43 protein-coding genes and 1 tRNA gene (1 of these 44 only partly in view) are annotated in these 51,853 nt (G+C 57.6%); 37 read left to right on the plus strand and 7 right to left on the minus strand.

Annotated elements, in window-relative coordinates; genetic code table 11:
• The 15 genes from Q0D41_RS05855 to Q0D41_RS05925 all read left to right on the plus strand — a co-directional run.
• Positions 1-452, plus strand: partial view of a C40 family peptidase gene (locus Q0D41_RS05855; RefSeq protein ID WP_294376572.1) — the end only. The gene continues 751 nt to the left of window position 1, outside the view; only the last 452 of its 1,203 coding nucleotides appear in the window; its start codon lies beyond the left edge, outside the window; the stop codon is at positions 450-452.
• A gap of 126 nt (positions 453-578) precedes the next feature.
• A tRNA-Pro gene (locus Q0D41_RS05860) sits at positions 579-655 on the plus strand.
• A gap of 65 nt (positions 656-720) precedes the next feature.
• A complete protein-coding gene (locus Q0D41_RS05865) occupies positions 721-1,017 on the plus strand; it encodes a twin-arginine translocase TatA/TatE family subunit (RefSeq protein ID WP_294376575.1) in 297 nt (98 codons plus the stop codon).
• A gap of 141 nt (positions 1,018-1,158) precedes the next feature.
• Complete coding sequence (greA, locus tag Q0D41_RS05870; RefSeq protein WP_294376578.1) at positions 1,159-1,626, plus strand: transcription elongation factor GreA; 468 nt, start codon at positions 1,159-1,161, stop codon at positions 1,624-1,626.
• A gap of 193 nt (positions 1,627-1,819) precedes the next feature.
• Positions 1,820-3,781 (plus strand): lysine--tRNA ligase, encoded by a 1,962-nt coding sequence (gene lysS / locus Q0D41_RS05875; protein ID WP_294376580.1) that lies wholly within the window; start codon positions 1,820-1,822, stop codon positions 3,779-3,781.
• A 351-nt stretch (positions 3,782-4,132) separates the two neighbouring features.
• Positions 4,133-6,706, plus strand: coding sequence for an ATP-dependent Clp protease ATP-binding subunit (locus Q0D41_RS05880; protein ID WP_294376584.1), 2,574 nt, complete (start codon positions 4,133-4,135; stop codon positions 6,704-6,706).
• A gap of 89 nt (positions 6,707-6,795) precedes the next feature.
• The gene (gene ispD / locus Q0D41_RS05885) at positions 6,796-7,668 is read left to right on the plus strand and encodes a 2-C-methyl-D-erythritol 4-phosphate cytidylyltransferase (RefSeq protein ID WP_294376587.1); all 873 of its coding nucleotides are present in this window, start codon (positions 6,796-6,798) and stop codon (positions 7,666-7,668) included.
• Between the two features lie 275 nt (positions 7,669-7,943).
• The gene (gene ispF, locus Q0D41_RS05890; RefSeq protein WP_294376686.1) at positions 7,944-8,429 is read left to right on the plus strand and encodes a 2-C-methyl-D-erythritol 2,4-cyclodiphosphate synthase; all 486 of its coding nucleotides are present in this window, start codon (positions 7,944-7,946) and stop codon (positions 8,427-8,429) included.
• A 48-nt stretch (positions 8,430-8,477) separates the two neighbouring features.
• On the plus strand, positions 8,478-9,191 hold the full coding sequence (gene cysE / locus Q0D41_RS05895) for a serine O-acetyltransferase (RefSeq protein ID WP_294376589.1): 714 nt from the start codon (positions 8,478-8,480) through the stop codon (positions 9,189-9,191).
• A gap of 12 nt (positions 9,192-9,203) precedes the next feature.
• The gene (gene cysS, locus Q0D41_RS05900) at positions 9,204-10,670 is read left to right on the plus strand and encodes a cysteine--tRNA ligase (protein ID WP_367113813.1); all 1,467 of its coding nucleotides are present in this window, start codon (positions 9,204-9,206) and stop codon (positions 10,668-10,670) included.
• Between the two features lie 196 nt (positions 10,671-10,866).
• The gene (gene rlmB / locus Q0D41_RS05905) at positions 10,867-11,634 is read left to right on the plus strand and encodes a 23S rRNA (guanosine(2251)-2'-O)-methyltransferase RlmB (RefSeq protein WP_294376592.1); all 768 of its coding nucleotides are present in this window, start codon (positions 10,867-10,869) and stop codon (positions 11,632-11,634) included.
• A 17-nt stretch (positions 11,635-11,651) separates the two neighbouring features.
• Positions 11,652-12,200 carry an NYN domain-containing protein gene (locus tag Q0D41_RS05910; protein ID WP_294376594.1) on the plus strand — a complete coding sequence of 183 codons (549 nt, stop codon included), beginning with the start codon at positions 11,652-11,654 and terminating at the stop codon, positions 12,198-12,200.
• 252 nt (positions 12,201-12,452) lie between these two features.
• Positions 12,453-12,923 carry a 23S rRNA (pseudouridine(1915)-N(3))-methyltransferase RlmH gene (gene rlmH / locus Q0D41_RS05915; RefSeq protein ID WP_294376596.1) on the plus strand — a complete coding sequence of 157 codons (471 nt, stop codon included), beginning with the start codon at positions 12,453-12,455 and terminating at the stop codon, positions 12,921-12,923.
• A gap of 175 nt (positions 12,924-13,098) precedes the next feature.
• Positions 13,099-13,596, plus strand: coding sequence for a metallophosphoesterase family protein (locus Q0D41_RS05920; RefSeq protein WP_294376599.1), 498 nt, complete (start codon positions 13,099-13,101; stop codon positions 13,594-13,596).
• 373 nt (positions 13,597-13,969) lie between these two features.
• Entirely contained in the window at positions 13,970-14,473 is a 504-nt protein-coding gene (locus Q0D41_RS05925; RefSeq protein WP_294376601.1) for a rhodanese-like domain-containing protein, read from the plus strand.
• A gap of 165 nt (positions 14,474-14,638) precedes the next feature.
• Here Q0D41_RS05925 and Q0D41_RS05930 read toward each other — a convergent pair whose 3' ends face one another.
• Positions 14,639-16,666 (minus strand): heavy metal translocating P-type ATPase, encoded by a 2,028-nt coding sequence (locus Q0D41_RS05930; RefSeq protein ID WP_294376604.1) that lies wholly within the window; start codon positions 16,664-16,666, stop codon positions 14,639-14,641.
• A gap of 78 nt (positions 16,667-16,744) precedes the next feature.
• Positions 16,745-17,002 carry a DUF6110 family protein gene (locus Q0D41_RS05935; protein WP_294376607.1) on the minus strand — a complete coding sequence of 86 codons (258 nt, stop codon included), beginning with the start codon at positions 17,000-17,002 and terminating at the stop codon, positions 16,745-16,747.
• Between the two features lie 147 nt (positions 17,003-17,149).
• Here Q0D41_RS05935 and Q0D41_RS05940 point away from each other — a divergent pair, with 147 nt between their 5' ends.
• Positions 17,150-17,545 (plus strand): heavy-metal-associated domain-containing protein, encoded by a 396-nt coding sequence (locus Q0D41_RS05940; protein WP_294376610.1) that lies wholly within the window; start codon positions 17,150-17,152, stop codon positions 17,543-17,545.
• Positions 17,546-17,775: 230 nt separating this feature from the next.
• Here Q0D41_RS05940 and Q0D41_RS05945 read toward each other — a convergent pair whose 3' ends face one another.
• Both Q0D41_RS05945 and Q0D41_RS05950 read right to left on the minus strand, forming a co-directional pair.
• Entirely contained in the window at positions 17,776-18,720 is a 945-nt protein-coding gene (locus tag Q0D41_RS05945; RefSeq protein ID WP_294376612.1) for an SGNH/GDSL hydrolase family protein, read from the minus strand.
• Between the two features lie 138 nt (positions 18,721-18,858).
• Positions 18,859-20,283: an aminopeptidase gene (locus tag Q0D41_RS05950; protein WP_294376615.1), complete on the minus strand. Its 1,425-nt coding sequence runs from the start codon at positions 20,281-20,283 to the stop codon at positions 18,859-18,861.
• A 406-nt stretch (positions 20,284-20,689) separates the two neighbouring features.
• Here Q0D41_RS05950 and Q0D41_RS05955 point away from each other — a divergent pair, with 406 nt between their 5' ends.
• The 16 genes from Q0D41_RS05955 to Q0D41_RS06030 all read left to right on the plus strand — a co-directional run bounded on the left by Q0D41_RS05955 (position 20,690) and on the right by Q0D41_RS06030 (position 40,099).
• Complete coding sequence (locus tag Q0D41_RS05955) at positions 20,690-21,238, plus strand: hypothetical protein (protein ID WP_294376618.1); 549 nt, start codon at positions 20,690-20,692, stop codon at positions 21,236-21,238.
• A 5-nt stretch (positions 21,239-21,243) separates the two neighbouring features.
• The gene (locus Q0D41_RS05960) at positions 21,244-22,215 is read left to right on the plus strand and encodes a radical SAM/SPASM domain-containing protein (RefSeq protein ID WP_294376621.1); all 972 of its coding nucleotides are present in this window, start codon (positions 21,244-21,246) and stop codon (positions 22,213-22,215) included.
• Positions 22,216-22,343: 128 nt separating this feature from the next.
• Entirely contained in the window at positions 22,344-23,339 is a 996-nt protein-coding gene (locus Q0D41_RS05965) for a YafY family protein (protein ID WP_294376624.1), read from the plus strand.
• A 201-nt stretch (positions 23,340-23,540) separates the two neighbouring features.
• The gene (locus tag Q0D41_RS05970) at positions 23,541-24,053 is read left to right on the plus strand and encodes a hypothetical protein (RefSeq protein WP_294376626.1); all 513 of its coding nucleotides are present in this window, start codon (positions 23,541-23,543) and stop codon (positions 24,051-24,053) included.
• A gap of 187 nt (positions 24,054-24,240) precedes the next feature.
• Positions 24,241-25,758, plus strand: coding sequence for an IMP dehydrogenase (locus tag Q0D41_RS05975; RefSeq protein ID WP_294376628.1), 1,518 nt, complete (start codon positions 24,241-24,243; stop codon positions 25,756-25,758).
• Between the two features lie 272 nt (positions 25,759-26,030).
• A complete protein-coding gene (locus tag Q0D41_RS05980) occupies positions 26,031-27,134 on the plus strand; it encodes a peptidase (protein ID WP_294376632.1) in 1,104 nt (367 codons plus the stop codon).
• Between the two features lie 318 nt (positions 27,135-27,452).
• A complete protein-coding gene (gene leuS / locus Q0D41_RS05985; RefSeq protein WP_294376635.1) occupies positions 27,453-30,023 on the plus strand; it encodes a leucine--tRNA ligase in 2,571 nt (856 codons plus the stop codon).
• A gap of 353 nt (positions 30,024-30,376) precedes the next feature.
• The gene (locus Q0D41_RS05990) at positions 30,377-31,018 is read left to right on the plus strand and encodes a vancomycin high temperature exclusion protein (RefSeq protein ID WP_294376637.1); all 642 of its coding nucleotides are present in this window, start codon (positions 30,377-30,379) and stop codon (positions 31,016-31,018) included.
• 98 nt (positions 31,019-31,116) lie between these two features.
• On the plus strand, positions 31,117-32,046 hold the full coding sequence (locus tag Q0D41_RS05995) for a gamma-glutamyl-gamma-aminobutyrate hydrolase family protein (RefSeq protein ID WP_294376640.1): 930 nt from the start codon (positions 31,117-31,119) through the stop codon (positions 32,044-32,046).
• Positions 32,047-32,178: 132 nt separating this feature from the next.
• Positions 32,179-33,312, plus strand: coding sequence for a cysteine desulfurase family protein (locus Q0D41_RS06000; RefSeq protein ID WP_294376643.1), 1,134 nt, complete (start codon positions 32,179-32,181; stop codon positions 33,310-33,312).
• A 117-nt stretch (positions 33,313-33,429) separates the two neighbouring features.
• Positions 33,430-34,596, plus strand: a complete 1,167-nt coding sequence (locus Q0D41_RS06005) for an MnmA/TRMU family protein (protein WP_294376646.1) — start codon at positions 33,430-33,432, stop codon at positions 34,594-34,596.
• A 277-nt stretch (positions 34,597-34,873) separates the two neighbouring features.
• Entirely contained in the window at positions 34,874-36,121 is a 1,248-nt protein-coding gene (locus Q0D41_RS06010; RefSeq protein WP_294376650.1) for a 4Fe-4S binding protein, read from the plus strand.
• Positions 36,122-36,463: 342 nt separating this feature from the next.
• Positions 36,464-37,309, plus strand: coding sequence for an alpha/beta fold hydrolase (locus Q0D41_RS06015; RefSeq protein WP_294376652.1), 846 nt, complete (start codon positions 36,464-36,466; stop codon positions 37,307-37,309).
• Positions 37,310-37,550: 241 nt separating this feature from the next.
• Positions 37,551-38,372, plus strand: coding sequence for a transporter substrate-binding domain-containing protein (locus Q0D41_RS06020; protein WP_294376653.1), 822 nt, complete (start codon positions 37,551-37,553; stop codon positions 38,370-38,372).
• A gap of 108 nt (positions 38,373-38,480) precedes the next feature.
• Positions 38,481-39,134 carry an amino acid ABC transporter permease gene (locus Q0D41_RS06025; protein WP_294376656.1) on the plus strand — a complete coding sequence of 218 codons (654 nt, stop codon included), beginning with the start codon at positions 38,481-38,483 and terminating at the stop codon, positions 39,132-39,134.
• A gap of 194 nt (positions 39,135-39,328) precedes the next feature.
• On the plus strand, positions 39,329-40,099 hold the full coding sequence (locus Q0D41_RS06030; RefSeq protein ID WP_294376658.1) for an amino acid ABC transporter ATP-binding protein: 771 nt from the start codon (positions 39,329-39,331) through the stop codon (positions 40,097-40,099).
• A 452-nt stretch (positions 40,100-40,551) separates the two neighbouring features.
• Here the strand turns inward: Q0D41_RS06030 and raiA are convergent, their stop codons facing one another.
• On the minus strand, positions 40,552-41,118 hold the full coding sequence (gene raiA, locus Q0D41_RS06035) for a ribosome hibernation-promoting factor, HPF/YfiA family (protein WP_294376662.1): 567 nt from the start codon (positions 41,116-41,118) through the stop codon (positions 40,552-40,554).
• Between the two features lie 245 nt (positions 41,119-41,363).
• Positions 41,364-43,004, minus strand: coding sequence for an amidohydrolase (locus tag Q0D41_RS06040; RefSeq protein ID WP_294376664.1), 1,641 nt, complete (start codon positions 43,002-43,004; stop codon positions 41,364-41,366).
• 165 nt (positions 43,005-43,169) lie between these two features.
• Between Q0D41_RS06040 and nhaA the strand changes: the two genes are divergently transcribed.
• Both nhaA and hisS read left to right on the plus strand, forming a co-directional pair.
• Positions 43,170-44,762 (plus strand): Na+/H+ antiporter NhaA, encoded by a 1,593-nt coding sequence (nhaA, locus tag Q0D41_RS06045; protein ID WP_294376666.1) that lies wholly within the window; start codon positions 43,170-43,172, stop codon positions 44,760-44,762.
• A gap of 112 nt (positions 44,763-44,874) precedes the next feature.
• Positions 44,875-46,263, plus strand: a complete 1,389-nt coding sequence (gene hisS, locus Q0D41_RS06050) for a histidine--tRNA ligase (RefSeq protein ID WP_294376668.1) — start codon at positions 44,875-44,877, stop codon at positions 46,261-46,263.
• Between the two features lie 201 nt (positions 46,264-46,464).
• Here the strand turns inward: hisS and Q0D41_RS06055 are convergent, their stop codons facing one another.
• On the minus strand, positions 46,465-47,232 hold the full coding sequence (locus Q0D41_RS06055; RefSeq protein ID WP_294376671.1) for a class I SAM-dependent methyltransferase: 768 nt from the start codon (positions 47,230-47,232) through the stop codon (positions 46,465-46,467).
• Positions 47,233-47,362: 130 nt separating this feature from the next.
• Here Q0D41_RS06055 and Q0D41_RS06060 point away from each other — a divergent pair, with 130 nt between their 5' ends.
• From Q0D41_RS06060 to Q0D41_RS06070, 3 genes are all read left to right on the plus strand, one after another.
• The gene (locus tag Q0D41_RS06060; RefSeq protein ID WP_367113814.1) at positions 47,363-48,754 is read left to right on the plus strand and encodes an amidohydrolase family protein; all 1,392 of its coding nucleotides are present in this window, start codon (positions 47,363-47,365) and stop codon (positions 48,752-48,754) included.
• Between the two features lie 3 nt (positions 48,755-48,757).
• A complete protein-coding gene (locus tag Q0D41_RS06065) occupies positions 48,758-48,946 on the plus strand; it encodes a CASC3 protein CASC3 (protein WP_288168852.1) in 189 nt (62 codons plus the stop codon).
• Positions 48,947-49,253: 307 nt separating this feature from the next.
• Positions 49,254-51,344, plus strand: a complete 2,091-nt coding sequence (locus Q0D41_RS06070) for a glutamine synthetase III (protein ID WP_294376676.1) — start codon at positions 49,254-49,256, stop codon at positions 51,342-51,344.
• Positions 51,345-51,853 lie beyond the last annotated feature (509 nt).

Raw genomic sequence — 51,853 nt, forward strand, 5'->3', positions numbered from 1 at the left:
ATAACGGCGTCTCGAATAATGCCTCTAACAACGGTGGCGGCTCCTCTTCGGGCGGCGGTTCGTCATGGACTGGTGGCTCATCTTCGAATGGCGGCTCGAACAATTACGGCGGCTCCGTCGTGGCCGCTGCGCAAAGCCAGCTCGGCGTGCCCTACGTATGGGGCGGCACGACATGGGGTTCGGGCCTTGACTGCTCCGGCCTGACGTCTGGCTGCTGGTCGCGTGCCGCGGGCATTTGGATTGGCCGTACGACATGGGATCAGATCGCCTCCGCCCAGTGGACGGGTTCACTTTCTGAGGCTCAGCCGGGCGACGTGTATGCATGCGACTATCATGTGGCAATCGCTACGGGCGGTGGCGGCTATATTCACGCTCCGCAGCCCGGTGAAGTGGTGTGTTACAGCTCGCTTTCGCAATGGAATCCCTTCTACTGCGCCTTGCGCTGGTACTAAGCAGGAATTGAAAGGCATCGACCCAGGTCGGTGCCTTTTTTCGTTTAGATTGCCTACGAAGTCGAAAAAAAGTGCTTGCATTGCTCGGCGTGTGTGTTAACATATAGCCCGCTGTTTGCGAGAAGTCGGGACGTGGCTCAGTTTGGTAGAGCGCTGCGTTCGGGACGCAGAGGCCGCAGGTTCAAATCCTGTCGTCCCGACCATTTAATCGCACCAGCTTTTTTGTTTTCCGGCCATATTGGTCGGGCCCCAAAACTTGGAGGCTTGCATGAAAATCTTTGGTCTTGGAGTTCCTGAGCTCCTCATCATTCTGGCCGTTGCTCTGCTTATCTTTGGCCCCAAGAACCTTCCGAAGCTCGGCTCTGCGCTTGGCCGCACGGTGAAGAACCTGCGCGATGGCATGGGAAGCGCCAAGAAGGAAATGGACGCGTCTGAGGAAGAAGCTCCCGCCGAGAAGCCCCGTAAAAAGAAGGCTGCTGCTGCGAAGAAGCAGGCTGCTGAAAAGGCTGAAGCGGAAGATGCGACCGAAGCTGCTGAGCCTGTTGCAAAGGCTGAAGAAGAGTAGCACATTCTCCCTTAAGGTAATATGCGGCGTGTCGGCTGGCCCGACATGCCGTTTTCTTATACGAGCACGCATTGCGTGCCCGTTTTAGTAAAAGGGCGGCCTTTTGCCGCTGAATCGATTTTTGAAATTAGGTGTCACGAAATGGGTAGCGATTACATCCTTACTCCCGAGGGCCGCGAGAAGCTCGAGCAGGAGCTGCATTACCTCGAAACCGAGAAGCGCGCCGAGGTTGGCGAGCGCATCAAGGTTGCTCGCGAATTCGGCGACATTTCCGAGAACTCCGAATACGACGATGCGAAAAACGAGCAGGGCATGGTCGAGGCTCGTATCGCCGAGATTAACCAGATTCTCTCTGAGGCAACGATCGTCGATACGCCGAAGAAGTCCAACAAGGTTACCGTTGGCGCTATTGTCACGGTGAACATGGGCGGCAAAGAGCGCGTGTTCACCATCGTTGGTGGCGCCGAAGCCGACGCCGCTGCGGGCAAGATTTCCAACGAAAGCCCCGTTGGCGCCGCTCTTCTCGGCCATAAGAAAGATGACGAAGTAACCGCCATCGGTCCTACCGGCCGCGAAATCAAGATGACGATTCTCAAGATCGAACACTAGGGATTTCGCCGTTCTGCCGAACGGCGAATGCAATTATTCCAACTCGCCATCGAAAGGGGCAGGGGATTGTCCTCTGTCCCTTTTTTATTTGGTGCGAAAGCGACGTATAATCTGCGACCTTTCGCACTTGTCGCTTGACCTGCGATAGAATGCTTTTGTTCATCACCACATCTGGAAACGAAGAGGTTTTCAAATGACCGATACCGAAAACACCATTGCCCCCGAGCTGCTCAACGACGAGCGTGCGCTGCGTCTTTCCAAGCGCGAAGACTACATCGCCCGCGGCGTGAACCCGTACCCCGAGCACTCTGAAGTGACCGACTACGTGCGCGACATCGTTGCGAAGTACGCCGACCTTGCGACGGGCGAAGACACCGAGGACGTCGTGAAAATCGGCGGCCGTATTGTAGCCAAGCGTGGTCAGGGCAAAATCATGTTCCTCGTGGTGCGCGACACCACGGCCGACATTCAGCTTTTCTGCCGCATCAACGACATGTCCGAGGCCGATTGGGAGCTTCTGCGCAACCTTGACCTGGGCGACATTGTGAACGTCGAGGGCGTTGTCGTGCGCACGAAGCGCGGCGAGCTCTCCATTGCTCCGCGCGCCCTTACGCTGCTTTCCAAAGCTGTGCGTCCGCTCCCCGAGAAGTTCCATGGTCTCTCCGACAAAGAGACCCGCTACCGTCAACGCTACGTCGACCTCATCGTGAACGAAGACGTGCGCGACACCTTCCGCAAGCGCTCCACCATCCTTTCCACGTTCCGCCGTTACATGGAATCTGATGGCTACATCGAAGTTGAAACGCCGATTCTGCAAACCATTCAGGGCGGCGCTACGGCCAAGCCGTTCATCACGCACTTCAACGCGCTTGACCAGGAATGCTACCTGCGCATTGCCACTGAGCTGCATTTGAAGCGCTGCCTGGTTGGCGGCTTCGAGAGCGTGTTCGAGATCGGCCGCATTTTCCGCAACGAAGGTATGGACCTTACGCACAACCCCGAGTTCACTACCATGGAGGCCTACCGCGCCTACAGCGACCTCGATGGCATGAAGGCGCTCGCTCAGGGCGTTATCAAAGCGGCCAATGCCGCAGTGGGCAACCCCGAGGTCATTGAATACCAGGGCCAGCAGATCGATTTGTCGGGCGAGTGGGCGAGCCGTCCTATGACCGATATCGTTTCCGAGGTTTTGGGCTTCGAGGTCACCATCGACACGCCGGTTGACGTTCTGGCCGAAGCCGCGCGCAGCAAGGGTCTGGAAGTGAAGCCCGAGTGGACTGCGGGCAAGCTCATTGCTGAAATCTATGACGAGCTCGGCGAAGACACTATCGTGAACCCCACGTTCGTGTGCGATTACCCCATCGAGGTTTCGCCTCTTGCTAAGCGCTATGAAGACGATCCCCGTCTTACGCATCGCTTTGAGCTCGTTATTGCTGGCCACGAATACGCCAACGCGTTCTCCGAGCTTAACGACCCGGTTGACCAGGCCGAGCGCTTTGCCGCCCAAATGGTCGAAAAGGCCGGCGGCGACGATGAGGCCATGGAATATGACGAAGACTACGTGCGCGCCCTGGAATATGGCATGCCTCCTGCGGGCGGCATTGGCATTGGCATCGACCGCGTGGTCATGCTGCTCACCAACTCCGCGAGCATTCGCGACGTGCTGTTGTTCCCGCACATGAAGCCCGAGGCAGGTGCGAAGAGCGGCGCAAAGGCCGCCAAAGAGGCGCAGGATGCCGCTACGGCAAGCCCGTTTGTCAGCTCGATGATTCCGACCATCGACTACTCGAAAGTTACCGTCGAGCCCTTGTTTGAGGAATTCGTCGATTTCGAAACCTTCAGCAAGAACGATTTCCGCGTGGTGAAGGTGAAGGCGTGCGAGGCCGTGAAGAAGTCGAAGAAGCTTCTGGCGTTCAAGCTCGATGACGGCACCGATGTCGAACGCACCATTCTTTCGGGCATTCATGCCGACTATGAACCCGAAGATCTGGTGGGCAAGACGCTCGTGGCTATCACGAATCTGCCCCCGCGCAAGATGATGGGCATCGATTCGTGCGGCATGCTGCTTTCTGCCATCCATGAAGAGAATGGCGAGGAGCGCTTGAACCTGCTGCAGCTCGACAGCGCGATTCCCGCTGGCGCAAAGCTCTACTAGCAATCAAAGGCCGTCCGGAAGGGCGGCCTTTTCGTATTTGCGCCGTGAGACTAGGTTTTGAGTCCTTGGATTCTTCGGAATGCAGAATCTACCGAGACAAATTTTGGGGCAAGCTTTTGCATTGCTTGGCGGTTCCGTCCCTGGTTTCAGCTCGGTCAAGTCCTGCTCGCGACGAACAGCACATTAAGTGCTGTTCTGCTCGTGCGGAATCTACTGAAACCAGGGACGGAACCGCCAAGCTTGAGGCCCAATTGATTATTAACAAGAAGGTATCGCGCATGTGAAGCTTTGGCACTCATTGCGAATGAGTGCTAGCATACATTCAGCAACTTCTACAGAAATGGACCGTATATGGCATTCGATAAATTTACCGACAAGGCGCGACATGTCCTTGTGCTTGCCAGGGAAGAAGCCGCTGCGCTCAAGCGCCCGCATGTGGGCACCGAGCATTTGCTGCTTGGCCTGGCGAAAGAGCCTGACGGCATTGCTGCGCAGGCTCTCGAACGCGTGGGCATAACGTACGAGAAGGCTCTTGAAGTCGTCACCGGTATGGCCGAAGGCGAGCAAGAAGCCGAAGCGGGCACGAACATCTCGTTCACGCCGCGCACCAAACGCGTGCTGGAAAATGCGCTGCGTGAAGCTATGCAAATGGGCCAAAGCTATATTTCTACCGAACATTTGCTGCTCGGCATTGTGCGCGAAGGCGAGGGCGGCGCTATCGATGCGATGGCGAAGCTCGGCGTCGAAATCGACGCTGTTCGTTCCGCACTCAACGACTTGGTCGATCAGCCGACGCCCGTGGCTGCGGGCATGCCGTTTTTCGGCGGCGAGCCCCATGGCGAGAAGAGCATGCTCGAGCAGTTCGGCACCGACCTTACTGCGAAGGCCAAGGCGGGCAAGCTCGATCCGGTTATTGGCCGTGCGGCCGAAATCGAACGCGTGATGCAGGTGCTCTCGCGCCGTCAGAAGAATAACCCGCTGCTTATCGGCGAGCCCGGCGTAGGCAAAACTGCCGTGGTCGAAGGATTGGCTCAGCTCATTGTGGCCGATCAGGTGCCCGATATCATTTCAGGCAAGCGCGTGATTACCCTCGATGTGTCTGCGCTGGTCGCAGGCAGCAAATACCGCGGCGAGTTCGAAGAGCGCCTGAAGAAAGTCATTAAGGAAGTCGTCAAAGACGGCAATATCATTTTGTTCATCGACGAAATGCATACCATCATTGGCGCGGGCTCTGCCGAAGGCTCTATCGACGCTGCCGCCATCCTGAAACCGCCGCTGTCTCGCGGTGAGCTGCAGGTGATTGGCGCCACCACTACCGAGGAATACCGCAAGCATCTTGAGAAAGATTCCGCGCTCGCCCGTCGTTTCCAAACGGTGAACGTGAAAGAGCCGAGCGAGGAGCAGGCTCTACGCATTCTCGACGGCCTTCGCGACCGCTACGAGGCGCATCATCACGTGCGCTATTCCGACGAGGCGCTGCAGGCTGCCGTCTCTATGTCTTCGCGTTATATTCAAGATCGCTTCCTGCCCGACAAGGCGATTGACGTGCTCGATGAGGCTGGCGCGCGCATGCGCATTCGCAATCGCACGCTGCCCGATGAGATTCGCAAGTTCGATGATGAGCTTCGCCGTGTTCGCCTTGACAAGGAAGAGGCGGCATCGGCGCAAGAGTTCGAGCGCGCCGCGCAGCTTCGCGACGAAGAAAAGCAGCTTGAAGGGCAGCGCGCCGAAGCCGAAAAGCGTTTTTCCGAAGAGAGCGACAAGGAACTCGCCAATATCACCGAGGTTGAAATTGCCGACGTGGTGAGCATGTCGACGGGCGTGCCCGTGAGCAACCTTACCGAAGCCGAAGCCGACAAGCTTTTGCGTATGGAAGGCGTGCTGCATGAGCGCATTATCGGTCAGGAGGAAGCCGTAACGGCGCTGTCGAAGGCTATTCGCCGCAGCCGTTCTGGCTTGAAAGATCCGAAGCGCCCCAGCGGCTCGTTCATTTTCCTCGGCCCTTCGGGCGTAGGCAAAACCGAGCTTTCCAAGGCGCTCGCTGAGTTTTTGTTTGGCACCGAAGACGCGCTTATCACGTACGACATGTCCGAATACATGGAGAAGCACAGCGTGAGCCGCCTGGTCGGTTCGCCTCCGGGCTATGTGGGCTTCGACGAAGGCGGCCAGCTTACCAAGGCCGTTCGCCAGCGTCCTTATTCGGTCGTGTTGTTCGACGAAATCGAGAAGGCGCATCCCGATGTATTCAACATCTTGCTGCAGATTCTCGAGGAAGGCCGCCTTACCGATTCGCAGGGCCGCTCGGTCGACTTTCGCAACACGGTTATCATCATGACTTCGAATGTGGGTGCTCGCCAAATCGCCGAAACCGCGCCGCTTGGCTTCACGCCCGATTCGCAGAAGGGCCTTTCCGATAAGGAAATCAAGAGCCGCGTGATGAGCGAGATGAAGAAGCTCTTCAGACCCGAGTTCTTGAACCGCCTCGACGAGATTATCGTGTTCAAGAGCCTTACCGAAGAGCAGATTGCCCAAATCGTCGACCTCATGGTTGCCGACTTGCGCGATCGCCTTATCGCCATGGATATGACTATCAATCTTACGCCGGAAGCTCGTGCGCTTGTGGCCAAGGAGGGCACCGATACCACGATGGGCGCTCGTCCGTTGCGTCGAGCGATTCAGCGTCTGCTCGAAGATCCTATTTCCGAGCAGCTGCTTGCCGGTACGTGGCATGCGGGCTCGGTCATCGATGTCGATGTGAAAGATGGCGAGCTAACTTTCACGCCTGGCACAGGAGAGATTCCCGCGCCGCGAAAACGTGATAACATTGCATCTGAAGCAGAATCGTTGCTGCCGCAGTTCGATTTGTCGCATGCCGGGGCGCCAAGCCACGGTGGCGGCGTGTCGAGCGACGGCGCGGCTGATTAACGAACCATAAGGCGCTGTCTTCGCGGCGGCGCCATGCGAGGGGCGTCTGTGGGCGCCCCTTTGTTGTTGAGGCCATGAAAGGGGAGCCCATGAGCGCACCGGAGAATGTGAGAACCGTGGGAGGTGCGGCCGAGTTCGGCGTTATTGACCCGGTGTTTGTGCCTACGGCGCTTGTTGAAGTCGCCGAAGATGCGGCGGCCCGTCTTGATTTGAGCGAAACGGGCGCGAGAACGGTGCATTTTTCGGGCAAGGTGTCGAAGAGCCCGAAAACGGCTGCCATTATTCTGGCGGGCGGCTCGGGCGAGCGTTTCGGCCACGAGGGCGGCAAACAGCTCGTTGAGATCTCTGGACGCCCCATGCTCACTTGGTCGATTGCGGCGTTCGATGCGGTTGAAGATGTTGGCGAAATCGTGGTTGTGTGCCCCGAAGAGCGCATTGCCGAATATCGCAGCTGCGCCATTGATCCGTATCCGTTTGTGACGCCTATCACGATGGCTCCGGCGGGTGCCACGCGTCAGGAAAGCGCGTTCTCGGGCTTGGAATACGCGTCGGAGGAATATGAGTACGTGGTGCTGCACGATGGCGCCCGTCCGCTCATCGCCCCTGAGCTCATCGCACATACCATCAACACGCTCAAAGGCACGTTCGACGCCGATGGTGCGATTGTCGCCACGCCCTCGATCGACACGCTCAAAGTGGTCGAAAACGGTTGCATCGTGGGAACCCCCGATCGCCGCGTGTTCTGGAATGCGCAAACGCCGCAGGTGTTTCGTGCGGGCGTGTATCGTCGCGCGCACGCGTCGGCGCTTTCAGAGGGCTTCGTGGGCACCGATGACTCGTCGCTCATCGAACGATTGGGCGGCAAGGTGCTCGTGGTGGAAGGCAAGCGCAGCAACATCAAGCTTACCGTTCCGGAAGATTACGCCATGCTGAACATGAGCCTGGGCGTTCAGCCCGACTAGCTGATCGGTCGAAATGGGGTAGGGACAAGTTCTCTGCCCCATTTTTTATAGGGGCACGACTCTGGAAGGATAGGCTTCTCACTCCAATCACCACATGGGGCGCGAGTAGAGAGGCCCAAGACGCTTTTATTGTGTCAAGCCGCCTCATCTTGTGCTCATCGGAAGAGGTTTTCCTTCTTGCGCCTGCCGCAAACTTCGTCGCGCTGAAGTGGGCTATAATCGTTCGGAACATTACGATTTCGTCTAAGACGAAGGGATTACTCGTGACGAACGCTATGAATATGCGCGTGGGCCTCGGCTTCGATGTGCACGCATTCGCGCAAGGCCGCAAGCTTATTCTGGGTGGTGTCGACATTCCTCACCATCAGGGGCTTTTGGGACATTCCGATGCCGACGTGCTTGCGCATGCCATCTCTGACGCGCTGCTCGGTGCTGCGCGTGCGGGCGATATCGGCAAGCTGTTCCCCGATACCGACCCGGCGTATGCGGGCGCCGATTCCATGGTGTTGCTGTCGCATGTTGCGAATCATGTGCGCGAACTGGGCTTCGATATTGTCGATGTCGATAGCGTCATTTCGGCGCAGGCTCCCAAGCTCTCGCCTTTCCGCGATCAAATGCGTGAAAACCTGGCTCACGCTATGGGTATCGAAGTTGATCAGGTGGGCGTAAAGGTAACCACGACCGAACACTTGGGCTTCGAGGGTCGCGAAGAGGGCATTTCGGCTCAGGCCGTGGCCCTGCTTTCGAAACGATGTTGCTAGGGGCGCTTCCATAAATGTAATCGCCTCCAACATCGAAGGAAATCTATCGTGAATATCTTCAAAACTATCGCCGAGGACGTGAACAACGTTAAGCGTCTCGACCCTGCCGCGCAAAGCAAATTCATCATTTGGCTCACGTACCCGGGCCTGCATGCCCGTTGGAGCCACGTCGTCGAACACTGGCTGTGGAACCATGGCTTGAAAAGCTTGGCGCGCATTTCGAGCCAGTTCACTCGTTTCATGACGGGCGTTGAAATTCATCCCGCTGCGAAAATCGGCCGCCGATTCTTCATCGACCACGCCATGGGCGTGATTATCGGCGAAACGTGCGAAATCGGCGATGACGTCACGCTGTACCAAGGCGTTACGCTTGGCGGCACGGGCAAAGAGAGCGGTAAACGCCACCCCACGCTCGGCAACAATGTCATGGTGGGCGTGAATGCGGCCGTTCTTGGCAGCATCACCATTCACGACAATTCGAAGGTCGGCGGCGGTGCGGTTGTCGTCGAAGACGTGCCCGAGAACTGTACGGTTGTTGGCGTTCCCGCGCGTATCGTGGTGCGCAATGGCAAGCTTGTGCAGCAGGAAGAGAAAAACGCCGCCGCGCGCCGCGAATGCCTGCCCGACCCCACGACGGCCGATGTCGTCGAGCTGCAGGCGCGCGTTGCCCGCTTGGAAACGCTGCTTGCGGCTCAGGCGCAAGGCAAAACCATCGGAAGCCCCGCGAAAACCACTCCCGACGTTGCGTCGGATTCGGAATAACCAGGAGGAATCGTGCAAATCTACAGCTCCCAAACCCATAAAAAGGCAGAGTTCGAGCCTATCGAGCCGGGCAAGGTGCGCATGTATGTGTGCGGCCCCACGGTGTATGACAATATCCACATCGGCAACGCTCGCACGTTTATCAGCTTTGACGTTATTCGCCGCTGGCTCATTGCAAGTGGTTACGAAGTGACGTTTGCCCAGAATCTGACCGACGTTGATGACAAGATTATCAATCGAGCCAACGAACAGGGTCGCACGGCAGCCGAGGTGGCCACGGAATTCTCGAACAAGTTCATCGGCGTCATGCGTCGCGCGAACGTGATCGACCCCGACGTGCGCCCGCGCGCTACGAAAGAAATCGGCCCCATGATCGCCATGATCAAAACGCTCATTGAGCAGGGCCATGCCTATGCGGTCGAGAATGGTGACGTGTATTTCTCGGTGCGCAGCGACGAGACCTATGGCGAAGTATCCGGTCGCAATATCGACGACCTCATGGTGGGCGCGCGCATTGAGGAAAACGAAATCAAGCGCGACCCGCTCGACTTCGCCTTGTGGAAGGCCGCCAAGCCGGGTGAGCCCAGCTGGAAAAGCCCCTGGGGCGAAGGCCGTCCTGGCTGGCATACCGAATGCGCTGCCATGGTGCATCGCTACCTGGGTGTGCCCATCGATATCCACGGCGGTGGCAGCGACCTTGCGTTCCCTCACCATGAAAACGAATGCGCGCAGGCAACGTGCGCATGGCATCAGGGCTTTTCGAACACGTGGATGCACACGGGCATGCTGTTGGTGAACGGCGAGAAGATGTCGAAGTCGCTTGGCAATTTCTTCACGCTCGAAGAAGTGCTCGAGAAGCACTCGGCGGCAGCGCTTCGCCTGCTTATGCTGCAAACGCACTATCGCAGCCCGCTCGATTTCAGCTTCGAGCGTCTGGAAGGCGCGGAAAGCTCGCTGGCTCGTATTGCGGGCACGGCGCAGAACTTGCGTTGGGCGGCGGCCCACGCGACGGGCGAGCCCGATGCCGCATTGGCTCAAAAGCTCGCCGATGCTGTTGCGGCGGCCGATGCCGAGTTCAAGGCATGCATGGATGACGACTTCAACACCGCAGGTGCCCTGGGCGCATTCTTCGGCTTCATCACTGAAGCGAACTCGTATCTCGATGCCGCCGACGGTGCGGTTGATGCCGAGGCGGTAGTTACGGCTGCCGAGTTTATCGAGCGCTCCATGGACGTTTTGGGCATCGAGCTTCCCGAGCAGGAGGCAGAGTTGCCTGTCGAAATCATCGCACTTGCTGCCGAGCGCGCTGGTTACGCTGGCGACAACACGGCCGAGGCTGCCGAGGCCCTTATTGCCGCTCGTGCTGAAGCGCGCGCCGCGAAAGACTGGGCCGTGGCCGATGCTATTCGCGATGCCCTGGGCGAGCTTGGCCTGGTGGTGGAAGACACCGCCGCCGGCGCTCGCGTCAAGGCGAAATAATCAATCCCGCCGTTCTCGCCGCGGCCGCAAGGACCGCGAGCGACCACGGCGGGCTACCGTTCGCTTCGCTCACTATGCGCCCGCCTGACTTCGTTCAACTTTGGAATGAAGAACAAGTTTGAACTCAGACGGTCGCTTGCGGCCCCTGCGGCCGCAACGAGAACTCCCCATTTATCGAAACCGTAAAGGAGCCCACGTGGCAGACTATATTGAAGGAAAACGCCCGGTCATTGAGGCATTGCGCGCGCAGATGCCGCTCATTTCCGTGCTTATGGCCGACAACGTTCAGCAAGATAGCCAAATCAAAGACATTTTGCGCAAGGCAAAGCAGTACGACGTGCCCGTGAAAACCGTGCCTCGCAAGGTGCTCGACGAGCACAGCGAGCGCGGCAGCCATCAGGGCGTTATGGCGCATGCGAAGCCGTACCAGTACTCCAGCGTCACCGACATTCTGAAAATTGCTGAGCGCGATGCCGAAAAGAACAATGGCGCCGCGCTCGTGGTGCTGCTCGATCACATTACCGATGCGGGCAACCTTGGCGCCATCGCGCGTTCGGTTGACGTGATTGGCGCGAGCGGCCTCATCATTCCGGGCAAACGCTCGGCAAGCGTGACCGCCGCAACGTACAAGAGCTCGGCGGGCGCCATCAACCATGTGCGCTGCGCCCAGGCGACCAACCTCGCTTCGGCGATTGACCGCCTGAAGAAGGCGGGCTTCTGGGTCGCCGGCGCGAGCGAGAAAGCTCAGCATACGGTATGGGACGCGCCGCTCTATGGCAAAATCGCGCTTGTAATGGGCAATGAGGCTGAAGGCCTCGCCCGTCTCACGCTCGAGAAGTGCGACTTCCTGGTGAAGCTGCCGCAGGCGGGCCATGTTGGCTCTCTCAACGTTGCCCAGGCATGCACGGCGGTCATGTATGAATGGATGCGTCAGACCACCGTTCGCGCCGCCGAAGGCGAATAGCGGGGCATCTGTTCGCAATGGCAAAGCAACGCAGGAAATTATTGCTGGTCGATGGCTATAACGTGCTGCGCAGCGGTTCGCGCTACCGCGACATGCGCAACCCCGGCCCGAACCCCGATTACGATACCGATTCGTTCAATCGTGCTCGTGAGGCGCTCATCGACGATGTGGTGATGTACGCTGGCCGCGATTTTGAAGCGATTATCGTGTTCGATGGAGCCGACAACGAATTCTCCGATGGCAGCTTTGAAAAAATCGCCGGCGTGCGCATCATGTTCTCGCGTGCGGGCGATTCTGCCGACAAAGTTATCGAGAAGCTTGCATGGGATGCGCGCGCTCGCGGTATCGAAACCATGGTGGTATCGAGTGACGCGGCCATTCAAAACACCGTATTCGGCGGTGGTGTCGATCGCATGAGCGCGAACGGCTTCAGCCGGGCGGTGGCGGTGAATGCTCACGAGTTCCATTTGGACGAGTCGCCGAAAACAGTCGTGAAGAACACGGTCGCTGAGCGTTTGGGTGGCGATACGGTCGCGAAACTGAAGGCCCTTCGCGATTCTCTGTAGTGGGCAAATAAACGATGCTTCTGCCCGTTTGCCTGGCGCGAAGAGCTTCCGAGGGTCGCACTGCTGTTGTCTTTCGTGCATTGCGGCTCAACAAAGTGGGCCTCGAGGTATTTTCTCTTCGAGGTGCCGTTTGCGGGTGAAAATGCGCCGTTGAGAAGCGCTCGGGCTTTCGCTACAATCAAATTAACGAATCCGCTTAGGCGTCGCCGTTGTGGTGGCGCCTAAATCGTATTAGGGGAAAGGAGTGGGCCAATGAAAATCCAGGTCGTTGCCGTAGGGAAGTTGAAAGAGCGATTCTGGAAGGAGGCATGCGACGAGTACCTGAAGCGTCTTAAAGGCTACGCGAAGGTGCGCGTCGACGAGGTGCCCGATTGCGATCCGGCGAAAGTCGGTGGGGAAGAAGGTGCGCGCACGAAGGAGGGCCGCTCTATTCTGGAGAAGCTGCCCGAGCACTCGCATGTCATTCTGCTCGATGTGGACGGCAGGCAGCTTTCGAGCGAGGGCATTGCGGCGCGTGTTGATGCGTTGGCGCTTTCTGGCGTGAGTGAGATTTCGTTCATCGTGGGAGGCTCCGGCGGCGTGAGCCAAGGCGTGTATGACGTTGCCGATGAAAGCATGTCTTTCGGCAAAATCACGCTTCCCCATAATCTGGCACGTGTGGTGCTGCTCGAGCAAATCTATCGGGCGTTCAAAATCTCGCGTGGCGAGCCGTATCACAAGTAGTTTGGCTCTGTTGTTCCGCTAACGGCAAAGCGGTCAATGCCGCATTGAGTTTTGGCGGAGCGTTTCGGGCTTGGATTTCGGTTCGTGGCCAAGCGTGTTCTATCAAGGTTTCGCTCGAGCTGTACTCGCCAAGGCTTTTATCGATGTTCGTGAATAGGGATACGAGGTTTTGATTTTGCTGGTTGGAGTATTGTCCGATACGCATGGACGACTTCCTGAAGACGCGTATGCGGAACTGGCCGACTGCGACTTCATTATTCATGCGGGCGACATTTGCGGTCCGGGAATAATGCTCGAGCTTGGTGGGCTTGCGCCGGTGTGCGCCGTGCTGGGCAATAACGACTATCCCGAATATGGCGAATCGGTAGGAACGGTGGCGACTCCCCGTATTGGTGGGGTGCGTTTCCTGGTGACGCATACGCCAACGGATTTGCGCGCGATTCTATCGGGCCGTACAAACGTATTAAAGTCCGGTGACCCTGTGCCGCAGGTGGCGATTCATGGGCATACCCATGTGCCTGAATTACTGCGCGGTTCGGCCGCTTCTCCTGCCGATGTTGTGCTGTGTCCCGGCTCGGTAACGCGTCCGCGTGGCGGCTCGAAACGGCAGCTTGCGAAAATCGCTATCGAGAACGGTGCCGTGAGGGAAATTCGCTTCGTCGAGCTCGGGTAATCTTCATAAGATTCGAACGTGTGTTCGATGATACAATATGATGCGGTAGTGCTCGCCGATTCCTGCGGGTGATGCTCCCTTCGATTTTTGATAGGAGTAACCACCATGGATATTGTGATGGCCGTTGCGGCATGGTGCTCAATCGTCGGATTTGTATTCGATTGTGCTGAACGAATTCAAAGCAGGAAGAAACGAGAAAAGAAAATGGTGCCCAGGAAATGAAAAAGCCGGTCGCAAGACCGGCCCAACATAAACGAAAGCATCACCCGTAGCTAACTCCCCTGGAAAGTGCGTTAGTTCGGCGGGCGCTGCCATCTGGCCGTATTATAGCACGGCCCAGGCCGTGAAAACAATTTATAACGAAGGGCTTGCTATGGAACTTGATCACGCGGAACTGCAGGAAATGCTCGCCAATGACCCGTATATGCTGTTGGTCGACGTGCGCGACGAAGAGGAATTCGATGCGGGCCACATTCCTGGCGCTGGCAACATGTCGGTTGACGATATCGTCGATTGCCTGTTCGATGAGGCTCTTGGCGAGCGCGGCCTCGACGCTATCGCGAATGGCAAAGGCATGGAGCTCTCCGACGACGCTTCGGTCATCGTGCTCTATTCGAATGCTGGCGAGCGTTCGGCTCGTGCGTGCGAGCACATGGAATCGCTCGGCTACGTGAATGTCTACAACGCCCCCGGCTTGTCCTCGTGGCCTTATGAGGTTGTAACGACGGCGGAAGAGGCCGCTGTGGCTGCGGCGCTTGCGCAGAATGGCGCCGTTGCGACGCAAGAAGCTGGCCAGAGCCACGGTTGCGGTTGTGGACACGATCATCATGGGGAGCATGGCCATGCGCATGACCATGACTGTGGCTGCAATCGCTAGATGGCTGCAAGTGTCAATTAATACGTTAGACGCAGAATTGAAACTGGGTTTCCATTCGATACCAAACGCATAATTATATACATAGTACTGAAATAGCGGTAAGTATTAAAAAGAAACTGTAATTGCGAAAATGATGGACGCCCATAAGGGCGCCCATCGTGTTGCCTATGCCTTCCTTGGCGGCATATAGGCCTTGGTGTTGTTGAGGCTGAACAAAATCGTCGAGGCATTGTGCAAAAGCGACGAAGTTTGCGGCGTGATAATGCCGGCAATGCCGAGCGCCAAAAGGGCCGAATTCGTCACCATGACTTTACTGTACGAACCGTTGAGCCTGTTAACCAGGCCTTGGCTCATGGTGCGTAGGCGAACGACAGCTTGCAAGTCGGTGTCTGACAAAATGATGTCGGCGACTTCTTTGGCGATATCGCTGCCTCCACCCATGGCGAGACCCACGTCAGCGCGGCCAAGGGCGGGCGAATCGTTTACGCCGTCGCCGACCATGGCGACGCAACGCCCTTCGTTTTTGATGCGATCGACGTACGCGAATTTATCTTCGGGTAGCAGGTCGGCTTGGAATTCGTCGATACCCGCCTCAGAAGCGATGCGCGCAGCGGTGCGTGCGGAATCGCCCGTGAGCATGACGATATGCTTGAACCCTAAAGTGCGAAGTTCGGCAATGGCCTCTTTCACGCCAGGTTTTAAGGGGTCTTCGATTCCCAATACGCCCACGACCTCGCCATCAACGGCCAAAAACAAAGGCGAGAGGCCTTCCATTTCGGCCTCGACGCTGGAAAGCGTTTCGGGGTCCAAATGCGCGTGTTCGTCTTCGAACACGAAGTGCGCCGATCCAATGACGGCGCGTTTGCCGTCAAGCGCCGAAGCGATACCATGCGCGACGATATACTCCACGGCCGCATGTCGCTCGCGATGCTCGAGCCCGCGTTCTTCGGCGGCGGCAACAACGGCGCGGGCGACGGGGTGGGGAAAATGCTCTTCCAGGCACGCCGCAAAGCGCAGCACTTCGTCTTCACTCCAGCCATCGGTGGGAATGACGCGTGCGAGCTTCGGTTGCGCCTCCGTGAGCGTGCCCGTTTTGTCGAAGACGATGGTGTCTGCTTTGGCGAACGATTCGAAGTATTTCGCTCCTTTGACCATGGCGCCCGCTTTGGCGGCATGGCTCATGGCGGTCATCACGGCGATGGAGCCCGTGAGCTTCAGCGCGCATGAGTAGTCGACCATAAGCGCGGCGGATGTTTTCACGAGGCTGCGCGTGGAAAGCGCCACGAGTCCGGCGAGCAGGAAATTCCACGGCACGATTTTGTTCGCCAGGTTCTCCATGCGCGATTGGCCTTCCGATTTCAACGAATCGGCGGCTTCGACGAGCGAAACGATGGACCTGAGCTTGGTTTGAGACGTGTTGGCGCGCACGCGTACCAAGATTTCGCCATCTTCAACGACGGTGCCCGCGAATACGTCGTCGCCAACGGTGCGTTCGACCGCGAGCGGCTCTCCCGTCAGGGTGGCTTGGTTCACCATGGCACATCCACGTTCCACAACGCCATCGATGCAAATAGACATGCCAGTGCGCACGGCTACCAAATCGCCGGGCATAAGCTCGCATGCCGGTACGCTGGTTTCGGTGTCGTCGACCACTTTCTGGGCTTTATCGGGAACATCGAGAAGCGAGCTAATGAGCTCGTTTTCGCTCATGGCACGCGTGTAATCTTCGAGCAGCTCGCCCACATTCAGCAAGAACATGGTTTGCGACGCCGTGTCGAAATCGCGCTTCGCGAACGAGATGCCAATCGCCGAAGCGTCGAGCACGGGTACGGTGAGGCGCGAGCGCGACAGCTCGAACAGTGCGGCGCGCAAGAACGGCAGGAAGCCAACTACGGTGCACACGGCGCGAATGGGCGCGGGCAAAAACCATTTGCGCGCATAGCGAGCGCCAATGAGCGTCGCCAAGCTCATGAACAGCGCATGCGTTCGCGGCTCGAATTGCACGGAATAGCCGGTTTTCGCATTGGCGATTTTTTCGGCGTCAATTTCGCAGAGCGCATCGAGTACGTTCGCGCGTCGAGGCGCTTCGAAGTCGACAGACATCTGGCCAATGCGTCCGTAAAGCTGCACGCGCCGTACCCCGTCGATTTCTTTGGTGAGTTTGATAAGTGCGTCGAGGTCCTCTTCGGGCACAGGGCCCGCCAATCTCAGGCGGGCCCTGCCAGGGATCTCTTTGATTATCGAGAACTTCATGGCGAATGCCGCAAGGCGCTATTCGGCGGAAGGCTCGGAATCGACCTCGGCGGCTTTGGCGTCGCTCGTGAGGTACGTGGCTTCGGCGACCAGGTCATCGACCTCGGCTTTTGCCTGCTCGACCATATCCTGGTAGCAATTCTTCGCGCGCAGGCCGCAGGCGATGCCGTGCACGTAGGCTTTCTTTGCGGGCGCGCTCGTGAGCGCCTTGATGCCTGCGGTTCCCAGCAGGAAGCCGCCGCCGACGAGCAGGGTGTTGAACGTAGCCTTCTTCATGTTTGTCCTCCTTCGAGTCGCGACGAGTCGCGAATGCGTTTATGCATGAACTATGTTCGCTCATGCATACTTTTTGCAAAAGTAAGAGTAGTGTTACAATTCGCGAAAGTCAATGAAGGCAAACTCGATGTTAAGGAAGATTTACATATGGAAGGCATGAACGTTCAGACGGCGGCTTTGTTGGCGGTCATCATCGTGGGCATGGTCTTCGCCGCGCGGCGCATGTATCGCGTGTTTTCGCTGAAGGACGACTGCTGCGGCGGCGGCGCGAAAGACTCGTCGAAGAAATTCAAGGCGGTGCGCGTGAGCGACACGAACGAGGCGAACTACAAGCATGCGCTCGATTTGAAAATTGGTGGAATGACCTGCGAAAAATGCGTCGAGAACGTGCAGAATGCCATCAACTCCATCGATGCGGGCAACGTGTGGGCTCGTGTCGATTTGGGTTCGAAAACGGCGCATATTCTTTCGAAGAACGTTCTTGACCAGGCTTCCGTTGAAGAAGCGGTTGAAGCGGCGGGGTATTTCGTAAGCCGTCGATAGGGTGGCGCAATCGAGCTTCGGCTTTCGCGCATTTCGCAATGCGGCGTGAAGGCCGCACGCGGCGGGGATTGGCGGCTGCCTGTATTCCGCTTGAACGGCTTCAAGTGAATTTTGAGGCTGCTGCGCAATTGGGGGAACTGTCCAGATGCGCGCTTGTTGCGCTTAGATAAAGAGAAGGCGCCGGCTCCTCGGGAAAACGAGGGGCCGGCGCCTTTTTGAAGCGTGCGTGCTTAGTTATCGCACATAAGCAGCCAGGCATTGTTCGGCGCCATGGCGTGCTCGCAGAAGCTGCAGGGCTTATCGGCGCATAGTGGCGCGCTGCGCCACATGGGGGCGTCTTCCCATTCGCCGAGCAGCTCGGCGGGTAGCATGCTTTGCGGAACCGTGGTGAGCCCGCGCGCGCCACGCCCAAGCGCGGTTTCGATTTCCGCTTCATGTTCCATCGACCAGGCGAACATGCCAGCGAGCTGGCGCATGCCTCGTGCGGTAGGGTGCGTGCCCTCGATTGCTTCGTAGTCCATGCCGCAGGCGAAGGCGTCGGCCACATGAGCGCCGGCTTCATGGGCGGCGGCGCGAATGGCGTCGTTGTAGTCGGCGAAGGGAACGCCGCGGAAATCGTAGGCGAACTGCGGCTTTGCGTGGCCTGCGATACGTCCGGGAACGAGTGTGACGCACCAGATTTCGGTTTCGGGGCAGCGTGCGCGAAGGCGAGCGAGCATCGAGGCATAGGCGGCTTTGAAGCGGTCGATTTGTCCGGGCGCCGCAAGCTCGGCAAGAACCTTTTCGGCGGGTGCTTGCGCCGAAAGTTCGGCGGGGCAGGCCGATCCGTGGCCGTCGGCGTTCATTTTGGCGCCGCCCCAGCCGTAGTCGTTGATGCCGATGAAGCATACGATGGCATCGGGGGCCTCGCCCTCATCGCCTAAGATCGCGTTGGCGCGCGCATCGGAATCGCCGGCGGGGAAGAACCCGCCTTCCACGAGGCTTCCTGAAAACGAGCCGTTTTTCAAAAGCGTGCCGTCAAAATGGTCTATGAGCAGGTGCCACCATGTTTGCTCGACATGCGTGACGCCCGTTTTCTCCAATCGTTCGTCGGAGTAGAACACGTCGAAGCCCGGTGGGTTCCATCCGTCGAATGTTGAGATGGAGTCGCCGAGGATCGAAAACGTTTTTGCCACCAGATTGCTCCTTGGGTTGGTTGTTCGGTCGTGCGTGCAAACGTGCGCGACCCGCGCGCCCGTCGCGCGGGTCGATTTGTGCTTATATAAAAGGTGTGCGAAACACCAGGTCGAGCTGAGCGTTGCGCGTATGCGGCGCTAGGCGTATTTCAGGAAGGCGCGGTAGGCTTTCAACGCTTCGTATATGTCGGCCTTGTCGACCACTTCCCATGGTGCGTGCATCGAAAGCACCGGCACGCCGCAGTCGATGACGTTCATGCCATATTCCGCCAGAATGTAAGCGATGGTTCCGCCGCCGCCCACATCAACGCGACCGAGCTCGGCGGTTTGGAACGCGGCGTTGCCCTTGTCCATGACGGAGCGAATCTTGGCCATGTATTCAGCGTTCGCGTCGTTCGATCCGCTTTTGCCGCGCGCGCCGGTGAATTTGTTGAACACCACGCCGCGGCCCAGATAGGCGGCGTTCTTCGTTTCGAAGGCGCTTGCATAGCTGGGGTCGAAGCCCGCAGACACGTCGCTCGAAAGCATGGACGAGTTCGCAAGGCAGCGGCGCAGCGGCAAATCGCCTGCCTGGCCGGCGAGGTCCATGAGTTCGGCGATGGTGTTCTCGAAGAACATCGACGTCATGCCCGTAGCGCCCACGCTGCCGATTTCTTCCTTGTCGACCAGAATGCAGATGCCCGTTTTCTCAAGGTCGCTCGCCTCGAGTTGCGCGACCAGGCTGGGGAAGGCGCATACGCGATCGTCGTGGCCGTAGCCGAGCACCATGGAGCGGTCGAAGCCCAGCTCGCGTGCGCGGCCGGCGGGAACGACCTCGAGCTCGCTCGAAAGGAAGTCTTCTTCTTCCATGCCGTATTTCTCGGCGAGCAGCGCGAGCATGGTCGCTTTCACGGGTTCTTTTTCCGCGAGTTTCTCGAGCTCGGTTTTCTCGGCGCTTTCTTTGCCTTCGGCCTTCGCGGCGGGGCGGCCGCCTGCGAGCACATCGAGGTTTTCGCCCTCGACGACCTCGGATGCCTTCTTCTGCATTTGGTCGTTGGCAAGATGGATGAGCAGGTCGGTGATGCAGAATACGGGGTCGCCCGCGTCTTCGCCCACGTTCACGCGCTCAACGCTGCCGTCTTTTTTCGCGATAACGCCGTGAATGGCGAGCGGGAGCGTGACCCACTGGTACTTCTTGATGCCGCCGTAGTAATGCGTGTCGAGCAGCGCCAGATCGCCCGACTCATAGAGCGGGTTTTGCTTGATGTCCAAACGCGGGCTGTCGACGTGCGCGCCCAAAATGTTCAGGCCGTCCTGCATGGGGCGGCTGCCGATGTGCGCCAAGATGATGGTTTTGCCGTACAGCTCGGCGTATACCTTGTCGCCCGCGGCGAGCTGCTTGCCCGCGGCGCGCGCCTCGTCGAGCGAAATGTAACCCGCCTCGCGCGCCTGGGCGATGGCGGTCGCCACGCATTCGCGCTCGGTCTTGTTGGCGCTGATGAAATCGATGTAGTCGGCTGCGAGCTTCTCGAGCTCGGCCAGCTGCGGCTCGTCGTATGCGAGCCATGCGTTCTTGTGCTCCAAAGCAGTTCCTTTCGCTTGGGAATTCTCACAAGCGCATTATAGAAGGGAATGGACGCGGCGGCATGTCGGCAGCGAAACGAAACAGAATGGCCGCAGGACATGAGCCGAAGGCGGGGAGAGATCGGTAAAGCAGTAGGCGTTTGGACCAGTGCGAAGAGGGTTTTAAGGCTACAACGACGGAGGCTTGTGCTGTCTCAAAGAATCGCAGAATGACATGCGGCTAATAACGAATAGATGCGTATAGCGAGGGGCGCCAGAATTCGCTAGTTGTCCATTCTGCTGTACTTCGAAAACAATGGTTTCGATATCATGGCAGACATGGTGATCTGATGCCTGGCTGGCGGAACTTGTGGCGTCGATGGAGATACGCTCAAGCGTCATTGCAGATTAAGGAAGGTCGTTATCGATGGACTTCTCGCTTACGAAAGAACAGCTCGAAGAGAAATTGCTTGCGTTGGATGCAACGCGGGATGATTTTGAACCAAGGGGAATGTTTGCTATGTGCTATGCGCCGGCAGCAATGCCGGCAAAAGATGCTGTGCCGAAGGTCTGCGAACAATGCGGGAAGCAGTTCAACATAGTCGGTCGAGGCGTTAGGAGAGTACTGACTAATTACCGGCGGATAGCAAAGGAATGTCGGGATTTTGGCTACGACGCGCAGATTCTTTTCTATTGCGATAGGTGCGTGAACAGCCACTCTCTTCCGATTCTCGAGCACGAGTCAACAAACGTATTCTTTGGTTTTAAGACGAAAGAGGAAAAAGAATACCATTTGACGCCGCTTGACCAGATGTACTGTGATGACGGCGATCTCAGGATGGCTCTCGAATTTCTGAAGGGCGCGAAAAGCTATCAGGAGCTGGATAAGGATTATAGGGCGCATAGCCTCTATGGGTCCGCCGACGGTTTCAGGGAAAGCATAGAACGAGTGCTTGGTTTGGGGCCGCAGCGATGAATGCTATGCCCGAAGTCGCGGCGGTGGAACTGACCTATCGCTGCAACCATCGTTGCATCTTTTGTTCGTGCCCTTGGGAAGCGGATGCGCTTGCGAAGGGACAGGAGCTTGACGTCGTCGCATGGGGGCGGGCCTTTCATGAGATGGGAAGAAGGGGTACTCGCATTGTGTCGTTCAGCGGGGGCGAGCCTACGCTAAGGTCGGATTTGCTTAGTATCATCGACGCCGCATGGCACGAAGGCTTGCAGTCTTGTCTTGTCTCGAATGGTAGAGCAATGGACGAAAGAATGCTCCAGGAGCTCAATGCTCGAGAAGTCAGTCTGAGCATCAGTGTTCCCGGTATAGAAACATTCGAGAAACAGACGGGCTACAATGGGGTTGAGCACGTCATGAGCCTTTTTCGGGCGGCGCGAGCAATGGGTATGAGAGTCACTGCAAACATCGCAGTGACGAAGATCAATCTTCCTGAACTTTATGAGACGATTGCTTATTCGCTGATCAACGGAGCCTCCTATATACTCCTCAACCGTTTTCTTCCTGGGGGAAGGGGACTGGAGAATAGCAAGTTCTTGTTGGACAGGATCGAAATCAATGAGATGTTACGTATTGCGGAGGAAGTGCTCGGTAAGGCAGGGGCATATGGACATGTGGGGACCGAACTGCCTTATTGCGCGGTTGAGAATCCCGATAACCTCAAATCGCTTAGCGTTAGCTTTCAGTGTGGTGCTGCGAAGTCGTTTTACGTGGTCGACTCGAGTGGATACGTGCGGGTTTGCAATCATTCGGAGCAAAGGCTTTGCAGCGTGTTTGAGTTGGACGAGCTGGAACGCAACGATTACTGGAACTTATTCGCTAAAAGGGAATATCGACCGCGCATGTGCGTTGGTTGCGAGCACGAAGCAATCTGCGATGGCGGTTGTCGTGAGGCGGCTCATGTATATGGCGGGAACGTCTTAGGCCCTGATCCGTGCTTTTGATCGGCTGGTCGCTCCTCTGGTCTTGACCGAGTTCATTCCCTCATGTGTACACCATAAGGGACACTCATCTTTTTTTTCGGAATATAATTGTTCCGAGCAAAGCATAGGCGTTGGCGATTGGAGCGAACATGGCCGAAGTTGTCGCGAGCAAATTGAAGCTATTGCATCTGGCTCGCATTTTCGAACGCGAGACCGACGACGACCACGGCCTTACTGCGCCGCAAATTATTGGAAAGCTTGCCGAGCTCGGTGTGAACGTCGAGCGTAAAACCCTGTATCGCGATATCGATTGCCTGCGTGCATTTGGGTACAACATTCTGAAATACAATCGCGCGCCCGTCGAATATGGCCTGGCCACACGCGATTTCCAAGAACAGGAGCTGTTGCTTTTGGCCGATGCTGTGCAGTCGTCGAAGTTCCTTACCGAAAGCAAAAGCCGCTCACTCGTCGAAGGCATAGGCAAACTCGGCAGCAGATACATGGACGAAAACCTGCGTAAACAGGTGCATGTCGAAGGCCGCATCAAGAGCCAAAATGAGTCGGTGTTCTACAACATCGATGCCATTCAGCGCGCCATCTCGCTTCGCCGTAAAATCGAATTCCGCTATTTCAAATACGACGAGCATAAAAAGCGCGTTACGAGCAAACATGGGGATGGAAGCGAGATATATAAGGAAACTCCTGTTCAGCTTGCATATATGGACGATGAGTACTATCTCATTGTCTGGAACGACAAATACGCCGGTTTCACCCATTACCGCGTCGATAGGATGCAAAACCTCGAGGTGTCGAGCGAGGCGGCCACGCGCAACGATGAGATTTCGTCATTTGACGTGGCCAAACACCAGCAGCGTGTATTCGGCATGTTCCACGGTGAATCGGTCGGCGTCACGCTGCTTGTGCGCGGGTCCGTGATGAGCGCGATCGTCGACCGCTTCGGTAAAGATGTCGAAGTGCTGCCCGCGGAAGACGGTTGGGCGCGCGTGTGCGTGACGGTTATGGCCGCGCCCACGTTTTACGGGTGGCTCGCGACGTTCGGGTCGAGCGTGCAAATCGAAGAGCCGCAGTCGTTGCGCCAGGCGTATGCGAGCTACCTGTCGGCAATCTTGGAGAATTATCAGTAAGGGGCCACGTCGAAAGCGTGGGTGAGTCGTGGTGTGAGGGAGACTTTCATGGCTGAATGCTGCAGGTGCCACCGAAGGCTCGGTATGCTGTCGGCGAAAATCGAGCTTCTCGATGGCGCGATGTGTGCCAGTTGCTTTCGGAGCCTTAGTCTGCCCGAGCTGGCGAACGACCCAGACAACTCCATGGGAAATATACGGTATGTGGCGAGAAACTTTCTCTACACGCCCGTGGCTGGCGTCGATGCTATGGTCCAGGCTGTTCTTGTGGGCAGGTATTTCAGCCCTTGGTATGCCGTGAGCAATCTGGCTCAGTTCGACGACCGCCGAAAAGAGATCCATTTTTCGAAGGTGGGGCTCAGCGTCAAGGAAGATGCCTACATCATCGCGTACCGCGATTTGGTTGGATGTGACCTCCTTGAAGACGGCAAGATGGTCGAAAAGGGCAGCCTTGTTGGGGCCGTGACGGGCGAGGTGCTGTTCGGCGGCCTCGAGGGTGCGCTGCTCGGCAGCATGGCGTGTGCATGCAACGAGGCGTACTGCTCATCGATGATGCTGAAAATCATCACGCGCCAGCGAGGCAACGAGGTTATTTTCTTGCCGCTCATACAAAGCAAAACGAAATGCGACAGCGCGAGTTACCGGCGAGCGGTCAAAGACGCGTTCGAAATCGTGGATAAGATCGACGAGATAGTTTGGGCGGAATTCGACGAATAACCGCTCATCGGCATTTTCTTGCCTTTCGCCCTTGGCCGATTATCGTTTTCGCCGTTTCATCGGGGTGCCCCACCTTCATTTCCGTACGTCCTTTGAATTTGTCGGGAGCTCTGGCGTTCGTGCGACGGGGGCGCATATAATGTTCCGTTAACGTTCCGGAAAACACACAAACCGAAGGAGACATCAGATGGCGTTCTACTACGAGGAACCCTCGCGTACGTTCAATGAGTATTTGCTGGTCCCGGGCCACACCCCGGCGTCCTGCATCCCTGCGAAGGTTGACTTGAAAACGCCGCTGGTGCGTTACCGCAAGGGTCAGGAAGAGTGCCCCATTTCGCTGAACATCCCCATGGTGTCGGCAATCATGGCCGCTGTTTCTGACGACCACATGGCTGTTGCCCTCGCCACTGAAGGTGGCATCTCGTTTATTTATGGCAATCAGACCATCGAGAGCGAAGCGGCCATGGTCGCTCGCGTGAAGGCGTACAAGGCTGGTTTCGTCGTTTCCGACACCAACCTTTCGCCCGACACCACGCTCGAAGAAGTCGTCGCCCTGAAGGAGCAAACCGGCCATTCCACCATGCCCGTCACCGATAACGGCCAGGCTGGCGGCAAGCTGCTCGGCGTCGTTACCGAGCGCGACTATCGCCTTTCGCGCATGTCGCTCGATACCAAGGTTTCCGAGTTCATGACTCCCCGCGAAAACCTTGTGGTTGCTACCGAAGGCACCTCGCTGAAGGAAGCCAACGATATCATCTGGGATCACAAGCTCAACAGCCTGCCTATCGTCGATGCGAACGACAACCTGTGCTATCTCGTGTTCCGTCAAGATTACGACACCCATAAGGAAAACCCGCTCGAGCTGCTCGACAACGAGAAGCGCTACCTGGTTGGCGCGGGCATCAACTCCCGCGACTACGCCGAGCGCGTTCCCGCTCTGGTCGAGGCTGGCGCCGACGTGCTGTGCATCGACTCTTCCGAGGGCTATTCTGACTGGCAGAAGATGACCATCGAATGGGTGCGCGAGCACTACGGCAACGATGTGAAAATCGGTGCCGGCAACGTTGTCGACCGCGAAGGCTTCCGCTTCCTCGCCGAAGCTGGCGCCGACTTCATCAAGGTCGGTATCGGCGGCGGTTCCATCTGCATTACCCGCGAGACCAAGGGCATCGGCCGTGGCCAGGCTACCGCGACCATCGAAGTCGCCAAGGCTCGTGACGAGTACTTCGAGGAGACCGGCATCTACGTGCCCATCTGCTCCGATGGCGGCATCGTGTACGACCACCACATCTCGCTCGCGCTCGCCATGGGCGCTGACTTCGTGATGCTCGGCCGTTACTTCGCCCGCTTCGACGAGTCCCCGTCGGCCAAGGTCATGGTCAACGGCACTTACATGAAGGAATACTGGGGCGAGGGTTCTGCCCGCGCTCGCAACTGGGGCCGTTACGACCTCGGCGGCAAGAAGAGCCTTTCCTTCGAAGAGGGCGTCGACTCGTACGTGCCTTACGCTGGCAGCCTGAAGGACAACATCGCTGTTACGCTGCTCAAGATCAAGTCCACGATGTGCAACTGCGGCGCGCTCACGATTCCTGAGTTCCGCGACAAGGCGAAGCTCACCGCCGTGTCTTCGACCTCCATCGTCGAGGGCGGCGCTCACGACGTTTTGCTGAAAGACAAAACGCCGTACGTTTCTCGCGTTCGCTAAAAGCTGCGTTTTGAATAAATAACAGCACGGAAAGCGACCCTTCGGGGTCGCTTTTTATATGGGCAAACGTTACTAATGTGGGGTGTGAACTACTCGCATTGACTTTACCAGGGAGTTTGTTCAAAATAGTCGGTTGTGTTTCTTTCCCACGCAATTCGTGGGTATAAGAAGGCGGGTTTCCGCCACTGCCAATGGCGCGTTGAGCGCGGTTGGCGGCGTAGAGAAAAACGACGAAAGCGGTTTATATCAAAACCTTTTCCAACATAACGGCGTTGCTGCTCGCGGGCGTTCTGTCCGCTGGCTCGCTGACCTTCGCATGCGCCACACCCGCCTATGCCGACGAGGTAAGCGACGCCCAGAACGCGCTCAGCGCTGCCGAAGCCCGCATGTCACAAATTGCTTCAGAGCACGAAGCCCTCGTCAAGCAGGCTGAAGAGCTCCAAGAGCAAATCGACGAAGCCACCCAAGGCGTAATGGACGCGCAGGCGGCCGCTCAGGCCGGCCGAGACAAGCTTGGCATCTATGCGACCCAAGAGTACAAAACGGGCGGCATCTCTCTTATTAAAGTGCTGCTCGAATCGCAAAGCATCTCTGATCTCGTGAATAACATGCAGTACTTCGATGCGATTCAGGAAGACCAAGCTCGCCAAATCGCAGAGCAGAAGCAGCTCGAAGCTACGTTTAACGACGCACTCGACGACCTGAACAAGAAAAAAGACGAACAGGTTAAAGCCATTTCCGATGCCGAAGCCAAGCAAACCGAAGCCCAACAGGTTGTGGCACAGGCCACCGCGCACTTGAGCGATGCCCAGGCTGCTGCCGAAGCCGCTCGTTTGGCCGAGCTGCAAAAGCAGGCCGAAGCGCTGAAGGCCCAGCAGGAAGCCCAGTCTCAAACCGAGCAAGCCTCTGCGGAGGAATCGAAGGGCGCTGCCGAAAAGGCGGAGGAATCTGGCAACAGCGCTGCGTCGAATTCCGGCAACCAATCTTCAAGCAGCTCATCGAGCGAATCGAACGGCTCGAGCTCGAACAATTCCAATTCCTCGAATACAAGCTCGGGTTGGCAGTCGGGCGTTGTTTCCGCCTATGGCTCAACGAGCGATGGCACGCTGGGCGCTCACACCGCGACGGGTGCGATTGTCAGCGAAAGCTCCATGGGCGTGGCTGTTCCCATGTCTATGCCGAACTACCGTTCTTATTTTGGGCGCTCGGTCGAAATCAGCTACGGCGGCCGCACGGTTGTCGCTGTGGTGAACGACTGCGGTGGCCTGGGTGGCGGCTCTCGCGCGCTCGATTTGCAGCCTGGCGTATGGAAGGCCCTTGGCGCGAGCAGCTGTTTCGATTGGGGCGTGCGCACCGTTTCCTATCGTTTCCTGTAGGAGTAAGTGCCCGCATCGTTAGACGCTACGCTGCCTGCTTCTTCACGCGATGAAGCACCATGCAAGGGAAGAGCGGTCTCGATGGGCGCCTTCTTCGGGGCGCATCGCACGGCGGGCTTGTGAGCGGTTCTGCATTCAATGCAAGCCTGCGCTCGTTGAATTACATTTGAATATTTCCTATTGAGCTGCATTACCGTCCGCGTTTGCGGACGTTTTTTTGTATGAAGCGCAAAGTATGGAGTGCAAAGGCGCGTTACAATAGGCGAATTATCGTTGCGCATGCATATGCGCTGAAGTTCCGGATTAGCAGGAGCACACATGAAGGAATACAACCCCCTCGAGATCGAGCCGCGTTGGCAAGCGGCTTGGGAAGAAAGCGGCATCAACAAGGTGCATGAAGAAGACGGGCGTCCCAAGAAGTACATCTTGGAAATGTTCCCGTATCCCTCGGGTGACATTCACATGGGCCACGCCCGCAACTATTCGATTGGCGACGTTATTGCTCGCTACTATCGCATGAAGGGCTTTGACGTTTTGCACCCCATGGGCTGGGACGCCTTCGGCCTGCCTGCAGAAAATGCTGCCATCAAGCACCATAGCCATCCTGCCAAATGGACGTATGCCAACATCGAAACCCAGAAGGCTAGCTTCAAGCGCATGGGCTTTTCCTACGATTGGGACCGCACCGTTGTGGCGTGCGACCCCGAGTACTATCGCTGGGGCCAGTGGATTTTTGAGAAGTTCTGGGAGCGTGGCCTCGTCGAGCGCCGCAACTCTCCTGTGAATTGGTGCCCCGGTTGCCAGACCGTTCTGGCAAACGAGCAGGTTATCGAGGGCCGTTGCTGGCGTTGCGATTCCGAAATCGAAAAGCGCGACCTCACGCAGTGGTACCTGAAGATTACCGATTACGCTCAGGAATTGCTCGACGACCTTGACCAGCTCGAAGGCTGGCCCGAGCGCGTGAAGCAGCAGCAGTCCAACTGGATTGGCCGCTCCGAAGGCGCCGAGGTCGACTTCGTGCTGTGCGACAAAGACGGCAACGTGCCCGCCGAGCCCGCTGAAGACGATATCATCACCGTGTTCACCACGCGTGCCGACACGCTGTTCGGCGCGAGTTTCTTCGTGCTTGCCCCTGAATACAAGGGTCTCGCGGCGCTTGTCGAGGGTACCGAATACGAGAAGCCGGTTATGGACCTCGTCGAGGCTTCCAAGAAGATCACCGCGGTGCAGCGCGCCCAGGGCGATCATGAAAAGCATGGTGAGTTTACCGGCCGTTACGCGGTCAATCCCATTAATGGCGAGAAGCTGCCCATTTGGGTTGCCGACTATGTCGTTGCCGATTACGGCACGGGTGCCGTTATGGCCGTTCCGTGCGGTGACCAGCGCGACTTCGAATTCGCTCGCAAATACGACTTGCCCATCATTCCCATCATCTTGGGCGATGACGACCCGCTGTTCGAGCAGCTGAAAGACGAGCAGAACCGCGTGGTCACCTCGGTCGATTGGCCCGAGGCCTACGCCGCCGAAGGCACGCTTGTGCAGTCGGGCAAATACACCGGCATGACCGGCGGCAAGCATTCCGAGGGCGAGGCGGCTATCGTCGCCGAGCTCGAGGCCATGGGCCGCGGCCGCCGCAAGGTGGAATTCCGCCTGCGCGACTGGCTCATTTCTCGTCAGCGCTATTGGGGCAATCCCATTCCTGCGATTCATTGCCCGAAGTGTGGCGTCGTGCCTGTTCCTGAGGAAGATTTGCCTGTGCGCCTTCCCGAGGATATCGACCTTTCCGCTGGTGAGACGCTCGCTACGCACGAGGAATTCGCGAAGTGCACGTGCCCGAAATGCGGTGGCGAGGCTCGTCGCGAGACCGACACCATGGACACGTTTACGTGCTCGAGCTGGTATTACATGCGCTATACCGATCCTCACAACACCGAGCGCCCGTTCGATTCCGCTAAGGCGAATTCGTGGCTGCCTGTCGACCAGTACATCGGCGGCATCGAGCATGCCATTCTGCATCTGCTCTACAGCCGCTTCTTCACGAAGGTGCTGCGCGACGAGGGCATGCTGAACTTCGATGAGCCGTTCACGAATCTGCTGTGCCAGGGCATGGTGCTCGACGAGCACGGCGACGTTATGTCGAAGTCGAAGGGCAACGTCATTTCGCCTGAAGACATGATTGCCGCCTACGGCGCCGATGCCGTGCGTTGCTACATTCTGTTCATGGCTCCGCCCGACAAAGAACTGCTGTGGAACGAAGACGGCCTTGCGGGCCTGTACAAGTTCCTGAACCGCGTGTGGCGCGCCGTGTACGACCTGAAGCGCGAGGCGGGCGAGGATACGCTGTTCAATGGCGACTCCAAGCTGAATGCTGCCGATGCTTTCAAGACGTTGATGCGTGAGCGTCATCGCGTGGTGGGCAAGGTGTCCGATGACATCGACCGCAACAACTTTAACACCGCGATTGCCGCCATCATGGAGCTCGTGAACAGCACGAACGATTTCCTGCGTGCTGCAAGTGCCGAAGAGCGTGCCGCAAACGCCGAGTGGGCTGCTGGCTGCGACGAGGTTGCCGAAGTCATCGTGAAGCTGCTTGCTCCGTTTGCCCCGCACTGGGCTGAAGAGCTGTGGACCACGGTGCTTGGCAACGAGCCCAGCATCCACAACCAGCCGTGGCCCGAGTTCGATCCCGAGAAGGCCAAGGCCGACGAGGTTGAACTCGCTGTGCAGATCAACGGCAAGGTGAAGGCCCGCGTCACGGTTGCTGCCGATGCCGCTGAGGAAGACATCATCGCCAAGGCGCTTGAGGCTGCTGCCAATGCCGTTGAGGGCAAGACGGTTGTCAAGAAGATCGTTATTCCTGGTCGCCTGGTGAACATCGTCGTTAAATAATCATGTGTTGGCCTGGCGGCCAGCACATGACGCCGACGCTGCGCGGCAAGCTGGCGGCGCATTTCGGGTTCAGCCTTCGGCTCGCGTACCGAAGTACGCGTCGCCTCGGCTTTACCCGAACTGCACTCACCAGCTTGCCGCTCGCTGGCTTCTAGTGCGAATGTATCCTTTCGGTACCCCGAAGCGTGCCGTCAGAATCCCGCGCAGCGTTGAATGCATATATTGGCCTGACGGCCAATATATGAATAATCCAAGCCGCTCCTATGGGGGCGGCTTGCTTGTTTTTGGGAGACTTCGCGCGGCCGCGAAAAGGCGGCTTATTATGGGACGCTCAGGAAACGAAAGAGGTCTGCGTGCTTAAAGGTTTGTTCAAATTCGTGTTGGCGATTGCGGTTGCGGCGGTTGTCGCCGTAGGCGGCATTAATGCGTGTGTTGTGCTGTCGGCCAATCCCGCCATTACCACCTTGGACAAATACGAGCAGTCCCGGGTCGCCTCATGCGACGCTATCGTCGTGCTTGGAGCGAGCGTGCTGCCCGATGGCTCGCTTTCGCCTATTCTGCAGAAGCGCGTCGACGCGGCAATCGATTTGTATTTCAAGGGCGTGGCGCCCATTGTCGTTATGTCTGGCGACGGTCGCGAATCGAACTACGATGAACCGAACGCGATGAAGGCCTATGCCATTGCGCAGGGCGTTCCCGAATCGGCGATTTATTGCGATGGGGGCGGCTATCACACGTATGACACCATGTGGCGCGTCGCGAATGTGTACGGCGCCCAAAGCGTGGCTATTGTCACACAGAAATATCACCAGTATCGCGCGGTGTTCGACGCCCAGGGCGTGGGCATGTCGGCTGTTGGCGTAGTGAGTGATACGGGCACCTATGACGATCAGGCCTATTACGATATTCGCGAGTGGCCCGCGCGCGTGCAGGATGCCATTTCGGTATGGACGGGCGCCGAACCCGACAATCCGGGCGAGGCCATAACGCTGTAAGGCTCTTTCGGCCTTTTACGGGAGCTATGTCTTGACAAACTTCCCGAAATAAAGAAACCTATATCCCTAGTTAACATGTGGGTTTCAGAGGGGCGCGTATGGCTGACGAAGACATCGTTTCCAAATTCGAGGAATACCGTGCTCAGGCGAGCTCTCGTTGCGTTGCGGCGGGGTGTGGCGCTGTGGAATCGTGCATGGACTCATCGGTTTGCCCATCGGCCGCGCCTGCCCCCGTTATTGGCGTGGTGCCAACGCAATATCCCAGCGAAAAGTCGGTCGTCATGGCCAATCGTTACATCCAAGCGCTCACGGCTGCCGGAGCGGCTCCGCTTGTGCTTCCCTTGGTGGAAGACGTGCATGTGTATGAAACCTTGTTCCCGCATATCGACGGCTTCTTACTAACCGGCGGCAACGATATCGACCCTGAACGTTATGGCTCGCTCGAAAAATCTGAAAAGCTCGGCGAGCTTACGCCCGAAAGGGAAGACCTCGAATTCCTTATTTTGAGCTACGCCTACCAGTTCGATGTGCCGGTGCTTGGTATTTGCCGTGGCATGCAAATGATCAATGTCTTTTTCGGTGGAACGCTCTATTTGGATTTAGCCGATCAATTCACATCGTTGCAGCATTGGCAGACATGCGATTATTCAGAAACAAGCCATTTCGTGAAAATCGTGCACGAATCTAGGCTCGGGCGCATTTTGGAGACCGACCGTCTTGCTACGAATTCCATGCATCATCAGGGAGTGCGTACGGTTGCCCCCATGCTCGACCCTGTTGCATATGGTCCTGATGGGCTGGTAGAGGCGGTTGAGGTGCGTGACAGGTCATTCATCATGGGGGTCCAGTGGCACCCTGAATTCTTTGCGGGCACGCGGAAAATGGGGTGTTTGTTCGCCTCACTTGCGCAGGAGGCCATTCGCTCGCACACTGCGACGCTCGATGCGCGTGGGCGTTGCCGTCTCAATATCAAGAAGGCTCCCGACGTAAGGTCGTGGCCGACAATGGAATATGCCGATGGTATTTAAAAGACGCCCACGTATGTTTAGGATGTAAGTACCTAAAAGAAACTAGAAACAAATAAGCTTTAAGTATCGAAGAGATACCGATATAAAAATAATACCTAGTTCTTTAAAGATGTAAGGTTTCGAAAAGTAACTATGATATATCTCGATAACGCCGCGACAACCGCATTGCATGAAAGCGTGCTTGAACGAATGCTGCCGTATTTCGGTGTCGATTTCGGCAATCCGGGAAGCGTGCACGCGGCGGGGCGTAAGGCGCTGCATGCCGTGATGGACGCTCGCGCAACGGTCGCGGAATGCCTCGGTTGCATGCCGCGCCAAATCATTTTTACTTCTGGCGGTACCGAAGCCGACAATCAGGCGTTGGCAACGGGAGCTGAATTCGGCCGCAGGGCCCATCGAATGCGCATGGTCGCCTCGTCCATCGAGCATCCTGCAGTGCTCAGGGCGCTTGATTATTGGGAAGCCCAGGGCTTTACGATCACGCTCGTCAACCCCGACGGGACGGGCGTTGTGAGCGCTCGAGCCATAGAGGCGGTTCTCGACGATGACGTGTGTCTCGTGAGCGTCATGTCGGCGAACAATGAAACGGGCGTTTTGCAGCCCATTTCCGAAATTGCGCAAGCGGCGCATGCTGCGGGTGCACTTTTCCATACCGACGCTGTGCAGGCGGCTGGGCATGTGCGTCTCAACGCCGAGGCGTCAGGGATCGATGTGCTGTCGATTTCGGCGCACAAGTTCCATGGTCCCAAAGGGGTCGGCGCGTTGGTGTGCCGCACGTGCGAGGGTGCCGATCCGCTCATATATGGCGGCGGCCAAGAGCGCGGTCGCCGTTCGGGCACGGAAAACGTTCCGGGCATCGTGGGCTTGGCTACCGCACTTGAAGAAGCGTGCAAAACCATGGAAGAAGATGCCGCGCGCGTGCGTGGTTTGCGCGATTGCTTTGAGGCGCGTCTTGAGCAAATCGAGGGCGCATACGTTGTGGGGAAAGCGGCCCCGCGCGTACCAGGCATTTCGAATGTATGCTTTGGCGGGTTCGACCACCAGACGCTCATTCCGCTGCTTGATGCACGAGGCGTATGCGCGTCGGCGGGGTCGGCTTGCTCGGCGGGTGCGGTGAAAACCAGCCATGTGCTGCGTGCTATGGGCATTTCGGAGCCGCTTGCGAAAGGCTCGGTTCGTTTTTCGCTTTCCGCCGATACCACGCAAGAAGATGTAGACGCGGCGGCGGTTGCGATGCGGGAAATTATGGCGTCGCTCAAGCGGTAAACTGTCATCGCCTGCCGTTCTTGCTTTCGGGCTTGCGCCCTATGCAAGGCTACGGTTTGTTGCTGTTTGCCTCGGCGATAGGCAACGGCGGGATAAACCCGATGAAGAAGGACGAATATGACGAAATCCAAGGGACGCGTTCTTGTCGCGATGAGCGGCGGCGTCGATTCGAGCGTAACGGCGTATCTGTTGCAGAGTCAGGGCTATGAATGCATTGGCGCCACGATGAAGCTCTACAACAACGATGCCGTCAATAACGACGGCCATACCTGTTGCAGCCTCGACGACGTCGAAGATGCGCGCGATGTGGCATTCCGCCTGGGCATTCCGCATTACGTGTTCGATTATTCGGCAGAGTTCGAAGATGAGGTCATGCGTCCCTTTGTGGAAGAATACGAAGCGGGGCACACTCCCAACCCATGCATCGAATGCAATCGCCGTATGAAATTCAGCAGACTCTTGCAGCGCGCCGAGGAGCTGGGCTGCGATTTCATTGCTACGGGCCATTACGCCCGAATCGAACGTGCGGAGCAAGACGCGTCGACTGCCGTAGGCGTCGACGATGGCTCCGATTCGTGGGCGCGCGATTATGTGCCCGCAAGCGATGGCGTTCGTTTCGCGCTGCGGCGCGGCCTCGATGCCACGAAAGATCAAAGCTACGTGCTCTCCTTTATGACGCAAGACCAATTGGCGCATACGCTTCTGCCTCTTGGCGGTTTCACAAAAGCCCATGTGCGCGAAATCGCCGAAGAGCAAGGCTTCATCAATGCGCAAAAGCACGATAGCCAAGATATCTGCTTCGTGCCCGATGGCGACTATCTGGGCTTTTTGGAGCGCTACCGCGGCTCGTCGTACGAACCGGGCGAGATCGTCGATGCTCAAGGCAAGGTGCTTGGCCAGCATAAGGGCGCCGTGGCTTATACCATTGGGCAGCGCAAGGGGCTTTGCATTGGAGGCGCTCCCGAGCCTTATTTCGTGTTGGGCAAGAACATGGCCGCCAACCAGGTAGTGGTGGGCCCGCGCGCGGAGCTTTCGTCGCAAGGCTGTGTGGCCACGAATTGGAACTGGATTATGTCGACTCTTTCAGATGGGGAAGCCATGAGCGTGCAGGTGAAGGCCCATTATCGCCAAGCGCCCATTCCCGCTGAGCTTTCCGTCGGTGCCGATGGCTTGGTGCGCGCGACGTATCTCGAGCCTCGTCAGGCGGCCGCTCCCGGTCAGGCGCTTGTCGCCTATGTGGGCGATTCGGTGGTTGGCGGCGGCACTATCGTCGAAGCTTTTTAGGCGTTTTGCCTTGGCTTCATTTGGTTGCGCTTTCTAAAACGCTCGGTTTGCACAGGTTTTGGAGGGGGCGCGAGCATGCCGATATTATGAGAAGTTTCGGCTTCGTGTTTTGCCGTGATTGTCAGTCAGCGAAGCTGGGCAACGAGGAAAACCTGCGCAAACCGGAGCATTTTTCATATTGGTTGCATCGCATGCGCCCTGCAATGGGACGTTCGTTGCGATACCATACGCATGGTTTGCGTATGCGAATAATTCTGGCCGCGAATAAGGGGGATTCATGGCTCTTGTCGATAACGTTGCATTGTATGCGCTGGGCTACGCTGCCCACGAAAGCCATCCCATGCGCCTCGACCAGTATTGTTTGAATACGGTGCAGCGCAAATATCCCTGTTCCGATTGCGCCGATGCATGCCCGAAAAGCATCGATATCGCCGCGAAGGAGATTAGCTGGCGCGGTTGCACGAATTGCAATCTGTGCGTTACGGCGTGTCCCACGCAGGCGATTCACGAATCGTCGGCGAGCCTCGACTCGGCGCTCGCGAATGCGGGCAGCGCGGGCGACGTTGTGGTGGTGGCTTGCGATCAGCATAAAGGCCAGGCCAATGTTCATACGCACTGCTTGGCATCTATTCCGTGGGAGCTTGTGGCGGCGCTTGCGCTTAAGAAGCCCGTGGTGCTGAAGGTGAAAGCATGCCGCGAATGCCAGAATGAAGAGCTGCGCGAAGGCGTGCGTGATCTGCTCAATAGCCTAAAGCGATTTTTCGGCCCGGAGGAATTTAAGAAGCGCATTCATTCCCGTGTGCCCGAGGGGGCAGTTGCGGGTTCGGGCGCGTCGAAACGCACGGCGTTCGAGGGTGCGATGTCTACCGTGAAGCGAGGCGCGGAAGAGCTGCTCTCCGATATGGACGAACAGGGCCGCGTGTCGCACTACCGCGCCATTTTGCTTGAAACATTGCGCGAAATTCCTAAGGAAGAACGCCCCGAAGTCACGTGGCTTACGCTTACCGAAGACGGCAATTGCCGCGGATGTGAGATCTGCTCGAAAATGTGTCCCCATGGGGCTATCGAGCTGCGTATTCCCGAATATGCTGCAGGGCAAAAGCGCCGCGAGGTCGAGCGCGAAGTGAAACGCCGCAAAATGCCTGTGATTACCGAGCCTTCCGGGAATGATTCGGGCGACGATATTACGTTTACCTACCAAGCTGCCCCCGCTGGAACTTCGACCCAGGCGCTGAACGAGGCGAAAGAGACGGCCCTCGCCGCCATCGACGAAGAGCTCGCGCGCAATATATCGCGTGGCCAGGCCTTCGTGCACGATGCGTCGCGCTGTACCCAATGCGGCTTGTGCTATATGAGTTGCCCCGAAGAAAACATTGGCGGCTGGGCCGAAATAGCCACGCGCGAGCTTCCTGCAAAAGTCGAGCATGCCCTTACGGTTCAGCTATGCGAAAAGTGCGGTCGCCCCTTCAAACCGAAGGCCGACGAAGCCAAGTGCGCCGCCTGTTCAAGGGTGAGCTTCCTGTAATTGCTTCGCCGGCGGCAAACCTGCTAAAAACCTGCTCAATGCTCGTAGCATTAGCAGGTTTGAGGGCAGCTTGCAGTTCCGGACTGCGAATTTGCTGCGTTTCCCTGAGAGCCCGATTCCTGATGAACGCATCCCTCCTTGCCTGGTCAAAACTTCGATTTAATCGTATTCGACATGTTGGCGGATTGCTGGATTGCCGCCTTCCAGCCTTCTCGCTATTGGCATGCGTGCTGCCGATTGGGCACTGCGTGTCGGTACCGTAACCACTCGAATTCGACAACGTCTTTCTGGCTTGTTTTTTGCTAGAACGAAACAAGAATCTTTTACGGAAAGGCGGCGCGTATGTCGTTTCATGAATTCGCGGTCGACAGCGACGGAATAAGCCTGTATTGCAAGCGATATCTGCCAAGTTCCGGGGAGGCGCCGTCCCAGCGACCCCCGCTGCTTCTTATTCATGGTGGTTGCATCGATTGCGACTTCTACGACGCGGCTGGTCCTCTTTTGGCGAATTTGTTTGATGCGGTAACGTTCGATCGACGTGGGTTTGGACGCAGCGAGCATCCCTCCAACGGCGACTATTCTGTTGCAATCCAAACATGCGATGCTTTGGCGGTCGCGAGTGCGGCATTCGGCGATGCGCCCGCGTTTGTTTTTGCGCACAGTGCAGGCGGGTCGGTTGGGATTAGCTTTTCGACCGCGCATCCGAACCGCGTTCGCCAGCTTATGCTCTTCGAATCGCCCGTACTCGATTGCGTCGATCCCGCTTCGTCCCTTATGGCCGATATCGTGCAAATGAAAAAGAATATTGAAGCGGGACAGGAAGCGGGTTCGTTTGGGGGCGGCTTCCTTTTCGGCTTGGGTCCGAAAGATTCGCGCGCATCGAAGCCTACGCGGGAACAAAGGGCCCGCACATCGAGCAATGTGCGTACGAGCATCGTGTGCGAAGCCGACAGATTCTTTAGCTTCAAGCCGAATTACGAGGCCCTGTCGAAGATTCCAGTCGTCGTGGCGGCAGCCGAGCTCAATCGGGGATACCCGCTTGAGGGGCTGTCGAGGGCGGTTGCCGAGCGGCTCAACTGCCCACTTGTACACTATCCAGGTGCGCATAACAGTCCAAGCGATCTGCCGGCGGACTTCGCATGCATGACGGCTGGGGTGTTTCTTATGGAGGGGAAAGGCCTGCTTTAGGCGTCCTCTGCCAATCAATTCTGAAAAAATGCCTGATGAAAGGTTAGATAATCTGAAAAACGCCGCTTGCCGGCGTTTTTTCTTGCCGTTTGCGCTTTAGTACGCCGCCGTGCTAAACTATCTCTCGCATTGAGCACTTTAGCACGCTAAAGTGCTCCAAGGGCAGTCGCCACACTGCCAGAAGGGAAGGGCGCCGGCAGCAAGCCGTCGCGAACGATAGATTATCGAAGAGGTATTTCGTATGAAGAAGAAATGGTCCCTTATCGCGGCAGCCGCCGCAGCGCTCGCGCTTGCTGGCTGCCTGCTCGCTGGCTGCGGTTCGAACGACGCCGCCAAAGACTCCGCGAATTCCGACACCACCAAGCTCATCGTCGGTTTCGACCAGTCGTATCCGCCGTACGGCTTCGTCGGTGACGACGGCAACTACACGGGCTTTGACCTCGACCTCGCCACCGAGGTTGCCAACCGCAATGGTTGGGATATTCAGCTCGAGGCTATCGATTGGGATGCGAAAGACACGCTGCTCAATTCCGGCGCTATCAACTGCATCTGGAACGGCTTCACCATGGAAGGCCGCGAGGATGATTACACCTTCAGCGATCCGTACATGCTCAATGCTCAGGTTGTTGTCGTGAAGTCGAGCTCGGGCATCAAGAGCCTTGACGACCTTGCGGGCAAAAACGTTATTACCCAGACCGACTCCGCCGCTCAGGAGGTGCTCGAGGGCGACAAAGCCGACCTTGCCGCCACATTCGCGCAGCTCGAGACCATCGGCGATTACAACACCGCGTTCATGCAGCTCGAATCGGGCGCCGTCGATGCCGTCGCTTGTGATTTGTCTATCGCCCAGTACCAGATGTCCGCTAAGCCCGGCGTGTACACTCTGCTTTCCGATGAGCTTTCCAGCGAGCACTACGCCGTTGGCGTGAAGAAGGGCAACACCGAGCTTGCTCAGAAAATCACCGACACCCTGAAGGCCATGGATGAAGATGGCACCGTGAAGCAGCTGTGCGAGAAATACGCCGACTATGGCCTGAGCTATGAGAACTGGATTCTGAAATAAGATAGAATCGGTTGAAACATATGCGAGGCGTTTGGCAAGGCGCCTTGTGGCGGAATCGCGGGCGGAGCAATCCGTTCGCGATTCATGCTGTTAAGAGAGAGGATTGCCGTGGATATTTCCACTATGCTCACCATGCTGGGTCAAGGCTTCGTCGTCACCCTGCAGATTTTCTTCCTCACGCTTTTGGGGTCGTTGCCCCTTGGCGTGCTGGTTGCGCTTGGCCGCATGAGCCGCGTCAGGCCCCTTGCATGGCTTATGCGCCTGTATATTTCCGTCATGCGCGGCACGCCGCTCATGCTGCAGATGTTCTTCATCTACTTCGCGCCGTATTACCTGTTCGGCATGGATTTGTCCACCGATTCCAAGTTCAATGCGACCATCGTTGCGTTCATCATCAACTACGCGGCGTATTTCGCAGAAATCTACCGCAGCGGCATTCAGTCTATTCCGCGCGGCCAATACGAAGCCGCCGAAGTGCTGGGCTACTCGCGCGTGCAGACGTTCATGAAAATCGTGCTTCCGCAGGTCATCAAGCGAATCTTGCCTGCAATGGGCAATGAAATCATCACGCTGGTGAAAGACACCTCGCTTGCATTTGCCATTGGCGTGGCCGAGATGTTCTCCACGGCGAAGGCGCTTGTCGCGTCGCAGGTCAGCATGCTGCCGTTCGTGTTCGCGGCCGCCTTTTACTGGGTATTCAACTTTATCGTCGAGGTCGTGCTGAATAGGATCGAGAAGAAGCTCGATTACTACCACGACTAAGCGCGAACGAGAGCGAAGGCTTTTGCCCCGCCGATGCATGTGGAGCAAAACTTCGCTTTTCTCAAACGTGCTTTTATTTATGAAATAGTGAAAGCGAGGCGCGACGCATAGCGAGCCGAAGGCGAGCGGTAGAAGCGCCGTGTTTTGTGCAGCATCGTCGGCGGGACAAAAGCCGGCGGGATACGGAGGTCACCATGGCCGAAAACAAACCAGTCGTGCGCCTGTCGCACATCAAGAAAAGCTTCGGCGACACCGAAGTCCTTAAAGATATTTCGCTCGAAGTGAACCCGGGCGAGGTCGTTGCCATCATCGGTCCGTCGGGCGGCGGCAAATCGACGCTTTTGCGTTGTGCCACGCTGCTCGAGACGTTCGATGCGGGCGAGCTTTCCTATGGCGACCTTGAGGTCGCCACTATGCAAAACGGCAAGGCGGTCTATGGCAAAAAAGACGTGCTGCGCGCAGCGAAATCGCGCTTTGGCCTCGTGTTCCAGAATTACAATTTGTTCCCGCATTACACGGTACTCAAAAACATCATGGATGCGCCCATTGCCGTGCAAAAGCGCGATAAGGCCGATGTCGAACGCCAGGCCCGTGAGCTCATCGCGAAAATGGGCCTTGAAGGCAACGAGGGCAAAGTTCCTTGTGAGCTTTCCGGCGGCCAGCAGCAGCGCGTTTCCATTGCTCGCGCGCTATGCCTGAACCCTGATATCGTTTTCTTCGACGAACCCACCAGCGCGCTCGACCCCGAGCTTACTGCCGAGGTGTTGAAGGTCATCAAGCAGCTCGCCGCTGAGCACATGACCATGGTCATCGTGACGCACGAGATGTCGTTTGCGCGCGATGTCGCCGATCGCATCGTGTTCATGGATGGTGGCGTCATTGTTGAAGAAGGCCCTGCCGAACAGGTCATCAATAACCCCCAGCACAACCGCACGAAGGCATTCCTCAATCGCTACGACGATTAGGCTAGAGCATCGTGCTGCTTTGTCGCGCGTCAGAACTTTGATGCCTGCATCTTAGAATCGCGATATGCACGGATAATTACGCAGTTGCCCGAGTACTCGCAAATCGGAAAGCCCCTAACCTGAAGTTTTATAAACTAAGGTCAGGGGCTTTCTCGTCGCCTGGGGATTCATCTGCGCATATCGCGATTCTAAGATTGAAGGCTGCTTGGTGTGTAAATGCTCAGAGCATTTAACGCATTCCGTTTTTGCATGAAATCGCGCGAAGTGCGTATCCTTGCCCTAATAAGTTCTTTTGCCGGCTCGGCGAACAGGTGTTTTACGAACGGTTTTGTCGCGTGTTGACGACAATCGGGCATTAGGGTACGCACTTCGTGCATTTTCGTGCAAAATAAAACGGAAGGCCCCTGGAGCGAACTCCAGGGGCCTTCCGCCTCCAAGGGTTGGATGGCAAGTTATTCGGCCTTCGGCTTCAACAGGCCATAGCCGCCTTCGGTGCGGCGATACATCACGTTGACCTCGCTGGTGTCGCGATCGGTGTACACCAAGAAGTCGTGGCCCAGAAGATCGATCTGGATCATGGCTTCTTCCTCGGTCATGGGCGTGAAATCGATTTCCTTCACGCGTACGACTTCGTCGTCAGCGGAAAGCTCGGCCATAAGCTCATCGAGCGAAGCGCCGGTGGGCTCGATCACCTGGTCGACCTTCAAGGTCTCACGCATGCGGTAGTCGATGACGCGAGTCTTGTACTTGCGCAGCTGACGCAGCACCTTTGCGGCGGCAACGTCGATGGCGGCGTACATGTCTTCCTCGTGCTCTTCTACGTGAATGGTGTGGCCCTTCGGGCGAATGGTCACTTCGCAGATGCAAGGAACCGCGCGGTTTTTCTCGACACGCAGAACAACTTCAGCCTTCGGAATGTCGATGCTCAGAACCTTCATCGCATTGCCGATTTTTTCAACGGCGTAGTCGTTGAGCGCGTCGGTGACGGTGACTTTGCGACCGATGACAGTGACTTCCATGATTTACCATCCTTTCCCTTGTGCGCTCGAGCCTCAATTCCCCACTCGAGCGATTTTGCGGCGATGGCGGCGCCGCGCGCGGGGGCTCAAACGAGCCGAATCCCTAGCGAATGAACTCGCTTTCTGGCTCATATGGTAGCGCACTTGAGGGGGCAAAACGGCGAGGCGTTGCCATCTCGTGATGCGACCTGCGTCCACGCGGCGGGGCGTGTCTATGGGCCCCGTATAACGCACCCGGGCGTGTCTTACGCTTTACGCGAATCGAACACAGGGCGACCCGCTAAAAATGTCGCGATCGCGCGCGTTTCGAGCATGAGCTCGGGGCGCTGTTCGGCGTCGGTGAGCGGGTTGCGGTCGAACGCGGCGATGTCGGCCCACATGCCCGCTGCGAGTTTCCCCATTTCGTTTTCACGTCCTGCGGCAGCGGCGGCTCCCGCTGTATAGGCGCGAATTGCATCGGCGGCGGAAATGCGCTCGCTCGCAAGCCACCCGCCCTTCGGTTCGTGCGTTTTCGCGTCTTGCCTGGTGACGGCTGTATAAATGCCCGGCCACGGATTCACGTCCACGACGGGCGAATCGGTGCCGAATGCGAGCGCGGCGCCTTCGCGCAAAAACGATGCGAACGGCCACATCACTTTGCAGCGATCATCGCCCAAATCTCGCTCCGGGCCACCCGGATCGAGCGTGATGTGCGGCGGCTGAACCGACGCCACGACTTCCGCTTTCGCGAGCCGCGCGATGTCAGGCTCTTTCATATTCTCCAGGTGCTCAATGCAGTGATGCCCGATAGCGGGGGCGCCAAACCGCTCGTTCGCCTCTTCAAAAATGTCGATCGCCTGCGTAATGGCCTCATCGCCGATGGCGTGAATGCGTACGGCGAACCCGCGGCGCGCCGCCTCCATCACGTAATCGCGCATGAGCGCGGGCTCCACCGTGGGGCGCCCGCAATCGCCTTCAAAATGCGCATTGGTGTAGGGCTCGGCGAGCCAGGCGGTATGCTGGCTCGAAACGCCGTCGAAGAATTGCTTGAATCCGCGCGCCTGCACCAAAGGTCCGCGCAACTCGTCGCGCATGCTTTCGAAACGAGAAACGTCGCGCGTGAGCGTGGGGAAGAGGTGCGCGCGGCACGTGAGCTGGCCGCGGCCCTCGAGCGTGCGATAGATGTCGTCCCGCACGAAGTCGAGCCCGGGTTCGGCGGAAAGCGCCATATCGCAGATGCTTGTGATGCCGAGGCTTGCAAGCCTCGCGAGGAATCCCTGATAGGCGCCAAGAATCTCATCGTCAGAAAACGTGGCCATAATGCGCGGCATGAGCGCCATGGCCGCGGCTTCGCGCACGATACCCGTGAGCTCGCCTTTTTCGTCGACGTCGTAACTGCCGCCGGCTGGCGGTACGCTCTCGCGCGAAATTCCCAGCTCGCGCAGCGCGCACGAGTTCAGCCACAGGGTGTGGGCGTCGCCGGAGTACAGGGCGACGGGGCGGTTGGGGAAGGCGGCGTCAAGCGAGGCCTTGCTCGGCAGCACGGGCGGGTTCCAGCGGTACTCGCGCCACCCTTGCGCCAAAAGCCAGCCATGGGGCTTGCGCTCGGCAAGGGGAGCAAGCCGAGCGACGCAGTCGGCTTCCGATTCGCCCAAAAACATTTCGGCCAAAGGGCTCGAGTACAGTGCCGAATGGAATGCATGCACGTGCGCGTCGTGGAAGCCGGCGCACAGGAACGCGTCGCCAAAATTTTCCACGCGTGTGGAAGGGCCGATGAATGCCTCTGCTTCGTCCTTCGGCACCACGGCGCAAATAAGCCCGCCTCGTACGCAAACCGCCAAGGGAAGAGCCTCGTCGCCCGTGCCCGTGAACACGTATTCGCTTATAAAGACCGATTCTGCCTGCATGCGTTCCCCTCTCGCGCATATTTCGTGGCGCGGGGCAACGGCTGGGCAACGTCCGAGCGGTTCCCCGCGAATGCTGCGGCTATAATACTGCTTCCGAAAAATAATGCTTTCGTTGCTTTTGAAAAACCCTGTCTTCGAAAACGGAAAAATCCAGATTGGAGCAGCATGGCAAACAACGCCTCGCCCCATAACGCCGACCAGCCCCTTTTCATTGAGGAAGTGCAAGGTCATCAGGCTCGATATACCAAGGTCATCGAGCTTACCCATTCGGCCACGAAAGCGGCGGGCGTTATGCTGCTTGCTGCTATCGCCGCACTCGCCATCGCGAATTCGGGCATCTATGGGCAATTCGAGCATCTCATTCATACGCAGATCGGCTTTGTGGTGGGCGATTCGATTTCGACCATGTCGATTGCGCACATCATCAACGATATTCTCATGGCGGTGTTTTTCCTGCTCGTGGGTTTGGAAATCAAATACGAGATGACCGTGGGTGAACTCACGAACATTCGCCAGGCCATTTTGCCCATTGTCGCGGCATGCGGCGGCGTGCTCGCGCCTATTGCGATTTACGCGGTTTTCAATTTCCAAAGCCTCGAAACGCTTGGCGGTTGGGGCGTTCCCACCGCGACCGACATCGCTTTCGCGCTTGGCATCATGGCGCTTTTGGGCAATCGCATTCCTGTTGGCGTGAAGGTGTTCCTTTCCACGCTTGCCGTGGCCGACGACATCATCGCCATTATCGTGATTGCCGTATTTTACGGGCACACGCCTGATTTCATGTGGCTTGCGGCGGCTGCCGTGGTTATGTTGGCCCTCGTTGCGCTCAACAGGTCGCATGTGTACTCGCTCGCGCCCTACCTTGCGCTGGGCGTGGTGCTGTGGTTCTGTGTTTTCTCGAGCGGTGTTCATTCGACCATCGCTGGCGTGCTGCTCGCATTCACCATTCCGTCGGGCTCGCGCGTTAACCTGAAAGGATTCGTCGCCTGGTCCGATAAGAAAATTCGCCAAGCGGAAAACGCGTTCGACCCCAATGAGCCGGTGCTTGGCCAGAAAGACTACATTCGCAACGTGAGCAATCTCTCGTCGGTATCGCGCCTGGTCATTCCGCCTGCTACGCGCCTTGAGCACAGGCTGTACCCGTGGGTGTACTTCGCCATTTTGCCGCTCTTCGCCCTAACGAACGCCGATGTTGCCCTCGCTGGCGCCGATATGGGCGCCGTATTCACGAGCCCTGTCTTTTTCGGCGTGTTCTTCGGCCTGCTCATCGGCAAGCCCGTGGGCATTCTGCTGTTCAGCTTCATCGTCGTAAAGTTGAAAGTTGCCAACTTGCCCGAAAACGTGAACTGGCGTCACATGGCCGGTGCCGCGGTGCTGGGCGGCGTGGGCTTCACCATGGCGATTTTCGTGGCGAATCTCGCCTACGATTCCGAGCTCGCGGTTACTACGGCAAAGGCCGCGGTTCTTTTGGCCTCGACGGTCGCAGGCGTTGTCGGCTTCCTGCTGCTGCTCACTGAAGCCCGTCGCAGCGCAAGTGCAGGCGTGGCGTTCGTCGCGCTGCCCGCCGATGGCGAAAACGTGACCCACGATGGAGTCGAGGCTCGTCGTGGCGCCCGCGCGATGCGCGATTCGTTCGACGAGGCATCTCTCGCTGAAATCGACCGCTGCAAAAACGACGGTCGCACCCACGAGGTAGTGGCCCACCTGCGCGATGCTCGCGGCACCCAAACCGGCCGTGAGCAGTACGGCCGCAAATAACCAACCACGATGCGTGTTCTTTCGCGGTAGCGTCTCGGGGAATATGCGGCGTGCGGCAGGGTGGTGATACAATTCTTTTTTCAGGAAACACCTGCACGACGAAGGATATTTCATGGCATACAACGCACCCGAGGGAACTGCCGACATGCTTCCCGCCGTTGCGCGCCTGTGGCGCTCGACGGTCGATTCTGCGGCAAAGCTGTTTGGCACGTATGGCTACGAGCCCATTTACACGCCGCTTTTCGAGATCACCGATGTGTTTACGCACGGCATCGGCGAAGCGACCGATGTGGTGGGCAAGGAAATGTTCGTCGTGCGCAGCGGCGAGAACTACAAGCGCGCGCTTGCTGAAGGCGACGATTCCAAGCTGAAGTCGAAGCAGAAGCTTTCGCTTCGCCCCGAGGGCACGGCGGGCGTTGTGCGCGCCGTCGTTCAGCACAATCTCGTTGAGCAGGGCGCCGCTCCTGCAAAGTTGTTCTATGCCGGCCCCATGTTTCGCGCCGAGCGTCCCCAGAAGGGCCGCCTGCGTCAGTTCCACCAGATCGGCGCCGAGTGCCTCGGCTCTACCGAGCCCACGGCCGATGCCGAAATGATCATCATGCTCATGCGCTTCTTCGAGAAGATGGGCGTGCCTATGGAGAAAACGCGTTTGCTCATCAACTCCATGGGCGATGACAACTGCCGTCCCGCATATCGCGAATCGGTGCGCCAGTTCATTTTGGACCACGAAGGCGAGATGTGCGAAGAGTGCCGCCGCCGCGCCGACACGAATCCGCTGCGTGCGTTCGACTGCAAAAACGAGGCATGCGCGCACGTGATGGAGAATGCTCCGAAAATCACCGACCATCTTTGCGATGATTGCCGCGAGCATTATGAGCAGGTCAAGGCGTTGCTCGATGCCGCTGGCGTGAAATACATCGAAGACCCCACGCTTGTGCGCGGTCTCGACTACTATACCCGCACGGTGTTTGAGGTGCAGGTTGTTGAAGGCATGGGCTCCCAGAGCGCTATCGGTGGCGGCGGCCGATACGACAAGCTCGCCGAAATCGAGGGCGGCCGTCCCACGCCGGGCCTCGGCTTTGCCCTTGGCTTTGAGCGCATGGTGCTCGCCCTTGAAGCGGCTGGCACGCTCGTCGATTCTCCGAAGCGCGTTGATGGCTATATCGCCTGCGTTGACTCGTCGGTGCGCGCCACGGCCTTCGATTTGGTGTGCGTTGCTCGCGATGCTGGGCTTTCGGTTGAGATGGACCACCAGGGCAAGAGCCTGAAGAGCCAGTTCAAGATGGCTGACAAGCTCGGAGTTCGCATGGTTATCGTGCTCGGCCCCGACGAACTCGCGCAAGGCAAGGCGCGCGTTCGCAATATGTCGACCCACGCGGAGCGCCTGGTCGATATTGCCGCGGCGAAACGCCTGCTCGCGCAATTTGGCGGTAACTTGGTCGGCGGCGGGGCTGCCCCCGTTTCCATCGACGCGCTTTTCGATGCCGAAGGTGCAGAATAAGGCAAGTCGAACACGTCCACCAAAAACAAAGCCCGCTCAACCGAGCGGGCTTTTCTCGTAAATCTACCTTTGCTTCCCCTTGGTCGGAGGGCGTGCGATTCCGATAGATTTCGCACGAACAAAAGGCGCCACTGATGCCTTCGTCGCGAACGGGATTTGGCCGAAGCGGAAGCGCGTGTCCTCCGGCCAAGTCCAGGTTGGTTATTTCCTCCCTGTATGTACTGCCACGATGCCGCCGGCGTAGTTCTTCCAGCTCACGTCGCTGAATCCGGCATCGCGCAGCATTTGGGCGTAGTTCTCCTGGTCGGGGAACGCGCGAATCGAGTCGGCCAAGTACACGAAGCTCGGGCGATCGTGCGTGAATACTTGCCCCCAGAACGGAATCATGACCTTCAAATAAATGTGGTACAGGAAACGCCATGCCGCGTTCGGCGGGGTCGAGAATTCCAAGCAGGCGAAGGTTCCGCCGGGTTTGAGCACGCGATGCACCTCGCGCAGCGCCTTCATGCGGTCGGGAATATTGCGAATGCCGTAGGCCATGGTCACGGCGTCGTATGAATTGTCGGCGTAGGGAATCTCTTGAGCGTCGACAACTTCGAAATCAATCGGAACGCCGCATGCGGCTCCCGCCGCCTGGCGCTCGCGGGCAACGTCGAGCATTTCGGGCACGAAGTCGGTCAGCTGAATATGCGCCGGGGGGCGTCGGCTTGCCGCCATGTAGCTCACATCGCCCGTGCCGCCCGCCAAGTCGAGCAAATCGCTTTCGGGCGTGAGGTTTGCCGCGTCGACGGTTTTGCGCAACCAGCCCTTGAAAAGCCCGAAACTCGACACTGCATTGAATCGCGCATATTGCTTCGCGATATTGCTGAAGATATGCTGCACGCGCTCTTCCGAAATTTCGGCGGGCGCTTCGGCTCCGGTGGCGGTGTCAACCACCCGCTCCTCGGCGCGCTGGGCTTCGTTGCTCATAGGTCCTCTTTCTCATGGGCGTCGCAAAAAGCGGCGCGCTTGTTTCCATTCAGTAAAAAACGGCGGCGACTTTCGCCGTGTACCGTGATTTTGCTCGGCTGCAAAGTATAGCCGAATCCATGATGCTATTATGTTCACCATGCTACTCTGTGCCGAACATATCATCCCGATTGCAGGCGAGCCCATCGATGATGGCGCAGTGCTCGTCCGCGACGGAAGAATCGTGGAGGTCGGTGGCGCGCAGCGCATGAAGGCGCACTATCCACAGGAGGAAGTGCGTGACTTCGGTCGAAGCGCGATCATGCCGGGTTTCGTCGATTGCCATACCCATCTCGAGTACACCGCGCTGCGCGGTATCGTGCACGATGTGCCCTATGCCGAATGGCTTGTGACCGAGCACGCCAAAGCCGACATGATGTCGCGCGACGACCGCTACGATTCGGCGGTTATCGGCGGCATGGAAATGATCGCCGGCGGCGTAACCACGGTTGCCGACTTCACGAGCACGGGCGCGTCGTTCGAGGCGGCCCAAGACGTCGGTTTGCGCGGTAAGTTCTACCGCAGCGTTGGCGCGACTTCGAAATCGCAGGTCGATACTGCGATTGAAGAAGCTGTTGCCGATATCGAGCGTTGGCGCTCTGTTGCCGATCCCGACCGCATGCAAATCGGCATTGCGCCGAAGGCCCTGCACGCATGCCACCCCACTATTTTCAGCAAAGTGAACGAGGTCGCCGAAAAGCTCGACCTTCCTGTCGCGATGCACGTGGCTGGCAGCTATGAGGAATATAGCTACATCATGCGTGGCTCTACGCCCTTGTCGGTGCGCGGCATCGAAACGGGCGGCGATGCGCTTACCGATCGCCCCATGTGGCTCCCGACGGGCGTTACGCCTGTCAACTATGCGCTCAACTGGAACGCTTTCAATAGCCACGATGTGCTTGCTGCGCATTGCGTGCACGTGGACGACAACGACATCGCGAAGCTCAAAGAGCATGACGTGGCCATTTCGGTGAATACGCGCTGCAACGCGCAGCTCGGCATGGGCTTGGCTCCGCTGCCCACGTTCCTTAAATCGGGCATTCGCGTTGGCCTGGGCACCGACTCTCCCGCCGCGACCGATTCTTCCGATATGTTCATCGAGATGCGACTGGGCATGCTCATCCACCGTTCGGTCGATCGCGATGTGTTCCTTACCGCGAAAACCATGCTCGAGCTCGCTACGATCGGCGGGGCCCGTGCATTGCATATGGAAGACGAGATCGGAACCCTCGAGCCCGGCAAGCGCGCCGATATCACGGTGGTCGATTTGTCTGGTTCACGTCAGACTCCGCTCGTCGATCCCGTTACGGCGGTCGTCGAAGGCGGCGCCGCGGCTGACGTCATGTTCACCATGGTCGGTGGCAAGCCTGTTTACGAGCGCGGGAGCAAGTGGGACGTGCGCGGCAATAAGTGGGAAATGCTCATCAATCCCGCCGAGGCCCGCGAGCGCGGCATGCAGATTCGCGGAAAGCTGAGGGATTAACGAATGGGTCAAAAGCTTACGGCCAAGCAGAAGGCCGCAAAGGTTGAGGCTGCTCGACAGCGCGAGCTGCAGGAGCAGAAGCGTCGCGAGGCGGCGCAGCGCACCAAGAAGATTTTCACGGTTGTCGTGTGCATCATTTTGGTGTTGGCACTGGGAATTCCCACCGTCGCCATTATGGCAATGGGTCTCTAGCAACGAATACGAGGTCGGCGAAAGCTGGCCTCTTTCTTTATTCACGGTTGATTGCCCCTGCGCGCAGGGGTGGGGATAAGAACCCCCCAATGCGTGATGGGGCGCTTCCGCGATTGTCCCTGCGCGCAGGGGTGGGAAAGCTTTATGCCGCGGACGCCCCGAACCTTCTCCGTCCGGAAAGCCTGGCTCGTGAGTTTCAAAGAGCGAAACTTCTGCGTAACCCAAGCGAAACACAGCGCCCATAAGGTGGAAGGGTCACAAAAAGCAAAGGTGGTCGCGCAAGCGGCCGCGAAGCGAGGAGGCCCGTATGTCCCAGCTTACTGAGCGTTTCGGCACCCTGGTTTTTTCCGACCACGTGCGAAAGCAGTATCTCCCTTCCGACATATATAAGAAGCTCAACAAGACCATCGAAGATGGCGAATCTCTCGATCTCGATGTGGCGAATGCGGTTGCGCATGCGATGAAGTCGTGGGCCATCGAACACGGTGCCACGCACTATGCGCACTGGTTCCAGCCGCTTTCTGGCATCACGTCCGAGAAGCACGACAGCTTCCTTGAGCCGAACCACGACGGCACAGCAATCGAGAAGTTCTCGGGCAAAGAGCTCATCCAGGGCGAGCCCGATGCATCGAGCTTCCCCAACGGCGGTCTGCGCGCAACCTTCGAGGCGCGCGGTTATTCCGCATGGGATCCCACGAGCCCCGCGTTCATCAAAGATGAAGTCCTCTGCATCCCTACGGCATTCTGCTCGTATACCGGCGAAGCGCTCGATAAGAAAACGCCGCTTCTGCGTTCCATCACCGCGCTCGATCGCGAAGCCAAGCGCGTGCTGGCGCTGTTCGGCAAAACCCCGAAAAAGGTCGTCCCTTCCGTGGGCAATGAGCAGGAGTACTTCCTTATTAAGAAAGAAGACTATGCTCGCCGCAAAGATCTCGTGATTACCGGCCGCACGCTGTTCGGCAATACGCCGTGCAAGGGCCAGGAGCTTGAGGAGCATTATTTCGGCGCTATTCGCCCCACGGTTTCCGCCTTCATGAAAGATCTCGACGATGAGCTGTGGGCGCTCGGAATTCCCGCCAAAACCAAGCACAACGAGGTCGCTCCGTGCCAGCACGAACTCGCGCCGGTCTATGCCGAAGTCAATGAGGCGATTGACAACAATCTCGTCATGATGGAGAAGATGAAGCTGCTCGCTTCTCGTCACGGTTTGGTGTGCCTGCTTCATGAGAAGCCCTTCGAAGGCATCAATGGTTCGGGCAAGCACAACAACTGGTCCATTGGCACCGAATCCGAGAATCTACTCGATCCGGGCGAGACCCCTGCAGACAACCTGCAGTTCGTCGTGTTCCTCACCTCTGTCATCGAAGCGGTTGACGACTACCAGGATTTGCTACGCATGAGCGTTGCGAGCTGCGGCAACGATCACCGTTTGGGCGCGAATGAGGCTCCTCCGGCGATTATCTCCATCTTCTTGGGCGATGCGCTTACCGAAGTGGTCGAGAAAATCGCCGACGGCAAAGCTTCCGTGCATGCGAAGCACGGCATGCTCGATTTGGGCGCTGATGTGCTGCCGAAGATCAAGCAAGACAACACCGACCGCAACCGCACGAGCCCCTTTGCTTTCACGGGCAACAAGTTCGAGTTCCGCGCGTTGGGCTCCGAAGCCAACCCGTCCGACTGCAACATGGTGCTCGATTGCGCTGTGGCAAAATCGCTCAAGAAATTCGCCGACGCCCTCGAAGGCGTTCCTGCCGAAGAATTCGGTGAGGCGGCGCTTGCGTACTGCAAGAAGGTGCTCAACGACCACAAGCGTATCTTGTTCTCGGGCAATGGCTACGCGGACGAATGGCACGTCGAGGCGGAAAAGCGTGGATTGTGCAACTACAAAACCACGGCCGATGCCATGCCGTGCTTCGTTTCCGACAAGAGCATTGAACTGTTCACGAGCCTCGGCGTGCTCACCGAAGTCGAAGTGCGCAGCCGCTACGAGGTGAAGCTCGAGAAGTACACGAAGCTGCTCAATATTGAGGCAACGACGATGATTCGCGAAGCGCGCCGCACTTATCGACCGGTCATCAGCGCCTATGCGACCAAGGTTGCCAAGGGCCTCGAGACGGTAAAGGGCGTGGGGATCGAAAGCGCCATGCAGTGCGAGCTCAATACGCTCAACAAGTTGTGCAATGGAATCACGACCATCAACGATTCCATTAAGGCGCTCGATGCTGTTCATCAGAAGGCAGAGGCTATCGACGATCCTCAGGAGGAAGCGAATTGCTACGCTCATGAGGTTGTCCCTGCAATGGCAACCTTGCGTACCGCGGTCGATGCCATGGAGGAACTCGTTGCCGCCGACTACTGGCCGGTGCCCACGTACGATGACATTCTGTTCTATGTCTAACATTCAATAGAAGAGGCGTGAACGTGCGGCTCGAAGAGCAACATATATAAAGATATACAAAGCAAGAATATGGCTGGCGCCGAAGAAGGTGTCAGCCATATTTATAGAGTGCGGTAAAAGAAGCGAAGGCGCGTGGTCGGCAAAAGCGAGGCTCGATTCCAAAGGCTTGCTCCCGTACGACAGGCGAACTTCCTAGAAGGGGAGACGTAGTTTGTGCATCCGAACCCCATTTGCTTGGCGTATCGAAGGCGATAGAGGACTTATGAAGAGGTGTTCACATCTTAAGAAGCAAGGCGGGGAAGAGTAACTAATGCGATTTACCAGGTAAAACAAAAGAATCGCCTACAGTAAATCAGACGTATGCAAAAACTTTTCGACCAAAAAGCAAATTAATCCTTGACCCTATGAGTTCAAGTCCGTAATATACATTCCTGCGCCAAGCGGGAACGCGAAGCGCACGGCGGGCCGCAGGCCCCGCCGGGAACCTTGAGAACCGGATACTGTGGATG

The sequence above is a fragment of the uncultured Slackia sp. genome (assembly GCF_934630525.1).
Lineage (GTDB): Bacteria > Actinomycetota > Coriobacteriia > Coriobacteriales > Eggerthellaceae > Slackia.

What these genes read in the sequence shown, in the direction of transcription:
- Q0D41_RS05975 (WP_294376628.1), top strand. Translation starts at nt 24,241, where the DNA reads ATGGCGTTCTACTACGAGGAACCCTCGCGTACGTTCAATGAGTATTTG.
- greA (WP_294376578.1), top strand. Translation starts at nt 1,159, where the DNA reads ATGGGTAGCGATTACATCCTTACTCCCGAGGGCCGCGAGAAGCTCGAG.
- leuS (WP_294376635.1), top strand. Translation starts at nt 27,453, where the DNA reads ATGAAGGAATACAACCCCCTCGAGATCGAGCCGCGTTGGCAAGCGGCT.
- Q0D41_RS05960 (WP_294376621.1), top strand. Translation starts at nt 21,244, where the DNA reads ATGCCCGAAGTCGCGGCGGTGGAACTGACCTATCGCTGCAACCATCGT.
- Q0D41_RS05935 (WP_294376607.1), bottom strand. Translation starts at nt 17,002, where the DNA reads ATGAAGAAGGCTACGTTCAACACCCTGCTCGTCGGCGGCGGCTTCCTG.
- ispD (WP_294376587.1), top strand. Translation starts at nt 6,796, where the DNA reads ATGAGCGCACCGGAGAATGTGAGAACCGTGGGAGGTGCGGCCGAGTTC.
- Q0D41_RS06070 (WP_294376676.1), top strand. Translation starts at nt 49,254, where the DNA reads ATGTCCCAGCTTACTGAGCGTTTCGGCACCCTGGTTTTTTCCGACCAC.
- Q0D41_RS06065 (WP_288168852.1), top strand. Translation starts at nt 48,758, where the DNA reads ATGGGTCAAAAGCTTACGGCCAAGCAGAAGGCCGCAAAGGTTGAGGCT.
- Q0D41_RS06000 (WP_294376643.1), top strand. Translation starts at nt 32,179, where the DNA reads ATGATATATCTCGATAACGCCGCGACAACCGCATTGCATGAAAGCGTG.
- Q0D41_RS06030 (WP_294376658.1), top strand. Translation starts at nt 39,329, where the DNA reads ATGGCCGAAAACAAACCAGTCGTGCGCCTGTCGCACATCAAGAAAAGC.
- lysS (WP_294376580.1), top strand. Translation starts at nt 1,820, where the DNA reads ATGACCGATACCGAAAACACCATTGCCCCCGAGCTGCTCAACGACGAG.
- Q0D41_RS06005 (WP_294376646.1), top strand. Translation starts at nt 33,430, where the DNA reads ATGACGAAATCCAAGGGACGCGTTCTTGTCGCGATGAGCGGCGGCGTC.
- Q0D41_RS06060 (WP_367113814.1), top strand. Translation starts at nt 47,363, where the DNA reads ATGTTCACCATGCTACTCTGTGCCGAACATATCATCCCGATTGCAGGC.
- Q0D41_RS05880 (WP_294376584.1), top strand. Translation starts at nt 4,133, where the DNA reads ATGGCATTCGATAAATTTACCGACAAGGCGCGACATGTCCTTGTGCTT.
- rlmH (WP_294376596.1), top strand. Translation starts at nt 12,453, where the DNA reads ATGAAAATCCAGGTCGTTGCCGTAGGGAAGTTGAAAGAGCGATTCTGG.
- Q0D41_RS06010 (WP_294376650.1), top strand. Translation starts at nt 34,874, where the DNA reads ATGGCTCTTGTCGATAACGTTGCATTGTATGCGCTGGGCTACGCTGCC.
- Q0D41_RS05910 (WP_294376594.1), top strand. Translation starts at nt 11,652, where the DNA reads ATGGCAAAGCAACGCAGGAAATTATTGCTGGTCGATGGCTATAACGTG.
- Q0D41_RS05865 (WP_294376575.1), top strand. Translation starts at nt 721, where the DNA reads ATGAAAATCTTTGGTCTTGGAGTTCCTGAGCTCCTCATCATTCTGGCC.
- hisS (WP_294376668.1), top strand. Translation starts at nt 44,875, where the DNA reads ATGGCATACAACGCACCCGAGGGAACTGCCGACATGCTTCCCGCCGTT.
- Q0D41_RS05940 (WP_294376610.1), top strand. Translation starts at nt 17,150, where the DNA reads ATGGAAGGCATGAACGTTCAGACGGCGGCTTTGTTGGCGGTCATCATC.
- Q0D41_RS05955 (WP_294376618.1), top strand. Translation starts at nt 20,690, where the DNA reads ATGGACTTCTCGCTTACGAAAGAACAGCTCGAAGAGAAATTGCTTGCG.
- Q0D41_RS05965 (WP_294376624.1), top strand. Translation starts at nt 22,344, where the DNA reads ATGGCCGAAGTTGTCGCGAGCAAATTGAAGCTATTGCATCTGGCTCGC.
- Q0D41_RS06015 (WP_294376652.1), top strand. Translation starts at nt 36,464, where the DNA reads ATGTCGTTTCATGAATTCGCGGTCGACAGCGACGGAATAAGCCTGTAT.
- ispF (WP_294376686.1), top strand. Translation starts at nt 7,944, where the DNA reads ATGAATATGCGCGTGGGCCTCGGCTTCGATGTGCACGCATTCGCGCAA.
- Q0D41_RS06040 (WP_294376664.1), bottom strand. Translation starts at nt 43,004, where the DNA reads ATGCAGGCAGAATCGGTCTTTATAAGCGAATACGTGTTCACGGGCACG.
- Q0D41_RS06020 (WP_294376653.1), top strand. Translation starts at nt 37,551, where the DNA reads ATGAAGAAGAAATGGTCCCTTATCGCGGCAGCCGCCGCAGCGCTCGCG.
- Q0D41_RS06055 (WP_294376671.1), bottom strand. Translation starts at nt 47,232, where the DNA reads ATGAGCAACGAAGCCCAGCGCGCCGAGGAGCGGGTGGTTGACACCGCC.
- Q0D41_RS05925 (WP_294376601.1), top strand. Translation starts at nt 13,970, where the DNA reads ATGGAACTTGATCACGCGGAACTGCAGGAAATGCTCGCCAATGACCCG.
- Q0D41_RS05995 (WP_294376640.1), top strand. Translation starts at nt 31,117, where the DNA reads ATGGCTGACGAAGACATCGTTTCCAAATTCGAGGAATACCGTGCTCAG.
- raiA (WP_294376662.1), bottom strand. Translation starts at nt 41,118, where the DNA reads ATGGAAGTCACTGTCATCGGTCGCAAAGTCACCGTCACCGACGCGCTC.
- nhaA (WP_294376666.1), top strand. Translation starts at nt 43,170, where the DNA reads ATGGCAAACAACGCCTCGCCCCATAACGCCGACCAGCCCCTTTTCATT.